The organism is Algimonas porphyrae (assembly GCF_041429795.1).
In the GTDB taxonomy this organism is placed as follows: domain Bacteria; phylum Pseudomonadota; class Alphaproteobacteria; order Caulobacterales; family Maricaulaceae; genus Litorimonas; species Litorimonas porphyrae.
This window is the reverse complement of sequence record NZ_CP163424.1, coordinates 396,515-452,482: the sequence shown is the minus strand read 5'-3', so window position 1 is coordinate 452,482 and position 55,968 is coordinate 396,515. Positions and strand designations below refer to the sequence as shown.

Below are 55,968 nucleotides of genomic sequence, written 5' to 3'. Positions count from 1 at the left end.
CGAACATCATCAGATGAAGGCTGCCCGGTTCCAGCACGACGGAGCCGCCTGCCGGAATATCGATCCCATCGACTTCGCGCATCGCCATAACGCCGTCCGTCATGGTGTGGGTGTGCAGCTCGACCGTGTCCGCGACCGGACTGGACGCCGAGATGATCCGGGCGTCTGTCACCCCGTCATTAGTCGCAACGAAAAAGGCGGCCCCGACATTCCGGCCGATCAGCGGCGGCAGCATATAGGCATCGGAAATGGTGACGGCGGAGCTGGCGGAGGCGGTGATTGTCGCATCAGGTGTGGCATCGTCCGGCAATGCGGTTTTCGCGTCGGAACAGGCCGCCACAATCAGTGCCGCAGTCGTAACAAGGAGCAGTCGTGTCATGAGAGAATCCCGAGGTGAGGGTAAATCCTGAAAATCAGCGTCCGTGAAAGCCGATGATCCGACGGACATCCGCCATGATTGGCTCTGAAATGTTCCGGGCGGTGTCGGCCGAGCGCGCCATGATCCGGTCGAGCTCGTCCGGGTCTGCCAGATAGCGACGCATCAGATCGCCGACGGGACGCAGTGTTTCGACCGCGACATCAGCCAGCGCCGCCTTGAAAGGTCCGAACTGCGACCCGGCATGCTGCGCCAGGACTGCCGCGTCCGTCATATCGGCCAATGCCGCATAGATGCCAACAAGATTGGCCAGGTCGGGCCGGCCTTCCAGCCCGTCGATCGTGTCCGGCACATGACCGGAATCGGTCTTGGCCTTGCGGATCTTTTTCGCGATCTTCTCCGCATCATCCGTCAGATTGATCCGCGAGGCATCGGACGGGTCGGACTTCGACATTTTCTTGTTGCCGTCGCGCAGGCTCATCACCCGTGCCCCGGGGCCGTCGATCAGCGGCTCTGGCAGGGGGAAGAAGTTGGGCTCGTCCGCCGGTTCGCCGAAATCGCGGTTGAACTTCGCGGCGATGTCGCGGGACAGTTCCAGATGCTGTTTCTGATCCTCGCCGACTGGGACATGCGTCGCCTTGAACGCCAGAATGTCGGCGGCCTGCAAGACAGGATAGGTGAAAAGACCGACGCTGGCGGCTTCCGCATTCTTGCCGGACTTGTCCTTGAACTGGGTCATGCGCTGAACCCAGCCCATGCGGGCGACGCAATTGAAGTACCAAGCCAGCTCGGCATGGGCCGGCACAGCGGACTGGGCGTAGACGCTGGCCTTGTCCGGATCGACGCCCGCCGCCAGAAACGCTGCCGCAATATGGCGCGTCTGGTCCGCCAGCTTGTTCCGGTCGACAGGCATGGTGATGGCATGCAGATCGACGATACAGAACAGGCAATCATGATCATGCTGCAGCCGCGCGAATTTCTTCAGCGCGCCGAGATAGTTACCCAGATGCAGCGACCCCGTCGGTTGCACACCGGAGAAGACCCGTTCTGGGCCCTGATAATCTGAAGCGTCCATAGCAGCGGTCATGATCGTTTGAAGGCGTCTTTAATGTCGGCGAGGCCATAGGCGCGAAGCACCATGGCGGCAAGCAGGAAGACGAACCCGCCCGCCCCGGTCAGCAGCATCAGAGCCAGCCCGTCCATCAGCAATCCGGCCTCGCCCAGATCGGGGACATGTCGACGCGCCCCGTAGAGAAATCCGCCCATGAAGGATGCGGCCATCATGATGCGCGGCAATCGCTGACGCAGACGACGGTCCGTTACGAGGTGACGACTGCGCATCAGCAATACGCTCAGGCCCGCAACATTGATCCAGGCCGCGACCGATGTAGCCAGCGCCAGCCCTTCAAAGCCGACGGTGACGAACAGGGTATAGCCAAGCGTGATGTTCACGACGGCGGAAATCGCCGCCCAGATCATCGGGGTGCGTGTATCTTCCCGCGCGAAAAAGGCCGGCGTCAGGACTTTTAGCAGGACGAAAGCCGGCAATCCCAGCGCAAAGAAGCGCAAGGCCTTGGCGACCTGTTCCGTCGTATCCGCCGTGAAGGCCCCGCGTTCGAACAGGCCCGCAATCAGAATGTCCGGCACGATAAAGAGCGCCATGGCCGCGGGCAGTGTGAACAGCATGGACAGTTCGACCGCGCGGTTTTGTGTACTCATGGCCGAGACACCGTCACCGGCCCGCAACGAGCGCGACAGCGATGGCAACAGGGCCACGCCCATGGCGATCCCGATCATGCCCAGCGGCAACTGATAGAGCCGGTCGGCATAGGTCAACCAACTCGCGGCGCTATCTTGCAAGGTGGCGATGGAATGGCTGACTACCAGATTGATCTGCGTGATCCCGGCACTGATAATCCCGGGCACACCCAGTATGACGAGGCGCTTTACGCCCGGAGTCAGGCGCGGCCGCCGGATATGCAACGTCATTCCCGCCCGCTTGGCCCCCCAGATCACGGCGGCGGCTTGGGCGATGCCCGACAGGGTGATGGCGATAGTCAACGCCGTGCCGATGTCCCGCTGCTCCGCACCGAAACGCGGCGTCACCAGTAGCGCCGTGATCATGAAGGCATTGAGCAGGATCGGCACACCAGCGGCGAGTGCAAATTTATGGCGCGTATTCAGCACGCCCGAAAACAGGGCCGTCATCGACATGAACAGTAGATAGGGCATGGTAATCAGGGCGAAGAAAACGGCCAGATAATAGGGCGAAATCCCGTCTTCATTGACGGCCCGGTCGAGACCAAAACCGATAATATTGAGCGACCAGGGCATGGTGATCTGGAACAGGATGACGATCAAGGCGACCGTCACGAACAAGGCTGTCGCCGCTTCGGAGGCGAACCTGTCGGCCGCTGCTTCGCCCTCCTGCTCGATACGTTTGGCATAAAGCGGGACGAAGGCGGCATTGAAGGCCCCTTCGGCAAACATGCGGCGGAACACATTGGGCAGCTTGAACGCCGTAAAAAAAGCGTCGGAGACCGGCCCGGCCCCGAGAAATCTGGCGATCAGGACGTCGCGCACCAGGCCCATCACCCGACTGACCAGCGTCAGCGAGGCAATGATGGCGGTCGAGCGCAAAAGACGCATCAGGCGGCTACGCTTTCCGGGTCCGACAGAGCCGCAACTAGGTCGGCGCGGACGCGCCGGCGATCAGCTTTAGACAGGCGGCCGTCCGGACCTTGACGCCGCACATAGAAGGCATCGACGGCTTTTTCGCCCAGACCCTCAATATGCGCGGACAGCACATCCAGATCATTGTCGCGAAGAACGGCAGCCAGCGCGGCGAGCAGACCTGGCCTGTCACGCCCTTCGACTTCGACAATGGTGATATCTCCCTGCGCGGAATCGGAAAAGCGGACGCGCGGCACGACGGGGATCGCATCGGCGCGGCGGGATCCGATCCGGGTCGGAATGGACAGGCGGTCATTGGACTTGTGCAGCACCGACCTGGCGCGCTCGATCAGATTCACCCGTCCTGACTCATTGCGCGATCCGAAAGCCCGCCCATCGGTGTTTTGCAGATAGAAGACGTTGAAAACCTGAGCGGTGCCTTCAGGTCCGACTGGACCCGTATGCAGGCGTGCGCCCGCCACGGACGCGCCACACGACGCAATCACATGGGCCAGATCGGCAAACAGCCCCCTCCGGTCCGCACAGAGTACCCAGAGTTCTGTCGCGTCATGCGGACGGTCGACCCGGGTATGAACGCCTTCAAGTATAGCATCGACCGGAGCGCCGCCTTCGAGCTGCCGGTCGATGAACCGCGCATGCCGGGTCAGATCGGTCATATCGAATGACAGCCAGTAATTCGGGCCGAGTCGGTCAAGAATGGGTTCGACCCGTTTCGCCCTGTCCGGACTCAGGCGATCGAGCAACTGCTCAGACAAAGAGGCGGCGCGGGCCGGTCTGTCCAAATCGGTCCGGCCTTCCAGATAATCACGTGTGGTCAGATAGAGCGACTGCAGCAATGTGCCTTTCCAGTCGTTCCAGACGCCCGGACCCACAGACCGGATATCGCAGACCGTCAGCACATAAAGGAGCTTCAGGCGCGACTGACTGCCCATCAGAGCGGCGAAGTCGTCAATCGTCTGCGGGTCCGAAATATCGCGGCGCTGCGCCACTTCGCTCATTTCCAGATGCGACCGGACCAGCCAGGCGACCGTATCGACCGTGTCCTTGGGCAGACCCAGACGGCGGCAGGCCTTACGGGCGAGCTGCGCCCCTTCGATACACTGATCGCCCTGACCCTTTCCGGTATCATGCAGCAGACAGGCAAGCATAATGATTTCCCGGTCGGCCTTGTTCAGGCTTTTTGCGACGGCGGTCGGACCGGGAATTTCGTCCTCCAAACGCCCATCGAAGAGATTATCCGCCTGATCGACCAGCCGCAGCGTGTGTTCGTCGACCGTATAAGCATGATGCATGTTGAATTGGGTCCGGGCCACGATGCCGCCAAATTCCGGCAGGTAGCGCCCCAGCACGCCCGCTTCGTTCATCAAGCGCAATGTTGCCGCCGGGGCTTTCGCCGTCTGCAGCAGACGCTGAAACAGAGCCGCATTATCGGGATCCCGGCGAAAATCCGAGTCGATCAAATTGCGCCGGAAATTGATGGCCGACAGCGCGTCCGGATGAATGTCGAGATTGCGCCGACCCGCTGTCTCGAACAGTTGCAGAATGACCCCCGGATCATTTTTTATCAAAAGTGGGTCCTTGAAATTCAGCCGTCCATGGGTGAGCGTCAGGTTCGGATTTTTCAGATCACGGCGCGATCCGGGCAGCAATGCATACAGGCTGGGTATCTTGATCGCACGGCTGGCTTCCAGCTTCGCACAGGCGATCCGGGTCAGGGCGCCCACTTCCTTGGCGTTGGTGAAATATTCGCGCATAAAGCGCTCCACCGCGACTTCGACGGGACCGGACGCGTGACCCATCAGGCGGCACAGCTCGACCTGCCGGTCGAAAGACAGGGTTTCCGTCGCACGTCCGCTCATCCAGTGCAGATTGTGACGCGCCCGCCAGAGAAAGTCGGCGGCCCTCTGAAAGCGTGTGGCAGCCGCCTTGTCGAACAGACCCATGCCGACATAGTCTTCGGCCTGCTGCGGATCTGCCAGTTGGCCCTCGCGGTCGAGATAGCGGGCGATCCAGTAAAGCACGTGCAGATCGCGCAACCCGCCTTTGCCTTCCTTGATGTTCGGTTCGATGACATAGCGCGAATGACCTTCCCGCGCGTGACGGTCATCGCGTTCGGACAGTTTTCCGGCGATATAGGCGCGACCGGAGCCTTTGGTGATGTCGCGGCGAAATCGCGTATAGAGTTCGGAGGCCAACGCGCGATCTCCGCGCAGAACCCGCACATCCAGCAAGGCCGTCAGGATCGTCTGGTCTTCCTTGGCCAGTTTGATCGACTGATCCACCGTGCGAACCGCATGGCCGACTTTCAGGCCCAGATCCCATAGCATGTAGAGCACGAATTCCGTCAGCCGTTCGACATAGGGCGACGCTTTCTTGTCATTGGTCAGAAACAGCAGGTCGAGATCCGAGAAGGGCGCCATTTCGGACCGGCCATATCCCCCCACGGCGCAGAGGGCGATGCGTTCGCTTTCCGTCGGGTTCGACGCCCGGATTTCGTGGGTCGTCGCATAGTCCCAGAGCGCCATGACGATGTCGTCATGAATGGCGGAGATCAGCCGGGCGGTCTCCAACCCATCTAGACGCCCTCGGTCAAATCGTTCGCGTGCCAGTTCCATGGCCGCGCTCAGCGTCTCGCCCAGAATGCTCAGCACGGCCTTGCGCGAATCCGCGAGGTCCGCCGCTGCACTCAGGTCCTGACGCAGAATATCGCCCTCAATGCCCGTATCCGGAGCCGCTTCGCGCTCAGGGATGCTCAGCAATCGGCGTGGCATCAGCCCTCTCCCAGCTTCGATTTCAGCGCATAGAGCAGGTCCAGCGCGTCCCGGGGCGACAATGTATCCGGATCGATAGAGCGTAGCGCGGCTTCCACCGCGCTCGGTTCGGCCGCAATCACAGGCAGCTGGGCGGTGAAAAGTGGCAGGTCCGAAAGACCGAGATCCGTGCCGTCCGCTTCCAGCCGCTCCAGCACGGCTTTCGCGCGCGCAACGGCAGCAGCGGGTAGCCCCGCCAGCTTGGCAACCTGAATGCCGTAAGAGCGATCGGCAGCTCCGTCGCGCACATCATGCAGAAAGATCAGTTCGCCTTCATGTTCGCGTGCGCGCAGAGACAGGTTCTTCGCCCCATCCAGGGACGCGACCAGTTCCGTCAGCTCGTGATAATGTGTGGCGAACAGGGCGCGGCAGCGATTGACACCATGCAGATGTTCGACTGCGGCCCAAGCAATGGACAGGCCGTCAAATGTCGCCGTGCCGCGCCCGATCTCGTCCAGAATGACGAAGCTTTTTTCCGTCGCCTGATTGAGAATGGCCGCCGTTTCGATCATTTCGACCATAAAGGTGGAGCGCCCCTTGGACAGATCGTCCGATGCGCCCACGCGTGAGAATAATCGGTCGACCAGACCGATATGCGCGCGGGCCGCCGGGACGAAGGACCCGGCCTGAGCCAGCAGGATAATCAGCGCGGTCTGGCGTAAATAGGTCGACTTGCCGGCCATATTAGGGCCCGTGATCAGTGCCAGTCGCGGACATCCCTTCGCGTCCTGCGGCGCGGCCCCGTCCAGCCACGTATCGTTCGGCGTGAAGCGCGTCGCCGACTGGCGTTGTAAAGCGGCCTCGACGACCGGGTGTCGCCCGGCGTCAATCTCCAAGACGGCACTGTCATCGATCGTGGGTTTGGTCGCGCCGCTTTCCAGCGCCCACAGCGCCAAACCCGCATAGACGTCTAGCGCCGCCAAGGCTGTGGCGACCTGGCGAACCGGTTCGACGAGCGCCGTCACGCGGCTGCGGAAGGTTTCGAACGCGTCCAGTTCCAGCGCCAGCACCTTGTCGGCAGCCCCGGCAATATCGCGGTCCAGCTCCGCCAGTTCCGTGGTCGTGAAGCGGACACCCGAAACCAGCGTCTGACGATGAATGAAATCTTCGCGCCCCAAGACCGTGTCGGCATGTTTCGGACTGACGTCGACGTGATAGCCGAGCACATTATTATGCTTGATTTTCAGGGTCGTCACTCCGGTCGCAGCCGCATACCGGCCCTGCAGCGCCGCAACGGAACGCCGCGTTTCGTCGCGCAGGCTACGCAGCCGATCGATTTCAGGGGACCAGCCCGGTGCAATCAGCCCGCCATCGCGCGCCTGCAGCGGCGGGTCCGCCACCAACGCCTTGGACAGATCGCGGACGAGCTTGGCCAGTTCGGGCTTGTCCGACAGAGACAGGGTCCGCAATTGCGCCTCTATTTCCGCAACGGGCGCAACCGCCGGTCGCCTGGCCAGACCGGCATTGATCGTTTCACCCATGGCGAGGGCCTGACATATCGTCACCAGATCGCGCGGACCGCCCCGTCCGAGCTGCAGGCGTGAACAGGCGCGCGCCGCATCGCCCGTCGCCTTCAGCTGATCGCGCAATTCCGTACGCCACGCCGCTTCGTCATGTAATTGCGATACGCCGTCCAGCCGCGCCCTTATGTCCGCCAGATCCATCAGGGGACGCGACAGGCGCGCTGCCAAAAGACGGGCGCCGGGCCCGGTCACCGTCCGGTCGATGACGGATAACAGGCTACCTTTTCGTTGCCCCTGCAGGGTCCGGTCGATTTCCAGACTGTTGCGTGTTGCGCTATCGATCGACAACCAGCCGCCCCGCACCCGGCGTTGCGGCGGCGACAGGGCGATCCGGTCGCCTGCCTGTGTCAGCTCGATATAATCGACCAGTGCGCCTGCAACGCGGCGCTCCTCAGGGCTGAAATCCCCGAACCCGTCCAGCGAGGCTACGTCGAACCTGTCGGACAGGAGCCGTTCGCACGACCGCCGGTCGAATTTGCTCGCCGCGAGTGGCGTCAGGGTCAGGCCGTGGTCCGCCCAGTCCGCATAGAGCGCTTCGGGAATCAATAGCTCGCTCGGTCGCAAGGCCATGACTTCTGCGAGCAGGTCTCCGGGGGCGAGCGAACAGGTCCGGAAACTGCCGTCCGATATGTCCGCCCAGGCCAGCGCTGCATCGCCGCTCAATCCGGTTACGATGGCTGCCAGTATGTTGGCATCCCGGGCATCCAGCAGTGTATCTTCGGACAGGGTTCCTGGCGTGACCAGACGGACGACCTCGCGCCGGACAACGGATTTGGATCCGCGTTTTTTGGCTTCTGCCGGGTCTTCGGTTTGCTCGCAGACAGCGACACGAAATCCCGCCTTGATCAGCCGCGCCAGATAGGCATCAGCCGCATGAACGGGGACGCCGCACATGGGAATGGGCTGGCCATCATGTTTGCCCCGTTTCGTCAGAGCAATATCCAGTGTCGCAGCAGCGCGAACCGCATCGTCGAAGAAGAGCTCGTAGAAATCGCCCATGCGGTAGAAAAGCAGCGCTTCGGGCCCGACCTCGTCCTTGATCGCCAGATATTGCACCATCATGGGTGTCGGTTTGGCGGACTTCGCTTTGGTGTCGTTCGGCGTGGGACTCATGACGGGCATAGCGTGTCGCAATCCGCCAGAGCGTGCAAGCCTGCAGCCCCGTCAGAGGGGCGATTACACACGACTTCCTCAGGTCGACGCGATCATTGCGAAGGCGTGGCTTGGCGGATGGGACCCTTTGACCTATGCGGCAGTGTGACTGACATGACCGCCGAAACCGTCCCTGCGCCGAAAACGAAAATGTCGGCGGCTCTGAAACTGGCGTTCCGTGACCGTCAGGTCCTCGCCATGCTGATATTGGGACTGGCGTCCGGCCTGCCCTATGCCGCTGTGGGCGGCACGCTGAATGCATGGTTGACCACGGTTGGCGTCAAGCCGACGGCGATTGGTCTGCTGTCCTGGGCAATCCTAGCCTATTCGTTCAAATTCATGTGGGCAGCCGCGCTGCAAAGTCGACGCACACCATTTGGGCTGAAGCTCGGCCCGCGACGGACCTGGATGACGATCTTCCTGGCTGCTGGCGTCATTGGCATGTTCTTTCTCTCCCTCTCCAATCCTCCCTCAAGTCTGGGCCTGATTGCACTCATCAGCATTCTGATCGCGATCGCGTCCGCCAGTTTCGATATTGTTCTGGCGGGATGGCGGATCGAAGCCGCGCGGGACGGCACCCATCTGGATATCCTGTCGTCCGTCGAACAGTTCGGTTACCGCATCGCCTCCATGGTTGGTGGGTTTTTCGCGCTGATTCTGGCCGATCATGTCGGCTGGCAGCCGACCTTTCTGATGATCACCGGATTGCTGGCCTTGACGGGTTTCGGCATCGTTCTGGCGAAACCAACCCAGATCGAAACCGCGGAACTCGACCAGTCCGGAATAGGCGGTAATCTGACGGCCGCGCAGCGCACTATCGGCACACTGCTCGTGCTCGCAGGCTGGATTATTGCCTTTTACATGCTGGCCGATTTCATGGCGTCTGCGCTGACCGATCCCGAAAACAACAGCGCGCAGACCTTTACGCGAACCCGTGGCCCCTGGGTCGTCGGATTGACCGTGATCTGGCTCGGTGTGATGTCCGGCATTCTGGTCTGGCTGAACCAGCGCGCCAGTGCGCCGCCAGCCGATGCCAAGGCGCAATCAGCATTGATGTTCGCCCTCTATTCCGCAATCGTCGAGCCCATGATGGAATTGGTCGGGCGGCTGCGCTGGGCGGCTATTCTGATCCTCGCGGTCGTGCTGTCGTACCGGTTCACCGACATGATCTGGGGCAGTTTCGCCTACCCCTTCTATCTGGGTGAGAATTACGGCGCGCTCGGCCATACGCTGACCGAAGTCGGCTTTGCGTCAAAACTTATGGGTGTGTTCGCTACAATTTTCGGCATTGCGCTCGGCGGACTGGCAATGATCCGCTTTGGCCGCATGCCGGTCTTTTTCGTGGGTGCGGTTCTGGCAGCGGCGACCAATCTGCTCTTTGCCGATCTGGCGCTCGGTGCGCGCTTCACCGATCCTGTTCTCATGACCCTGCAGATCGACCATCTCTTCGAAGCGTTCGGCATGGATATCCGCATGGCACGCCTGACTAGCGTGATCGCACTCGAGAACATCGCGGTCGGCCTCGCCAGCGCTGCATCGGTCGCTTATGTATCGTCGATTGTCAGCAAGCGCTATGCCGCTGTACAATATGCTTTGCTGGCCAGCCTGGTGATGCTGCTGGGAACGTTAGGGCGTCCGGCCATCGGGCAAATCATCGAAACGGATGGATTTGCGCGCGCCTTCGTCATCTGTGCCGCTTTTGGCGGGGTGGCAAGTATTCTGGCGCTGGTCGAATGGATCCGGGTGGCCCGGGAGAGCCGGCGAGACCGGGGCGCGGTCTAGCCGGCCAAGCGCTGTTCCTGGGGAACCTGGGCGGTCCATCGAACCACCATTTCCGACAGTTCTTCGGCACTGACCGGCTTGGTCATGAAATCATTCATGCCGCTATCGAAACAGGCATTGCGGTCATCATCGAACGCGTTCGCGGTCAGGGCGACGATCGGCAAATCCTTGGACACGTTGGGAAGCGCGCGGATTTTTCGCGTTGCCTCCAGACCGTCCATGTTCGGCATGCGCATATCCATGAAGATCATGTCGTAATTCTGCGTCTTCATGGCTTCGACGGCCAGAACGCCGTCTTCGACCGTTTCGACCGTATGGCCGTCGGCCTCGAGCAGCGTGCGCGTCAGCAACGCATTGATGGCATTGTCTTCGGCCAGGAGAATCCGGATCGCATTGGCCGAAGCTTTCGGAGTCGGCTCATCTGGCGATAGAAGATTGCTGACGAGATCGTCGCCGTCGTCATCACCGACCGCTTTGGCAATCACCGCATCGCGCCAGTTATTGCCCAGGACCGCTTCATCATCCTCGATCGGCAAAGCACGGCGCGCCACTTCGCGCGGTTCGTCGGCGGCCGCGGCGGCAGGCGCTGGCGGCATGGTTTCTGCGGAGAACTGATCGAAAGGCGGCTGGCTGGCGGCAGGTTGCGCGGGTTCGGGCGGCTGTTGTGGCGGCTGTGCCAATTGTGGCGGCTGTGCAAGGGGCGCGGCAGGAACAATATCGGGACGGGCGGGCGGTGCAGCCGCCGGTGCTGCGGTCAGGACGTCGACGGGTGCGTGCGTGTCGGCGGGAGCGTAAGACCCGGCATGTGCCTGTGCCGTATTGTCAGACTGCGCCTCAATCCGAGGCTGCGTCGTTACAGGGGATTGAGCCGGGGGTTGCTGCACCGTCGTCTGAGCGGGTGCAGCCGCCATATGCTGCGCCTCGGGCTGGGCCGATGGTGGCTGGGTGGCATCGAAAACAGGCGCAGCGTCGACCGGGTCTGCCGGATTGGTGGCCGGGCCGGACGCCTGGGTCATGAACGCCGTGACGTTTCGGGCCAAGGCAAAGGCGCTGCCATCTGGCCCGCACAGTTCAAGCCAGTCATAAACCTGTTCCGGTTGTCCGGGCTGGGCGGGTGTGCGGATTTCGAACCGGGCTGGCGTAGGGCCGGGCTGAGGCGGGGCCCAGCCCTGAACCGTCTGACCTTGCCAAGCTTCGACCGATCCGCCGAATAATTGCAGGAATGCGGCATTGATGAAGAGCACCCGCCCATGCGCATCGCGCTTGATGGCGGGGTCGGGCCAAGCCCAGAATTGGGCGGCGAATATGTCGTCCGGCGAGCGGTTCATCACGGGTCCTTTGGCAGGTCGAGCGGACTATGCCGCACGATCTGGAATTTTGCCGTGACGAAACATCCTTAATTTCGTCTTACTACTGCGCTTTTTTTCAGCCACGTTTCGGCGGCCCCGATCTTGCGTCATCCCCTGTAAAGCGGGTTCCGGGGTGCGCGGCGGGGCTGGGGCTTATGCGCCGCCGCCACTGTCCCGCCGCCAGATGGCGCCCGGCGATGGGACAGGGCTTCAGCAATATGGAGGCGATGAACACGTTCCGACCCGGCCAGATCCGCCAGCGTGCGCGCCACGCGTAGCGTGCGGTGATAGCCCCGCGCCGTCAGACCCAGCGTTTCCGCGGCCTGAACGATCAGCTGCCGACCATCCGCATCGGGCTCGGCGACGCAGTCAAGCTTGTCCTGAGGCAGTTCGGCATTGGTCAGTCCGTCATTTCTTTGCGTTTGCCGCTCACGCGCCTGCGCGACACGCGCGGCAGCCTCCGCCGTGCCGTCGGCAGGCGGCGGTAAGGCCAGATCGGCAGGCGTGACGGCGGGAACGTCAATCTGAATATCGATCCTGTCCATGAAGGGACCGGAGACGCGCGCCTGATAATCAGAGGCGCAGCGCGCCCCCCGGCGACAGGCAATCCCGTCAGCCCCAGCTGTGCCGCAGCGACAGGGATTCATCGCCGCGACGAGCTGGAAGCGTGCCGGATAGGTGATATGGGCGTTGGCCCGGGCGACCGCGATCTTGCCGGTTTCCAGTGGCTGGCGCAGACTATCGAGCACTTGCGGCGCAAATTCGGGCAATTCATCGAGAAACAGCACACCCCGATGCGCGAGCGACGCTTCGCCGGGTCGGGCTTTCGCCCCGCCGCCAACCAGCGCGGCCATGGAGGCAGAATGATGCGGACTGCGAAACGGACGGGCCCGGGTCAATTCGCCGCGCTGCAGCAGACCGGCCACGGAATGCACCATGGACACGTCCAGCAATTCGCGCGCATTTAACGGCGGAAGCAAGCCCGGCAGCCGTTCGGCCAGCATCGACTTACCCGAGCCTGGTGGTCCGACCATCAGAAGATTGTGACCGCCAGCCGCGCAGATTTCCAGCGCACGCTTGGCCGTCTCCTGCCCTCTGACATCGCGCAAGTCCGGACCATCCGATCCCGCATCCAGCAGCTTGCCCGGTTCGGGCCGGGCCAGAACCTGGGAGCCTTTGAAATGGTTGATCAACCCGATCAGGGTACGCGGCGCGAGCAGGGGAAGGTCCCCGGCCCACGCCGCTTCTGCCCCATTGGGCTCCGGGCAGATCAGTCCGAGATCATGGCTGTTCGCCATGACCGCGGCCGGCAGCGCCCCAGGGACGCCTGCCAATGTTCCGTCAAGGGCCAGCTCGCCAATCGCGGCGAACCCGTCCAATTCTTCCGCCGGGACCACATTCAGAGCCCCCATCAGACCCAGCGCGATCGGCAGATCGTAATGCGCGCCTTCCTTCGGCAGGTCGGCCGGGGCCAGATTGACCGTCACCCGCTTGCCATGCAGCGAAAGGCCCAATGCGGAGAAGGCTGCCGTGACCCGTTCCCGGCTTTCCGCCACCGCCTTGTCGGCGAGACCGACAATGGCGAAATGCGGGCGTCCGGCGCTCGCGACCTGAACCTGAACATCGACCCGGCGCGCATCCGCGCCCTCAAAAGCCACCGTACTGATCCGGGCCACCATCGGCTCCTCCTGTCCACGCCCGCAAGCAATCAGATTGGAGAGAACAAATCAAGAACTTTCTGCCTGACAATCATTTCTGCCGTCATTGCTTTGGACCACCTGCAACGCAGCAGGCGGGCATGACGCACAATATCACTGGATAGAAGGATGCGCTCACTTCCGGCAGCGAAGGGCTGCGGCAGTCAGATCGGGATGTATCGGGGCCGTCTTGCGGCGCTGCAGGCAGGCTTAGGCGCGACCGATGCAGCGCAGGGACTTGAAGGCGGAACTGTCCCGCGGAAAGATCAATGGCTTGCGCGATACGCGCAGGGGATCGCGCATCTTGTAGCCCTGCTCCGTCCGTCCCAGAATCATCGCCCAGTGGGCCCGGCCATTGGGCAGGAAGAAGCGCACCAGTGGATAGTCGCCGCGCGCCAGACAGGACTGGATCAGCGGTTCGCTGACTGTGTCGTAGAATTCCGCCTTGAGCTGACCGCCCGAGACTTCGGCAATGCCGTTCCAGATCAGCCAGCCGCGCGGCGTGTAATTGCCGGTTTCGCGCAGACGCCTGTTCAGTTCACCCGGATCGATCGAATAGCCGAGATTGGTCATGGCCATCGCCGCCGAGGTCACGACGCAGCCTTCTCTAGCCAGATTGCCGCGACTATTGCCCAGCGGGTCACTGCCCCAGCGCTTATCCGTCTGGTCGAAAATAACCGTATCCGCCAGCATGGGCGTCACACCCTGCGGCGTGGGGCCGACCGGACCGATCGTGCGCGCCGGTGGCAGCACCGTGCGGACAGACGGCGCGGGTGTCGACGAGATCGAAGGTGCCGGAGAAGAGGGCGCAGAATAGGACAGAGGGCCGGAATGAGCCGGATATGGCCCATAATAGGACGACGACATACAGGCCGAAAGGGACAGCGACAGGGCTGCAGTAAGCAGGATCAAACCGGGTCGTGACATGCCAAGTCCCTAGCAGATGCGGGTTAAACCCGGGTTAGCAGATTCTGCCCTCCCTTCGTTTGCGTCTGAAACGCCGCGCCGAGTGGGTCATCTATGGTAAACGTCTCTGCATGTTCCGCGCCAGCCCGGGCATAAAAGCGCGATCCTTTTGCAGTTTCTCCGATGATCAGAACGCCGGTCGGCTCGCCGCGCCGATATTCAACCGTATAGGCGGCAATTCGGCCGGACGGATCGGCGTCCGAATGCACAGGCACAGCCGCGTCCGATTGCGGGCTTTCGTCAAGCTGGACCGCGTCCGGCGGCTGACCGCCATAGCGTCCGGCGGCATGTTTTGTGGCCATGCCGCCATTGGCGTAAATCACAGCCGTCTTGTCCGTGCCGCGCACGCGGGAGTGAGCTTCGGCAATGGCATGGAGCGAGTAATTATTCCCCGGCCCACCGAAGAATGGCAACCCGCCTGTCAGGGTGCGCGGGCGTGTCTCACCATTGAGCCCCAGGATCCGGCTCGCTTCGAGCGGAACGATTGGGAAGCAGGAATAGAGATCATACATGTCCGCATCGCGACCGACACTCTGCAGCACGCGTGTCTGAGCCTCCGCCCGGTCGAGGCGGGCGCGCATCAGGGGTGGCGGCTCCGAGGACTGGTCATGGCCGTACAGGAAGGTCACATCGGAGACGCCGAGCCGCTTGGCCGTGCCGTAAGTCGTTATCAAGATGGCTGCCCCCAGATTGACCCCGTCGCGCGCAATCATGGCGCGTGTGTAGGGACTGGCGATCATTGGATTGTCCGGGCCGGGCCTGACGATATCCGCGCCCGTCACTTTCTGATTGACGAAGGCGTAAGGGTTTTTTGCCGCGACAGCTGAAAACTCCTGCCAGATTGCGGACATGCGCTCGGCATAGGCCGCCTTGCTGTCGCCCAGCGCAGCGCGTCGGGCCGATTCCATCAGGGCGTAATAAAGCGTCGGAGTCACGATGCGATGGCTGATCGCCTGCGGCGTAATCATGAAGCCGCCAAACCCGAAACTGTCCTGATTGCCCGGCGGCGTCGGCCCGCGATCCTCCAGCGGTTCGTTCCGGGTTTCAGCCCAGTTCAGGGTCACGCCAGCGCGCTGCGCCGCACGGACATTCGCGGCGGCTTCCGCCCCCACCACGGCAACGATTTCGGCCTCGCCGGCCATAAAATGCCGCGCCGCATTGGCGACGAAGACCTGCGGTGTTTCCCCGCCGACATAGTCGTAAATATGACGTCTGGCCGAACTGCCCGCCGCCTCACAGACACTGGCCGGAAAGTTGCTCGACCCGCCAAAGGGATTTGGAAAAATCGGGCCGCTATCGGCGAACAGACGCACGGCATAGCAGATATCGATGGCGCGCGGTGCAATCCCCGCATCGGCAAAGGCGCGCCTCAGCGCCTGTCCGGCCAGATCGGACGGCGTCGCCGCGTCCGTCAGATCAGTCGGCACGGGCCGCATATCCTGTCCGGCACCAATGATGACGGGAAGTTGATCGAGCCTGGTCATGGGCGCGCGATAGTCGTCGGACCGCGCGCGGTAAAGTGAGCGCGATGGTTTAGCAGAGACGGGATGGTTGCAGATCGCGCAGGCGGTCGCGCCTATTGCGCGGCCACGGCCTGATCATTCTCTTCGTCGTCGAAGATCGCCTCGATCGGTTCTCCGAACAGGCGCGCGATCTTGAACGCCAGCGGCAGAGACGGGTCATACCGACCCGTCTCGATGGCATTCACACTTTGCCGGGAGATGTCGAGATGATCCCCCAGCACGGCCTGTGACCAGCCATGGGCTGCCCGGAGTTCCTTCAGCCGGTTATGCACAATGCATTCCCCGGGCTGGACCGAAAGCCGTGGCCAGTCCAAATAGTCCCATTGTGATCGGGAAGATATAGAAGACGGGCAGGCGCGGCAGCGCTTCTAGAAACAGTTCCCCCAGACCCCAGACCCCGGAAATGGCCAGTGCGCCGAAGAGCGCCATCATGAAGGCCCGGGTCAGAAAATGGCGTCCGACTTCGTCCACTTCGTTGAGATAGCGCCACATCGCCCACAGCATATAGAGGATCGGAATGCCCGGAAGAAAAACGGCGATCAGGGTGAGTGGCGTGAGCGGGTCCGCATCATCCGTCAGTAAGGCCACGCCTATAACGCTGCCAATATAGGCCAGCGATGCCCCGATCATGGTGAAGGTATAGCGACGATGCGCGCGTTTCTGTGACATGATAATCTCCTAAGTCCTGATTACTGTTCGTGGTGTGAGAGCGCTTGACGAAGCGCGGTTAGAAATGCGTCGGGCTGATCGTCCATGATGAAATGGAAGCTCTCATCCACCCGGGTCAGTGTCAGCTGCGGGACGCCCGAATAAGCCGATGCGTAGAGCGCATCGACGGTTTCGGGCGGAAGGCCCATGAGAGGGTCATGCGCATAGATGACGGTAATCGGTGGCACGATATCCGCGAGTTGCGGGCGCATATCCGTCATCATCAGCTCTGCCATCGCGTCCAGCACGACATCGCGATCAGACTCAGCGCTCCACTGAGCGATCCGTGTCTGTGCGGCAGTATTTTTCGACAGCCGCGTAACCATCTGGGCCTGCATCGCGTCATAGGCCGGTTTGGGCAGGGCGCGCATCTGCGCGATCATGGCTTCGGCTTGCGGCCTGACACTGTCCGCGGTCGCATTGGGATCGAGGATGAGCGGATAGAAAGGCAGGCTGTCAACGATCACGGCAGCTCGCACCCGGTCGCCCAGATCGCGACTGACATGCAACGCCGTGAAACCGCCCATGGAATGACCGATCAGGATCGGAGCATTGCCAGATTGCGTGTCGATATAGGTCGCCAGATCGTCGGCCAGTCCCGCAATGATGTCATCGCGTGGCTCACCCGTCTGTTGCCCGGCGAAACCGGCAATATCGACGCGGTGCAGCCTGTAATCGTCTTTCAGCGCGGCCACTGTGGCGTCCCAGACCGTACTCGCGCTGGACAGACCTGGTAGCAGGATCACATCGGGGCCGTTCCCGACCGTTTCGACCGACAGCCAGCCCTGACTGTAAAGAGTGGCGACAGAGGCCCCTGCCGCACCGACCTGCGGATCGGCACTCTTCGCTGGTGCCGGGTCCGCCGCGCCACATCCGCCAAGGGACAGGGCAAGCGCCGCCGTCATGAGTAAAGTCTGCAATCGCATAATAAGTGTCCAGTTTGTCAAGTACGCTTGACTTAGACAAGCTCCCTTTACATGTCAAGCACCCTTTCCAATTCTTCGACTTGCGTCGATCTCCGGCGCGCGGCACATTGCGAATATGACGCAATTGACGCGCGATCAGATCGACAAGGCCGAGGCTGCCGGTATCATTCCGGCTTCGCAGGCCCGCGCGATGCGCACAGAGCTGGATGCCCTTGAACCGCAATCCCGGTCCGCTGCCGTGATCGGCGATGAAGATGAGCTGCGCTTTCTGCGGTCCTTCGGGGATATCTTTGTCGGGATCGGCCTTGTCCTGCTGGCAATCGGTGTGGCGACCATCACCGGACTCCTGGGCGGCGGACCGTTTTTCCTGCTCGCCGCCGCCGGGGCTTGGATCATGGCGGAATGGTTCGGGCGCCGGAAGCGCGCGCACTTCCCGACCCTGATCACGGCGCTGTCTTTTCTAGCCTTCATCCAGACCGGACTGGACAGTGTGACGTCACTCAACGGCATTGTGGCGGCGCTGATCACCGTTGCGGCGATGGCGCTATTCTACTGGCGTATACGCCTGCCTTTCTGCATCGCGCTAATCGCCGTCGCCCTGCTGTATCTGCTCTTTGCAACCCTGACGCAGATCTCTCCGACCCTGTTGCGCAACCATTTTGGTATCGTGATGATCGGGTCCGGCCTTCTCGTCTTCGCTGTGGCCCTGCTTTACGACAGGCAGGATATGCATCGGCGCACGCGCTTTGCCGATAATGCGTTCTGGCTGCACCTGCTGGCCGCGCCCCTGATCATTCACGGGCTGGTCGGATCCGCCGTCGCCAGCAAGACGGATTTCCTGTTCGATGTCGTGCCGACATTGCTTTTCCGGGAAAGCGATGCGGTCATCGTGCTGACGGCGCTGGGTATCATCACCGTGATCGGGCTGGCAATCAATCGCCGCGCTCTGATCGTGTCGTCCCTGTTCTATGCCGGTGCGGCCATCGCCTTTCTGGTCCGGCAGGCCGGGCTCGATCTGGGCCAGACCCTGTCTCTGACCCTGATCCTGCTGGGCGGCGCGATCGTGCTGCTCGGTGTCGCCTGGCATCCGGTTCGCAATCAGCTGGTCCGCATTCTGCCCGACTGGCGGATATTCCCGCCGCCTTACGCGCCGGATGCGCCCGACGCGACTTGATCCAGAGCGGGCAGCCCCCACATCGGGCGACATGACAGATTATGCTTCCGCCTTTACCCCGCGCGAGATCGTGTCCGAGCTCGACCGGCACATTGTCGCCCAAAGCGATGCCAAGCGCGCCGTCGCCATTGCCCTGCGCAATCGCTGGCGTCGCAAGCAGCTGGATGACACCTTACGCGCCGAAGTGACGCCGAAGAACATTCTGATGATCGGCCCGACCGGCGTCGGCAAAACCGAGATTTCCCGCCGTCTCGCCAAACTCGCCCGCGCGCCTTTCCTCAAAGTCGAAGCCACCAAATTCACCGAAGTCGGCTATGTCGGCCGCGATGTGGAACAGATTATCCGCGACCTGGTCGAAGCCTCGATTACGCTGCTGCGTGAAGAAAAGCGTGGGCTCGTCACGGCACAGGCCGAGGCGGCAGCAGAAAACCGGATTATCGACGCGCTGGCAGGCGACAATGCGCGCGACGGCACCCGGGAGAGCTTTCGCCGCAAACTGCGTGCCGGCGAGCTGGACGATGTCGAGGTCGAGCTGGACCTGGCCGACACGGCCTCGCCGTTTCAGAGCATGGAAATCCCGGGCCAGCCCGGCGCGGGTATGGGGATGATCGACCTGTCGGCCATGTTCGGCAAGATGGGGAAGACCAAGACCGTGACGCTCAAGGTGCGGGACGCCTATGCGCCGCTGCTGTCCGAGGAAGCCGACAAGCTGATCGATGATGACAGCGTCAAACGCGAGGCGGTCGAACTGGCGCAGGAAGACGGTATCGTCTTCCTTGATGAAATTGACAAGATAACGACCCGCTCCGACACGCGCGGCGGTGATGTCTCCCGCGAAGGCGTACAACGCGACCTGCTGCCCCTGATCGAGGGCACCACCGTCTCGACCAAATATGGCCCGGTCAAGACAGACCACATTCTGTTCATCAGCTCAGGCGCCTTCCACGTCGCCAAGCCATCCGACCTGCTGCCCGAACTGCAGGGCCGCCTGCCGATCCGGGTCGAGCTTCGCGCCCTGACGGAAACGGATTTCGTGCGCATCCTGACCGAGCCCGAAGCGTCGCTCATCACTCAATATACTGCCCTGATGGCGACCGAAGGCGTAACGCTCGACTTCACCGACGACGCCATCGCAGAGATCGCCAAGATCAGCGCACAGGTGAACGGCAGCGTTGAAAATATCGGTGCCCGCCGCCTCCACACCGTCATGGAACGACTGCTCGACGACATCAGCTTCACCGCCACGGACCGCGACGGCGAAACTGTGAAAATCGACGCGGACTATGTGAAAGGCACAGTCGGCGAACTGGCCAAGGATCAGGATCTGTCGAAGTTTATTTTGTGATCATTCAAACAGCGGCAATGGGTCAATCGGCTTGCCAAATACGCCACGCCGGAGTTTGCCTGCTTTCGGTAAAGCCGAAAAAGCCTTAGGGTTTTCTGCGGCCAATCTTTCCAGCGCTCGTTCCCTTGCCCCTACAAAGGTTTCGCCATCAACAGCTTCATATAATCTATAAGTGTTGACCGAAAACTTGGATGTGATGTCGTGAACAGACACCACACCTTCTAGGCACTTATAAACAGCTTGTTCAGCATCTGCTGTGGAAGAGAAAGATTTTGCCATAATTAGGCCCCCTATTCGGGTTGAGAGAGCCTCAGCACGCAGCTATGTCGCTTGCACTGAAACCACTCATATTGGTTTCAAAAAGGGGAGACGTTGATGACGCCAATCCTTAGCGTCTCCCCGCGTTTCATTCCGAATACAAAATTCGGCGAGTCGAAGATTCCTCGACTGGATAGATTCTACAAGACCTGTGCGACACTCCGCTGTGGATTAGAAAACACAAAGTTCTCCGCTCCCGCCGACTTGATCAGCGGGCCCATCTCCTACCGCCTCAGCTAGCTGAAAGTGTCGGGTGATGGACAGGCCGATCAAGTCGGCCTGAGCGGGCACGAGACTAGGGTTAATACCGAGCTCTATCATCACCCAAAAAGCGTCAATACCCTCAGGAGTGCCCTGCCCATGATCCTTTAGTGAAAAGCCTCGCCCTGCTCGCGTTCGCGACCATCCTATCCGCTTTTCAAGTCTCGCGTAGATCGCGAGCAAGGATCCTCCATGTCTCATTTGATTTACGACGTGGCCGTGTCGATTGACGGCTATATTTCCGGACCTGACGGAGACATTTCCGCGTTTCCGCATTCAGGCCAGATCGTTGACGATTACGTCCACCGCCTCGACGGCTATGCCGTCGCCCTAATGGGCCGGGCGACCTATGAATTCGGGTATGCGTTCGGCCTTCAACCCGGAGCCAATCCCTACCCGCAGATGCGGTCCACCATTCTGTCGCGCCGCATCGACCTGCCGCCGGATCCGGATGTCGTGATTGTCCGCGACGAGAGCGTTGACTATGTGCGCCGTCTTAAAGCGGAAACCGACGGCAACATCTATCTGTGCGGCGGCGGTGCGCTGGCCGCAAGCCTGGCCGAGGCCGGACTGATTGATCGCTTGTTTCTCAAACGTGCGCCGATACTGCTTGGCGGGGGCACGCGGTTATTCGGCGAGCGGGGCGCAAATCTCCGGCTGACCCAAACGGGTCAGACGGATTATGGCGGCGGTCTGATGCTGCAATCCTTCGATTGCGAAAGAGCCTAGACCCTTGACAGCAAGAACGCTGAAAGCCGGGGTGATTACCGCCCTGGCTCCAGTGCCGCCTTCAAATCCTCCGCCGCATAGGCATCCGGGAGATAGCCCGGCTCCGCGCGCGCCTGTGTCGCCTGTTCCAGCGCGTAGGCGTAGCTGAGAACCTGCTTGTCCTGCCCCGCGGTGCCCATGATGGAAAAGCCGAGCGGGACGGCGTGAACTGTGCCCATCGGCACCGTCACATGGGGATAGCCGGCGATGGCGGCGAGATAGCCCGCCCCAGCCCAATCGGGCCAGGTATCGCCATTGATTGGATCGACGCGGGAGGAAAGCGGACCAGACGGGCTGACCAGTATATCGACATCATAGTCAGCCATGAGGGCATCAATGCCGCGTTCGCCTGCGGCGCGGCGGACAGTATCGCGCGCCGCCAAATAATCCGGGTCATCCAGCCCTGAACGGGCCTGCGACATGTCCATAATGCTTTGATCGAAGACGGCCATTTCGCGGGGCTCCGCCTGATTGAATGCGATCAGCGCTTCCAGAGAGCGAACCGGAATGTCACCGGGACTGTTCGCCAGATAATCATCCAGCGTCGCCTTAAATTCCCATTGCAGCACGGCGTAGGAATCGCCCCAGAAATTATCGCCCTCCGGGGTGAAGTCTTCGATCGCGACCAGTTCGGCGCCCGCCGCTTCCATGGCATCGAGCCCCGCATTGAAACGCGATTGAATGTCTTCATTCCCCTGCGCGAAGCGCAAGACGCCGACGCGCACGCCCTGCAGGCAGTCAGCGTCCAGCGCCGCCGTATATCCGGCGGATCCATCAGTCGCCATGGCATCCATCATCAGAGCCGCCCCGCGCACCGTCTTGGTCATCGGCCCGGCTGTGTCCTGCGAGCTTGAGATGGGCACGATATACTCTTGGGCGATGACACCGACGGTCGGCTTGAAGCCGACAATGCCGTTGACCTGGGCTGGGCAGATGATCGAACCGTTGGTTTCCGTCCCGACCGCGCCTGCGGCGAGGCTGGCCGCAATGGCCGCGCCCGACCCGGACGAGCTGCCACACGGGCTGCGATCCAGCATATGTGGGTTGCGCACCTGACCGCCCAGTGCCGACCAGCCGGAGACGGAGTTTTCGGACCGGAAATTCGCCCACTGGCTGAGGTTGGTTTTGCCGAGAATGACGGCGCCTTGCGCGCGGAGCCCGGCCACAAGCGGGCTGTCACGGCCCGTCACATTGTCAGCCAGTGCGTATGAGCCAGCCGTGGTCGCGACCGGGTCGCGCGTTTCGATATTGTCCTTGAGCAGGACCGGCACGCCGTCGAGCGGGCCGCGGGCCGCACCGGACGCATGGCGCGCATCGGCTGCCTGAGCCTGCGCCAGCGCGTCCGGGTTGAGCGCCAGGACGGATTGCAGGCGTGGACCGGTCCGGTCCACCGCCTCGATCCGGTCTAGATAGGCTTGAGTCAACGCCTGCGAGCTTGTCTCGCCGGACAGGAGCGCGTCTGACAGGTCCGGCAGCGTCCGGGCAACGAGATCGGTCGCGCGGTAATCCGGCGCTGCGCTGTCCGTCGTTACGGTTTGCGACGCGCCAGGCGGGGTCGGCGAACAGGCCATTATAGCCAAGCCGGCCATTAGGATGAGAGGGTGACGCATCATTCATGAACTCCGCAAGAAAATATACCAGGCTCCGGACCCGCCATGGCGCGCATGGGCCTGCGCATAGGTCGCGATCAGCGGGCGCAGATCGGGCCTGGCCAGCCAGGACGGCAATTGCTGCCGCAGGACGCCTTCACCCTGCAGCCCTTTGCCCGTAATGACCAGGAGGCATCGTTCTCCGCGCTTTGCAGACCGGAACAGGGCCGTCGACAGGCTTCGTAAGGCTTCCGCCTGCGTCATGCCGTGCAGGTCCAGCCGGGCATCGATTCCGACCCTGCCGCGCCGGACCAGACGGTCGGCCGATTGCGGGACGGGCCCTGCGACCGGCTTATCAGATCTGGGGCTGAGCGGCGGCAGCCGCATCATCGCTCCGAAATCTTCCCGGGTCGGGTTGAGGCGGGGTTTGGCCGCGCCCTTACCGTGCGGACGGCGGCGCGGCGTGACGGTGCGGGCCACCCGGTTCCAGACGATCCGCTCAGACGGGTCCAGCGGGCGGTTCACACTTCGGGCACTTTCGGATGGGGTGGCGGCAGAGGGGCCAGCGCTTTGGGCAGCAACACGGTCCAGCGGACCGGATGCTTCATCACACCGGCGCGCGCCCCGGCCTGACTGCCGGAGCCGAAAAACAGATCGCCCCGCAAGGGACCGCGGATCGCACTGCCTGTGTCTTGCAGGCTGACCAGCAGACGAGTCGGGGCACCGCGATAGTCGCGCGCCGCTTGCGGCAGACGTGTGTCGAGCCAGGCCAGCGTCCCATAAGGGTGATAGCGCGGATCGACGGCCATCGAACCCATGGCCGTCAGCGGGACCTGCATCGCGCCGATCGGCCCCTGTTCGGGACTGAGCGATTGTTCCTGAAAGAAGATGTAGCGCTTGTTTTCATTCATCAGCGCCCGGGCCTTTTCGGGTCCGGCAGCCTCCATCCACGCTTCGATATTGCGTTTGGCCGACTGTTCGCGTGTCAATTCGCCGCGTCGAATGAGTATGCGTCCGATCGACGTATAGGCACGGCCATTATTGCCGGCATAGCCCGCGCGCACAATACGGCCATCTGCATATCGGAGGCGCCCAGAGCCCTGGACCTGCAGGAAGAACACGTCGATCGGTCGCCCGTAGGCGATCACCCGCGCGCTCCTTGCGGACAGTCTGGCGCGGGGCAGACGGCGAACCGTGTCTGTGTCCGGCAGCGCCAGAATGGGTTCGGAGAACACCGCATCGGCGGCGATCCGCACCTCGACCTCAGGTTCGTAATAGCCGGTCAGGAGCCCCTCATCGCCGTCCCGGACGGACAGGTTGATCGGGGCGAACAGGCTTTCGAAAAAGGGCCGCGCATGGGTCGCGCGAAGTGCAGCCTCGCACGGCGCTTCCCAGTCGCGGTAGCGGCCATATTGCGGCAGATTGGGGTTCAGCCATGCATCCGGATCGGCCGCCAGCATGGATTTGCAAGACCGACGAAACGCGGCCAGAGCCGTTGTATGATCGGCGTCTTTCCATCCGGCCAGGCGCCCAAAGGCGCTCGGCGCAATGATCAGTGCCTCGTCCGGCGGGTCTTTGGGCGCTGGCGGGGGTGGGGCCGACTTTGGCATGGGCTCAAAACCTGGGCCAGAATCGGGCTCAGGATCAAGGATCGGCGTGGCGACGATGTCCGGAACGGCGACGGACGGACCGTCCGGCGGCGGGGCGTCATTGCGGGTCGTTGCGCAGGCACTCAGCCAGAGCGCCGCGAGGACGAGGCCGAGCGCCCGGCCTTGTTCGAATAGCCCCGGGCGGAGCCTGCCCACAATCAGTCTTTCGTGTCGGGGGTCGGATCCGCCGGCAGCGCATCGCCCTCTGATGGCTCGACATCGGACAGACGCCAGGTCGGATCATCGGACCCGATCATGCGTTCAAAGGTCCAATATTCGGAAATAGAGGCCAGCGTGTCCGGATCACCCTCGACCAGGTCTCCGTCAGCGTCGCGCAGAGCAGAGGCGATATCTGCTTCGTAGAGAACACGGATGAAAGCGATACCGTCTTCGATGCGGGCATTCTTGATCTGCGTAGTGCGGAGCCGGCCCAGATCGGTAACTTGCGTCAGGCTTTTTTCTTCACGCTCGGATATGGCGGCGTCATAGACCGTATAAACATCGGGCGTCAGCAGATCGCGCAGCGTGTCCCGATCACCCGAAGCAAAGGCTTCCAGAATCATGGAATAGACCGTCTTGGCCCCATCGACGAATTGTGCGGGCGAAAAGCCGGGTTCGGCGCGCGCAATCGCGCCCAGACCGGTTTCGTCGTCAAGTTCCGACGGCTCGTCATCCAGGAGGGGAGCCACTACGCCTGCACGCGACGACGATGTCGAGCCGAACGCCTCATCCATATCGAGCTTGTCGTCTTCGCCCCGTCCGACAGATTTGCCCAGAACGGAATAGAAAGCCACGCAGACGATGGCGGCGATGGCGGCGTAGAGGACAACTTCGAACATAGGGGGTATATAAGCAGGCTGGGCGTATTTGAAAGCATACATATGGGCGTTGCGCGCAGCTTCCGCCCCGTGATAGCGGGCGCGCCAACAGATATGCCCCGGACGGACCGTCAATCAGGTGCTGACGGGGGCCGCAACAGATCCAAATGGAGAATGCCCCATGGCCAAAACGCCCAAGACGCCTGAAAAAAGCGACGACGATGCAACGCCCGCAACAGACGGAACCCCAAAGAGCCAGGCTGCGACAGCTTCGGATCTGAACATAACGCTCGATGATGGCACACCCGGCCCCGATGCTCCTGAAACGACAGAGACAGCGGCGACGGACGGCACGCCCGCCCAAGGCGAGCCCGTCAGCGAAGGCGAACCGCTGCTGCGCGTTCTGGCCCAATATACCAAGGATATGAGTTTCGAGAATCCGGATGCCCCGGCCTCGCTCAGCCCGAACCTGTCACGTCCCGAAATTTCCATCGATCTGCGTCTGGGCCGCAACGTGTCCGCCGATAATACCGTCGAGATCAGCATCCTGATGAAGGCGCATGCCACGCGCGATGGCAAGACCGTTTTCATCGCCGAGCTGGATTATGCAGGACTGTTCGCCATTCAGAATGTCGGCATGGAGCAGATCCAGCCGCTGATGATGATCGAATGCCCGCGCATCATCTTCCCCTATGCCCGCAAGATCCTGGCCGACATGACGCAGGAAGGCGGACACATGCCCGTCCTGATCGACATGCCGGACTTTGCCAGCATGTACCGGAATGAAATGATGCGCCGCGCCCAGGAAGAGGGTCTGAACTAGACGCCTGATCGCCGGTTCGCCGAACACCAAAGCCCGCCATAAGGCGGGCTTTTTCTTTGCGCTCTGACGCGCGGTGGGAACTGCAACGCCCCTTGCTCTTGCCGAGCCTGAGGCGGATAGGCTGTTGTCATGAATTTGCGTGATCTCGATTATGTGCTGTCCGTTGCCGAGCTGGGGCATTTCGGGCGTGCCGCGCGAGCCTGCAATGTGTCGCAGCCCACATTGTCGGGACAGATCCGCAAGTTGGAAGACGAACTGGGCGTGCAACTGTTCGAGCGCGGACGGGGCGGGGCGCGTCCGACGGCCGCCGGGCGAGCCGTGGCGGCACAGGCGCGCATCGCCATGCGCGCGGCGACCGAAATCCGTCGGATCGCGCAAGCGGCGCAGGACCCGTTTGCCGGGGAATTCCGCCTCGGCCTGATCCCGACGATCGCGCCCTATCTGATCCCGCGCTTCGTGGCGCGACTGCGAGACGCTTTGCCCGACCTCACCGTGATCTACCGCGAAGACATTACCGAACGGCTGAACCGGGACCTGGAAGCCGGAACGCTGGACGCCGCAATCCTGGCTACGCCACCGGAATCAGACCGTCTGGAAGCCCTTCCGCTCTATACCGAACCGTTCAGCCTGCTGGTCCCCAAAGACCATGATCTGTCCGGTCTGTCGCATCTGGACCTGGCCGACATCGATGCCGACGACATGCTGCTGCTGACCGAGGGCCATTGTTTCCGCGATCAGGCGCTGGCCATTTGCGATGCGCCCCGCACGGAACGCTCCCTGCAGGCGACATCGCTGGAGACGCTGATCAATCTGGTCGCCCAAGGTCAGGGGATTACGCTGGTGCCCGCTCTCGCCATGACCAATCTGGCTGACGATTCGGCGCTGAGAGCCCGCACGCTGGATGATGCGGGCGCGTCGCGCGCCATCAATCTGACGCTGAGGCGCAGCGACCCACGCCGGGTTCTGGCGCAGCGCATGGCGCAGATCATCCGTGACGGCCTGCCCGACACGGTGCGTGTTACGCATTAGGACTGGCGTCGCCTCAGCGACATCAGGCTTCGTAGCGGATCAGGACTCCATCCGGAATGTCAGCCCGGCATGCGCTTCAAGCCGATCGATCAACGCATTACCCATGGCAGGCGCAGAAGTGTAGACGCCACCCGGCGTTGTCGCACGGTCGACATCTCGCGTCAGGCAGAGCGCGGCCTCCGAAATCATTTTCGATGTGGAGCCATAGCCCGGATCCTTGTCGCCAGTGACCACGGCAACCATCATGTCGTCGCCTTCCCCGCCGTAAAATGCCAAGTCGTAATGGCCCGCTTCGCGCTCTTCCTTGGTCGGACCTTCGCCCGGCTTGGGCGGGTTCTTGCCGAACATATCCTGCTTGGCGACATGGCTGGCAGCAGCTTCCCCGCGCTCGCCCGGGCCGGTCATCACCATCTCATCATAGGTGAAGTCTTCGCCATAGGCGTGGCCCATCAGCGCGTTTGAACGGTGGATATTCTTGGTGTTGATCACCGCCATCACGAAGGGGGCGGCCCAGCTGTTCAGATCCTCATCATGGACCGGCTTGTGATCGGCTGGTTGTTTCGGGCCTTGAAAGCCTTCGCTCAGAGAGAACGGGTCCTTCAGCCAGCCGAGAATATGCGGCTCTTTCTGCGCACGCTTCATCGTCTCCATGCCTGACGCTGCCGTGCCGCCGGAGAAGGTGCCCTGCATCTTGCGGACGCGACCCCGCACTCTGGAGAACGGCTTGCCGCGCTGCGCCTTGGCTTCGCGCTGCAACAGGTAGACGCCCATATCGAAGGGAATGGAATCGAATCCGCAACTATGCACGATCCGCGCGCCGCTCTTGGCCGCTGCATCGCTGTAACGATCGATCATGTCGACCATCCAGGCCGGCTCTCCGCACAGGTCGACATAGTCGGTCCCGCTCTCCGCACAGGCCTTGACCAGCGGCTCGCCGTAAAGCTGGTAAGGCCCGACTGTCGTGATGATGGCGTTGGCGCTTTCGGCCATGGCCTTGAGGCTAGCGTCATCGGACGCGTCCGCCACGATCAGATCGACGCTATCAGGCAATCCCATTTCGCTTCGTACGGATTTGAGCTTGTCCAGCGATCGGCCTGCCATCGCCCATGCGAGTCCATCGCCATATTCATTGTGTAAATATTCGGCGACGAGACGGCCCGTATAACCCGTGGAGCCGTAGACGATGATTTCGTAAGCGCGGTCGGACATGAGAGGTTCCTTGGTTAGGGATAAGGGCGGTAGCCGAGAGTCGTTGGCTGTAGTGCCGTAATATATATACGGTCGCCAAGCGTTTCGGAGCGAACGAAAACAGCACCCGTTGTCGTTGGGTAGGCTCCATTCGGGTCTTGCCAGGTCCGCAATATCGTGCCGTCAGCACCAATCTGGAAAACCACCCCGTAGGCCTGTGGTTTGGGCTGAAAAGCCTTGGGCATTCGCATCGCCAAAGCGCGTAGCCAAGGCTTATCGCTATTACCGTCCAGGAAAGCCGCTCGCGGACTGGCGAGCCCGATGAAATAGGTCGGACCAACCCCATCCACGATGGGACCATGATTGATATTGTCGGGAAAGCCGGGCAAATTATCGATCAAGACAGATTGGTCGCCTGTATCCGGATCGATCTTCAGCAAGCGATAGCGCCCTGTCTCCAACATGAGAACATCACCATCCGGCGCCATGGCGACGCCATTGGCAAAGACATGACCCGCAGCGACAATCCGGGTCTCCTGAGAGGTCGGATCATAGGCCAGTAAACGGCCCGTCCCAACGCCTTCGAGTATTTCGAGCAAACTGGCGTCCAGCGTCGACGCGCTCGCCGCAGCGCCGAACTTCGTAGACGCGTCCGAAAAATAGATCACACCATCATCGGCAATGTCCAGATCATCGGCATAGAGTATGGGCGATCCCTCAACCCTATCCGTCAGAACCTCAACCGACCCATCGATTCCGACGGAGAGCAGACCACGATAGGCGTCAGCAACCAGTAATCTGCCTGTCGTTGTGTCTATCTCTAGCCCGAGCGGAACCCCACCTGTCTCCGCGAGCATGTCTACGGTTTCCTGCGCGGGGTCGATCAGCAGGATGTAGCCGTCCTGCGTTGAAGCCAAAAGTCGTCCGTCCGACATGGCAACGACGTCTTCTGCCCCATGATGAGGTGTCAGGTCGATCATCGACAAATCGGCCAGATCTGTGTTTGGCGTGAAAATCCCTGTAAAGCCAAGATCCTCCGGCGCGTCCCAGCTGGCAGGGGCAACGGGAACCGGCCAGAGCAGCAGATAGGCGAACAAGGCGATTACAGCTGTGAACAGCCCTAGAAACACGGACTTCATATCCTTGACCCCCAAAGTATATTTCTGTCACGCATAGAGGCCGTTCACGACCATTGCAAAGCTGGACAAGTCTGGACCGCGCAGTCAAACCGACCTCATGGTCCGCTCCACCCTGTTCAATCTGTTCTTCTACGCGGCGACCGCGCTCTATGCCCTTGTCGGCGTGGTCCTCAGCCTTGTGCCGGGGCGGGCGCTGCTAATGGGCGGTTTGCGGCGCTACACCAAGGTGATCCGCTGGGGGATGCGGGTGATTGCCGGGATCACGGTCGATGTCAGCGGACACGAGCGCGTGCCGCATGATGGCCCCGTCATCATCGCCGCCAAGCATCAGAGCTATGGTGACGGCATCATCATGTTTCATCAGTTCGACGATCTGTCCTTCGTCACCGGCGACCATCTGGAGAAATTCTGGCTGATCAAGGTCATTCTGGCCAAGATGAATGCGGTGGTCGTCGAAAGCTGCGGCGGGCCCGCGACCCGGGCGCGCATGGCGGAAACATCGCGAGTCGTGCGTGAACAGGGGCGGCGCATCCTGATCTATCCCGAAGGTCATCTGAGCCAGGTCGGCAGCCATCATCCCTATAAAAAGGGTGTCTGGCACTTGCAGCAGGAGTTTGACTGTCCGGTCGTGCCGGTCGCGACCAATCTGGGGCAGCGCTGGAACCAGTCGGACTGGATCAAACATCCCGGTCACGCCAAGGTCGAATTTCTCGACCCGATCCCACCTGGTCTCGGCAAGGATGAATTCATGGCCATCCTGCAGGACCGGATCGAGACCCGCTCCATCGCTATGCTGGATCATGAGGATCCGGGCGCACTGAACCCGGACGATATCGGCACGGTGCAACTCAACCCTGTTGCACAAGCACGTGCGGACCGACAGAAGGCGAACCCATGAGGGAACTTCCATGAGCCGACACCCCCAGACGGGCCTGACCTGGTCCCGGCGTTTCCTGCCGCTCTTTACCCTTTTCCAGGCCGGGACCTTCAACGACAATGTGCTGAAGAATGCGCTGATCGCGCTGATCACGTTTGGCGGAGTTGTGTTTCTGTCGGACCTGCCGAGCGGGATGCGGGTTCCGGTCGCGGCCCTGATCTTCACCGGGCCGTTTACTCTTCTTTGCGCCATTGCTGGACAGATTGCGGATAAGGTCGATCGCGGCATTATCTTCCGCTGGGTCAAGCGCGCCGAGCTGCTGATCATGTTGCTGGCGGCCCTTGGCTTCTATCTGATGGATGTCCGTATCCTGGCCGTGGCCCTGGGCCTGATGGGCGCACAGTCCGCTTTTTTCTCACCGACCAAGAATGCCGTTCTGCCGCAATGGTTAACTGAAAAGGAGTTGATAAAGGGCAATGCGCTGATGAGCGGGTTCCAGTTCGCCACCATTCTGGCGGCGACGATCATCGGTCTGTTTGTGCTGTCCTTCGGGACCGTGGTCATCTCAGCCATACTAGTCGCCATGGCGCTGCTCGGCTGGTTCGCGTCAGAAGCCTGTCCGCCTGCCCCTGCGCCTCAGCCCGAGCTGAAGGTTAATTACGAACCGGTTACAGCCACGATCAGCGTGCTGAAAAAAGCTTTCGGCCACTTGGATGTGCTGCGGCCATTGCTCGGCATTAGCTGGTTTTACGGTCTGTCCACCGTCTTCGTGACGACCCTTCCCGATTTTGTCGGCCAAACAATGGGCTATAACGAACAGGCCTTGCAGGTGCTGCTAGCCTGTTCGACCATCAGCATTCTTTTCGGGTCGCTGATCGTTTTCACGGTCGGAAACATGAAAATCTGGGGCCCTGAAGCCGTCCGACTGACAACGCTCGGGATTATCGGTGTGACCCTGTTCACGCTGGGCCTCATCCTTGTTCCCGCTCCAGCCTATACGGGCACGGAAGATTTCGGTCCGGCCAGCGCCTTTCTGTCCGACCCCGCCATGCCAATCTTCCTGTTCATGCTATGCGGCGCGTCCATTTCCAGCGGTATCTTCGTCGTGCCGTTACAGGCCATGGCGCAACGCCGGGCCGAGCCGAAAATTCGCGCGCAGCTGATGAGCGCAGGGTCCGTCCTGCTCAATCTGTTCGTCAACCTGACCACTTTCGGCCTGATCGGGCTCGGCTATCTTGCCCTCGGGCCATATGTGCCGTTCTGGCTGATCATTCTCGGGAGCATCGTTGTGGCCAGCTATTCGGTCTACCGCTCCGTCATTCTGGTCGAGCGCGATCAGCCCGGCGTACCGTCAGACGTCTAGGGGCAGAGCAGTGCGCGGTTATTTCGGGATCGGGAGCGAGGGGCTTTCCAAGCCGCATAATCTGGGCGTGATCCTGCGCACGGCCCACGCTTTCGGAGCCAGCTTTGCTTTCACCATCGGATCGGACTTGGACGAGACCTCTGTGCGCCAGACCGATACGTCCGGCTCTGCCACCCATCTGCCCTATTATCGGTGGCCGAATTTTGACCCCGCACGTTTTCCCGAAGGCTGCGTCCTGGTCGGTGTCGAACTGACCGACGATGCCGTCGACCTGCCCAGCTTCCGCCACCCGCTCAATGCGGCCTATATTCTCGGCCCCGAAAAGGGGTCTCTGTCCCGGCCCGTACAGGACGCCTGCGCGCATATCGTGAAAATCCCGACCGCCTTTTGTATCAATGTCGGGCTCGCAACCGCGCTCACGCTCTATGACCGGTCGATCCTGTTCGGCGGTCACGCGCCGCGACCACTGGTGCAAAGGCGCCGCGGCCAGCCCGGCGTGAAACACAAGACCGGGATCGGTCAGAACGGCTGATCCGCTCCGCCTCACTGATGACCCTCCGCGATGATGAAAACGTGATCGCAATTGACAGTAAACCTGTCTGAAAAGATACTGATGTTAAGGCGCAATTAAGCCTGATCCGCTTCTATATGGGCGTCATGACCCGCCCTCATACGATCCGCCGCACCTGTCTGCATATCGGTCTGTCCGCTCTGATCGCGATCAGTGGTGCCGCCATGGTCATACCGGCCGAGGCCGCCGCCAACGCGCCGCGCCTGGAAGGGCGGCATGCGGACTGGATCGTCTATACGCGCGGCAGCGGGCAGGCGAAGACCTGCTACGTCGTCAGCGAAGCCACCACCAAGTCGCCCGGCACGGCCAATCACGGCAATATCTTCTTTCTGGTTTCCAACTGGGCCAATGGGGCCGCCACCGAACAGCCATCCTTGATGACGGGCTTCCCGCTCAAGCCGGCGCGCGCTCCCAAAGCACGGGTCGGATCCACGGCGATCACCATGTACGGGGCCGACAATGAAGCGTTTATCGCGGAAACTGCCGATGAACGCCGCCTTGTCGCCAGCATGCGCAAAGGCGCGAACATGACCGTCGAAGCCGTCTCGGCGCGCGGCACGGATGTATCCTATAATTTCAGCTTGAAGGGCGTGACAGCCGCGCTGCGTCAGGCTGGAGCGCTTTGCCGCTAAATCCCAACCGGTCAATCACCCGTTATCGCCCATTTCCGCCGCAGGATGAAATAGAGCAGCAGTCCGACCGGACCGGCCATGAAGGTCAGCAACAGGCAAGGCACCAGCAAAAAATGGTTCATACCGTTTCGGCGGGCATCGCGCGCTTCCCACATGCCAACGAACAGGTCGAACACCAGATAATGCACCCAGGCGGTCAGCAGCCCGAATGGATGGCTGAAAATTGCGGCGATACCGTCTATCGTGGTGAAGTCCACGGGCGCGTCATTCGTACCCCAGATCAGCGCGCAGATCATGAAGCCCAGATAAGCAAGCCCGAGCGCGACCGGATAAAGCCCACTATGAACCAGTCGGTCCGTCCAGCGCCACCGCGGGGCCAGGATCAGCATCGCCCAGGCCGGCAGGACGGCTGCATTGATCAGGTTCAGCAAGGTTTGGTGGATCGGCTCATATATCATGGTCGACATCCTATCGCGGTTTTCAACAGTTTGTAATCTGCGGTTCATCCGGCTGTTAACATGGATGGCGCATGGAACCGATGACCCCGTGCGACGTTTCTGTCTGTTCACGGGCGAATGGGGGTGCCCCAGCCAGGGAATTTTGGAGAATTACATGACCACGCTTATCAAAACGGCCGCACTATCTGTTGCGGCACTGTCTTTTGCTGCTTGCACGACCACGCAGAATGTCGAACGCGACGCTGTCCGCGGAGCCGCCGCTGGCGCCGCTGTCGGTGCCGGCATCGGCGCGATCTCCGGCGACGTAAAAGTCGGCGAAGGCGCAGCTGCGGGTGCTGTCGTCGGCGGCATCATCGGTGCCATGCAGGGCAGCAAGAAGGATAAGGAATTGCAGGGCGGAACCGTCGCTGCACCGAACCTCGACAAGTCGACGCGCTATTTTGACGACAATACGCGCCGCTATTACTATTTCGAGAAGGGCACGAACCGCACCTTCTACGAAAATGGTGAACGCCGCAGCTAAATCAGCGGTATTTGAGACCACAGCTTGCGCCCGGCTTTTCATCCCGAAGCCGGGCGTTTTGCGTTTTTGGCATATGCGGCTAGACTAAACTCATGAGCCGTTATCCTTATGAACGTGCAGGACGTATTTTTCCGGCAGGAACCTTACTCGCCGTGCGCATGCGCGGCCTGTTCGATCATGTCGGCCTTGCGACTGGGTATGGGACCGTCATTCACAGCTCGGCGCGGTTCGGACGTGTCATGGAAACCGATATGAAGGCTTTTTCCGGCGGGCGGCCGATCCGGACCGTTGCCTATGCCTCGCCTCTTTCCGGGTCCGAGATTGTCGTCCGGGCCCGGGGGCGAATGGGTGAGCGCTACAATCCGCTGGTGCGCAATTGCGAACATTTTGTCACCTGGTGTCTGTCCGGGCAGAAGCGGTCGTCGCAGCTAGGCCCACTGGATCTGGGCCGTCATCTCGGGTGATCCGCAACCGCCACTGTATTTTTAAGCCGTTTGCGGCAAACTTTTATGGCCTAGCTTGCGTATAGGATCACAGGCCCGCCACTTTCCGGCCTGAACCATGGACCCATATCTTGACCCCTGATTCGACCCAGACCGATAGACCGCAGGAACCGCTCCTGGAGATCGTCTATGCCAGTGAAACACCAGAACCGATGGGCCAAGACGCCGTCCGCGCCCTGCTGGACCATGCGCGGTCCAAGAATGCCGAAATGGGCGTGACTGGGCTGCTCTGTTACGATAATCGCCAGTTCTTGCAGATCATCGAAGGCGAAACCCATGTAATCATGGACCTTTTCTTCGCCATTCAATCAGACCCGCGCCACACGAATGTGCGCATTCTCCATGAAGGCGACATTGAAAGCCGTGCCTTTTCCGATTGGAAGATGGCCTACGAGCCGATGCCCTCCGGCCTGCTCCCGACCCTGACACGGTCCATCCACAATCAGTCGCTCGCCATGGACGCCTCCGGCGATGAGCCGAGCGCAGGCCGCCGCATCTTCACCCTGTTCATGGATGAGATGTACGGCAACGAGCCAGAGACGGCCCGTGAGCCCGCAGACGCCTAAAGACGCCTGAGCCCGATTGGGAGCGCTAGAAGCGGCTCATCACGGTAAAGCGCGCATTGATCGGCGCTCCCGTCGATATGTTGTCATTGCTGTGCGCGTCAGGGAAATAATCTGTGTCGAACAGGTTTTCGACATTGAGCTGCAGGCGCAGATCGTCCGACACATCATAGAAGAGCGCCGCGTCGACCCGGACGAAGTCCGGCACTTCGACGCTATTGTCTTCACGCACGAAATAGCTGTCTTGGTAAGTCGCGCCCAGCCCGAGACCCAACCGGTCATTAAGCTGATAATTGTTCCAGACGGAGAGTGTGTGCGTCGGTGTCTGACGCGGCTCATTGCCGTCCAGCCCCCCCGCCCCGACGACCCCGCCGGCAAAGCTGAGGTCCTCGACCTCGCCGTCCAGATAGGAATAGCCCGCATTGATCGACCAGGCCTGTGTCAGCTGCCCGATCAGTTGCAATTCGAGGCCTTTGACGCTCGCCCCGTCTATCGTGATCAATTGTTGCTGATTGTTCGGGTCGATCGATGTGAAGCCCTCGCGGTCCAGCTGGAAGATGGCAGCTGTGACGCTTAGATCCGGTCGCACATCCCATTTCGCCCCGGCTTCGAGGTTTTCGGTGAATTGCGGACGGGTCGAGGCCGTATCTAGATCGAGCGTCAGGAACTGGTCGCCCGAACGCGGTGTGAAAGTCTCGCTATAGCTGGCATAGAACGACATATTATCGACCGGCTTGAAGATCGCACCGATGCGCGGCGTGATCTCTTCATCCTTGCGCGTGAACTGCGCATTGTTCTGTATGTCGGTCACATCGATGTCGAAACTGTCGAACCGGGCACCGAGAACGACCTTGAACTGATCCGTCAGATCGATCTGGTTCTGGGCGTAGGCTGAGAGCACATAGACATTCGATTTCCGGTCCCGTGCAGGGTCGGTAAAGCCGAAGGCGGGAATGTTCAGCGGGTCGCTGAACGGAATGAAGAGCTGATCGTCATTATTCTGCGCAAACACATTATCCAGACGGGCATTATCTGTGTGCTGGGACGCATATTCCACGCCCACCAGCACCGTGTGTCCGATCGGGCCTGTATCGAACTCACCGACCAGATTGGCCTGGGCGACGAAATTGTTGCGGTCGGTCGTATCGCGGTAGCCATCCAGCTCGACCTGCGGGAATATCCCGTTGGTCAAGACCACTTCCTCACTGGCATAGAGGTTTTGATAGACCTTGTCATAATCGGCATATTGCAAGGTGACATTGCCCCGCAGCATATCGTTGAACTGGTGATCGGCCCGGCCGCGCAGAATGTGCGCCTGCAGGGTTGTGAAGTTCTGATCGGGCGATCCGAAGAAGGTATTGTCGAAGCCCTCGAGCGGAACGTCCGGCCCGGTCGCGACATTCACGGATGGCACGCCCCGATCGACGACGCGGTCATCGTCCAGATATTCATAGGACAGATCGAGCGCTGTTTGCGGACCCAGCTCGATCCCGAGCGTCGGATTGATCCCGAATCGGTCCCCATCGAAGAAGTCGCGGTGATTGTTCAGGCTTTCGACAAAACCGTTCACCCGCAGGCCGACCCGGTCCGACAAGGGCTGATTATAATCGACTGCGCCGTAAGCAGCACCGAATGTATCGATGCTGGCGTCCAGCGTGGTAAAACTATCCGTGCTGTCAGCCGTCTTTGTGACGCGATTGACGATGCCGCCGACACCGCCGCGCCCGAACAGCAGCGCATTGGCGCCGCGCAGGATTTCGACCTGCTGCAGATTATAGAGCGGGCGGTAATATTGCACATCGTCGCGCACGCCGTCCTGAAAGAAGTCTGCCGTCGTCTGGTTGCCGCGAATGATGATCGCATCACGATGGCCTTCGCCCTGGCTGATATTCACGCCGGGCGAGTAGCGGGTAATGTCGCCAATGCTCTGGAAGGACTGATCGCGGATCGTCTCCGCCGTGATGATGGTCAGAGACTGCGGAATATCGATGATCGGCGTCGGTGTCTTCACTGCATTGATCTTGTCGATCGACAGATACGTGCCCGTGGCGATGACTTCATCGTCGAACGGGCCGTCATCGGCGAAAGCGGGTGCCACCAGCCCGGCATTGGCCAGAATGGTACTGAGTATGAGTGCGGATTTGCGCATGAGGTGGGTCCCCTAGAATAAGTCGAGGGGCGCTTAATGCGAATTATTTGCAACTACAATAGCTAAATGAGAATTATTCTCACTTAATGACGGTCCTTGTGACCATGCTCACATTTCAGACCCTGTCTGCCTCTTCGGAGACGAGGTCGGGCGGTGCATTCTCCTGCCCCGGCTTATTACTCGCCCGTTTCAACCTGCGACGCATGGCCCAGTACAGAATCGCCCCGACAGGTGTGCCCAGATCGATTATCCAAGGCATGAACGGCCCGCCGCGCGTCACACCCGCCCCGAGTAACTGGAATTTTATGAAGGAAAAAGTGACGCTGCCATCCGCATAGGAAAAGAAATTGGGGCGAAGTGCGCCGGTCGTCCAATTCAGCTGCACTCCCCACAAACCGATCAGAATGAAGGGAACCCAGAGCCATTTTCGCCTGATCGCCTTATCCCGGACACAGACAATGGCGGTAACCAGACAGAAAGCCGGTATGAGCACCGCCAAACCCAGTATGAGCAGCCTTACGGGTCCTGTGTCTGAAGACGCCCAATCATGGCGACCGACCGGACTTTCATCAAGCGTCGTCAGATTGACATGCCGGAGTTTACAACAGTCTGGATTGGCTTCCGTGACCAGTTCGATGATCAAATATCCGTCGCCATACGCTGACTCCCAGACACCGTACTGCAATGGGTAAGCGTCGCTTGTCGTATCATTCACCCGGTGCTCGCCCGTTATGATGACCGGACTGATAGGATGCGCGTTGGCAATGGTCATGATTTTGACCATCGTGTCTTCGACATTCTCGAGCGCCTGAAACTCATCTGAAGACAGAGCGATAAGACCGTCAACGTCACCGTCGATCAGCCTGTCGATTGCAACTTGCTGGGCTCGGATCTGCTCAGCCGTGAATGGCGTCTGCCGAACCAGATCATCAGAAACACAGGCCGTCACAAGCGGTGCGAGTACCATGGCGATCAGAACTTGGATCAGACGTGTCATCATTGATCAATCTTGTCGCCCAATCACAGTAACGCAACGAAAAAGCGGCCCCGCAGGGCCGCTTTCTATCATACGAATTGGGGCGTTTCGCCTAGGCGGCGGCGCGATCCTCGCGCGCCAGATTGCGCAGCACATAATGCAGGATGCCGCCATTACGGTAATATTCCAGCTCATTATCCGTATCGATCCGGACCTTGGTCGTGATCGTTCTGGACGAGCCGTCATTCATGGTGATCGTCACTGCGACCTCATCCATCGGCTTGATGTCGTCAATATCGCCGATCGAGACAGTCTCGCTGCCGGTCAGGCCGAGATCGCCCCAGTTATCGCCATTCATGAATTCCAGCGGCAAAACGCCCATTCCAATCAGGTTGGAGCGGTGGATGCGTTCGAAGCTTTCCGCGATCACGGCGCGCACGCCCAGCAGGATCGTGCCCTTGGCGGCCCAGTCACGCGAGCTGCCATTACCATAGAGCGAGCCGGCAAACACGACGAGATCCTTGCCGTCCGCCTTGTAGCGCTGCGCCGCATCGAAGATCGACATGACTTCACCGGTGGGGACATATGTGGTCACACCGCCTGCCGTCCCTGGCGCCATCAGGTTTTTCAGCCGGATATTCGCAAATGTGCCGCGCATCATGACTTCATGATTGCCGCGACGCGAGCCGAACGAGTTGAACTCGTTGCGAGCGACCTGGCGTTCCTGCAAGTAGCGACCCGCGGGGCCATCAAACTTGATCGAGCCGGCGGGCGAAATGTGGTCGGTCGTGATCGAATCACCTAGCAGCGCCAGAATATTGGCCCCGTCCACATCGCGAATCGGTTCCGGGTCGATGCCCATCCCTTCGAAATAGGGTGGGTTGCGCACATAGGTGGAAGCCGGGTTCCAGTTATAGACCTTACCGCCTTCGACCTGAATATCGGCCCAGCGGTCATCGCCCTTGAATACGTCGGCATATTCCTGCTCGAAGAGTTCGCGCGTGACCGAGCCCCGCACAGCCTCGGCGATTTCAGCCGATGTCGGCCACAGATCGCGCAGATAGACATCCTTGCCGTTCGCATCCTGACCCAGTGGATCCTTGTCGAAGTCGTGATGCATCGTCCCGGCCAGCGCATAGGCAACGACCAGTGGCGGTGAAGCGAGGAAGTTCGCCTTGATGTCCGGGCCGATCCGGCCTTCGAAATTGCGGTTGCCCGACAGTACGGAACAGCTGACCAGATCGCCGTCGGCGATCGCCTTGGCGATCGGCGGCGCGAGCGGACCGGAATTGCCGATACAGGTGGTGCAGCCATAGCCGACCACGTCGAAGCCGATCTTGTCCAGCTCGTCCTGCAAACCGGAACGTTCGAGATACTGACCGACCACTTGCGACCCTGGTGCGGTGGAGGTCTTGACCCAGGGTTTAACCTGCAGCCCGGCTTCGTTCGCTTTCTTGGCAACAAGGCCCGCCGCCATCATGACGGACGGGTTGGAGGTGTTGGTACAGGATGTGATGGCCGCGATCATGACGTGGCCATGATCGACCGAAAAGTCGTGGCCTTCGACCGGCATCGGGTTGGACGCATCGCCGGCCTTTTCGAAATCCTTGGTCATGATCATGCGGAACGTGTCGGCTGAGCCCTGAAGGTTGAAGCGGTCCTGCGGACGCTTCGGACCGGACAGCGACGGGCGCACCGTCTCCATGTCCAGATGCAGCGTGTCGGTGAAGCTTGGAACCACGTCCGTGCGGAACAGGCCCTGTGCCTTGGTGTAGGCTTCGACGAGATCGACGCGGTCTTCTTCGCGGCCTGTTGCACGCAAATAACGCAGCGTGTCCGTATCGACCGGGAAGAAACCGCAAGTCGCGCCATATTCCGGCGCCATATTGGCGATCGTCGCACAATCTTCGAGCGACAGATAATCGAGTCCTTTGCCGTAAAATTCCACAAATTTCCCGACCACGCCTTTTTCGCGGAGCATCTCCACGACACGCAGAACAAGATCGGTCGCTGTCGCGCCTTCGGGCAATTTGCCCGTCAGTTCGAACCCGACCACTTCGGGAATCAGCATGGAGACAGGCTGGCCGAGCATGGCGGCTTCGGCTTCGATACCGCCCACGCCCCAACCCAGCACGCCCAGACCATTGACCATGGTCGTGTGCGAATCCGTACCGACCAGCGTATCGGGATAGGCATAGGTCTTGCCGCCCTCATCCTTCGTCCAGACGGTCTGCGCCAGATATTCCAGATTCACCTGGTGGCAGATGCCCGTGCCGGGTGGGACCACGGCGAAATTATCAAAGGCCGTCTGACCCCATTTCAGGAAGTCGTAGCGTTCGCCGTTGCGCTCATATTCGCGCGCCACATTCTTCTCGTAACTATCCTCTGTCCCGAAATAATCGACCATGACCGAGTGGTCGATGACCAGATCGACCGGGACGAGCGGATTGATCTTTTCGGGATCAGACCCGAAATTGGCCATGGCGTCACGCATGGCGGCCAGATCGACGACGGCCGGAACGCCGGTAAAATCCTGCATCAGGACCCGCGCCGGACGGTAGGCGATCTCGTGGCTGGACCGGCGTTCTGTCAGCCAGCTGGCCATGGCTTCGATGTCGGCTTTCTTGACTGTTTTCCCGTCTTCGAAACGCAGCAGATTCTCCAGCAGCACTTTGAGCGAGCGCGGGAGTTTGGAAATTCCGGGCAGCCCGTTCGCTTCCGCAACGGCAAGATCGAAATAATGGTAGGTTTTCGAGCCGACTGTGAGCTCGCGTTCGCAGCCGAAACTGTCCAGAGACGCCATGAGTGGTCCTTTAGGAAATACACGGGAATATGTTGCTTTAGCTTATAGCAAGCGAGGCGGCGCATTCAATGTCTAAGGCTGACTGGGCGCCGTCTATGTCAGACGCGCCCTTTTGCGGTCGTTCTCCCGTCTAGCGGGCATTCGGTGCCTTGTGCGATTTCGGAGCGGTCATGTCCCCATCCGTCACGAAAACGTCCCAGGCGGCGCGACATAGCTCTCGCCCCGCCTGCACCGATAAGAGCCAGTCATTCAACTCGCGCGCATCTGCATCGAACGGCTCGAAAATCCCGTGACGCTGTGCGGCGCCCAGCTGATGCAGATAGACCGCATCGACAGAGCTGGCCCTTGCATAGCGTCGGGTCAGATCGAGCCGTGCAATTGTCCGCCCCACTTTCAACGATGTGATTTGCATCGACCCTGCTCTTTCGCTCACGCCGCCCAGCGCCCGTTTCGGTAAAGGCGAATCGCATGACCGATGCGACCGTCTGATCAGGGTGGTAATGACCGTTGGAGTCGGGTCCAGAGGAGGTCGGGAACAGGGTTAATATACGCTTACAATGTCGGTCCAGACACGGCCTAAGCGGCGTCGTCAGCCGTTTCGACCAGGCCACCATGACGCTGGATGAAGGGCAGCTGGGCGAAGGCGAAGACGAGTGTCATCGGCAGAAAGCCGAACGTCTTGAAATTAACCCAGAAGCTTTCCGTCTGGGTTCGCCAGACGATTTCATTGATGAGCGCGATGCAGAGAAAGAACAGGCCCCAGCGTATTGCGAGAATCGTCCAAGCCCGATCGGTCAGGGCGAACGTCCCGCCCAGCAACAGGCGCAATACATTCTTCCCGAACAGCACACCCCCGAGCACGCCCAGCCCCATCAGCCCGTTGACGGCGGTCGGGCGCATGAACAGGAACACCTTATTGTCGAAGAAAAATGCCAGCGCCGTCGTACCGACAATGACCAGCGTCGAAAAGATCAGCACGAACGAGACGGTCCGGTATTTCAGCCAGCCAAATGCCAATGCGATCAGGGCGGCAACGGCAAAGACGGCTGCGGCAATAAACAGCGCGTCGTCCGGATTGCTGCGCCGAATCCAGTGGAACGTTCCGAAAAACACCAGCAGCGGACCGAAATCGAGCCAGAAATGATTGGGGCGCGGGGCAGCATTGGCGGCCTCGACCGCCTCGCCGACGCTGACTTCATCGGGAAGGTCAGTCGACAGGCCCTGGTCGCTCATGTCCTTATCGCTCATGCGATCTTCCATCCTGTGTGAAACGCGCTCACTCCGGCACTGTAATCGGCATAGTCGACGCGGGCGAATCCAGCCTCGCGCATCATCTGCGCAAACTGTTCCTGCTTGGGAAAGCGCCGGATCGATTCGACGAGATATTGATAGCTGTCCCGATCACCGGCGATCCGTTCGCCCAGTCGCGGGATCACGGCAAAAGAATAGGCGTCGTAGAAGCGCCGGATCAGCGGTTCGGGCGGGGTCGAAAATTCCAGAACGCCGAGCCGCCCGCCCGGCTTCAGGACGCGGTGAAATTCACGCAGGGCGGCCATCCGGTCGGTGACATTGCGAATGCCATAGGCAATGGTGACGGCATCGAATTGACCGTCTTCGAACGGCAGGCGCTGCGCATTGGCGCAGACCCGGGTCAGGTCCAGACCCGCATCCTTCACCGGGTCGATTCCGGCAAGCAGCATTTCGTCGTTGATATCGAGGATGACAGCCGAGGCGGCGGCACCGCCGCGACGTTCGCGCACCATATTGGCCGCCCTGATGAAACGCCGCGCAATGTCGCCCGTACCCCCCGCCACATCGAGCAGACGCTCGCCGGGCTGGGGGTTGAGCTTGGTGATCGCCATATCTTTCCAGATCCGGTGAATGCCGAGGCTCATCGCATCGTTCATCCGGTCGTAATCGCGCGCAACCGAGTCGAACACCTGCTTTACACGGGCCTGCTTGTCCGCCGTGCGGACCTGCTCAAACCCGAAATCGATCGTATCTTTGCGTGCGTTCATCAGAAGGCGGCTCTTAGGCGGCCCTGTCCGGTTCGCCAAGACGCCAATTGCGGCGATCAGGCGTCGCGGCGCAGCACAAGTTTGTGACCCGGCTTGTGATTGAACCAGAAGCGCGGCACGAAATCAGGCCGATCGAACAGAGACAGCAGGTGACTCTTCGCAAACCAATGCAGATGCTCCGGCGGTTTGACCTGGACCCAGCTGACGAGCGGGTCCGGTGTCGCGCGGTGCCCATCGGCCGGTGTCGTTACAAACAGAACACCGCCCGGGGCGACCAGATCCATCAGCGCGGTCGCAAAGGCGCGAATATCCAGCGCATGTTCGATGACTTCCGAACAATAGACAAGATCAAAGCGCTGCCCTTGCGCGGCAAAGGCTTCGACAGTCGTTTCGATATAGCGATTCCGGGGAAAGTCGGCCTGAGCGCGGGCCACGGCCTCGCCATCGATTTCGATTCCGGTGGCGTCGAACCCCTGCTGACGCGCGCCTTCAACCGCATAGCCGAGATTGGCCCCGACATCGAGGAAGCGCCGCCCATCCGATCTGATCTGACGCTGCAAGCGGCGTACACGCTTGGCGGCACGTCTGATCTTCTTGTCGCGCTTGGTGCCGTAGCTGGCCGAGGCATAATAGGCCGAATAGAAACGCCCGAGCGCGTCCGGCGCAGGCGGTGTGCGGACTGTCGCAAGACCGCATGCTTCGCACCGTACAATGCCGCCAAATGACAGATCGGGATCGCCTGCGACGATCGCGCCGATCATGCGCCGTTCGTCATCCGCGCGTTTCGCACGAACCAGCCAGTCGGCCTCCGCTTCGAGAATAACGTAGGAAGAGCCGCTGCAAAGGGGGCAGGAAAAGTCAGACATCAGCAGCCTCGTAGCGCAGTTGAGCGACGGGTCGAATGACAAATCCGTTTAGAAGAGAGCGCCTATTCCGCAGCAACCGACAGATGCGCATGATCGCGGTCTTCGCGACAGGCCGAAGGCGGCGCAATATCGAAGCGGCCCGGCGAAAAGACCGACTCGCCGCCACAATCGAAAAAGCCGCTATCCTGCCGGAAGGCTTCGACCAGATAATCGAACACGGCGCGGATACGCGCGGAGCGCTTCAGGTCCTGGTGCGCGACCAGATAGAGCGCTTCCTTATGTTCCATTTCAGGCATGACGCGAACCAGATGACGCCCCTGCGCCGCCGCCCCGCAGAGTGGGAGCATGCCGATCCCATAACCCTGTTCCAACCCTTCATAGAAGGCCCAGATGGAGTTGGACTTGAAGGTGATGCGACCCGGCATGTGAATCGGCTCTTCCGTATCCGGATCCGTGACCCAGAGGATCTTGCCGTCCATGATGGATGCAACCACGCCGTCATGCTGTGACAGTTCTTCGAGGCTGTTCGGCGCGCCGGCGAGCGCCAGATATTCCGGGCTCGCAAACAGGCCGAAGGAGACATCCGCGACCTTGCGTCCGATCAGCGAATTCTGCTCGCCAGGCGTCTTCCAGCGCAGCGCGATATCGGCCTCACGCTGGGCCAGATTGTAATTCTGAAATCCGATCCCGATATCCATCAGGATGTCGGGATGTTCAGCGCGGAAACGCTGCATAACCCCCGGCAGCCAGGCCGTTCCGATCCCTTCGGTCGCGCTGAGCCTCACCACGCCCGACAGGCTGTCTTCCAGCGTGGCGGAACTGCGGTCGATCGCCGCTGCCTCATCCTGCATGCGACGTATATGGTCGAGCATGCTCTGCCCGAACACGGTCGGGACCAGATGTCCGTCCTTGCGCTTGAGCAGCGGCGTCTTGAAGTGATCTTCAAGCGCGCGAATGCGCCGACCGACGGTCGGCTGGCTCATGCCGAGCGCCTTGCCAGCGGCTGTCAGCGAACCGGCTTCGGCCACGGCAAGGAAAACAGGATAATCGGACCAGTTCGTATTCATGGATGACAGTATATAGATGAATGAAACATGGTCAAGTCATGCGTTATTGAAGAATATACGACGCGGCATGTCACTGTTACATCGCCCTAAAAGGGGAGACATGATGGGCCGACTGTTTCAACCGCGCCGTAAGCCATTCGCGACCGCGCTTGCCCTTCTGCTGGCGAGCCTGTTTCTGCTTTTCCTGTTTTCCCCCAAACTGATTGATGCTCCACGGGTCGATCCCGACCATCCGTTTAATACTCAGGCGACGATAGAACGGCTGTCGCGCATTCTGGGTGACGAAAGCCCCCATCCCGTCGATAGCGCGGTCAGCGATGCCGTGATCGATCGGCTGAGTACGGAAATCCGGCAGCTGGGCTTCGAGCCGATCATCGATGATGCGTTTCACTGCAGTGACCGCAGGAACGTGGCCTGCGCGCGCGTGCGCAATGTCGGCTTCTGGGTGACGCCCCCCGGGCCCGACGCCGTCATGCTCGCCTCCCACCATGACAGTGTGCCGACCGGGCCGGGCGCAGCCGATGACGGGATGGGCGTCGCGTCCAGCCTGGAAATCGCTCGCCTGATGAAAGACCGCCCTCTGCCGCGCCCACTCTACGTCCTGATAACGGACGGCGAAGAGATCGGGCTGGTCGGGGCTGCCCGCTTTGTCCGGCATGACCCGGTCGCCCCGATGATCGGAGCCGTCGTCAGCCTGGAGGCGCGCGGCAATCGCGGACCGGCAGCCATGTTCGAAACCAGCGATCCGAACGGTCGCGACCTGGCCGCGCTTAAACCCCATCCCGAAGACCGGGTGAAAGGGGCGGTTGCCAGTTCCCTATCCGTCGACATCTACCGCGCCATGCCGAACGGGACGGATGTGACCGAATATCTAACGCTGGATATGGACGCCGCCAATTACGCCATGACCGGCCATGAAAGCCATTATCATACGCGCCATGACAATCTGGCCAATCTGGACCGGGCCTCCGTCTTTCATATTGGCAGTAGCGCCCTGTCCGCCGTGGAAGGGTTCATGACCGTGAATGAAGACAGCACCGATCGCGCGGTCATCTATGCCGATGTGCTGGGGTTCGGCGTCCTGTCCCTGCCCGAACATCTGGCGCAGCCCCTGATCGGGCTGGCGCTGATCCTTTGTGTCGTCGCCCTGTTCCGGACCGACCGCAAGCCCGCGCCGCTCTGGCGGGTTCTCCTTCTGCCCCTTCTGGCCCTGATTGCAGGAACAGGGGTTGCGATACTGGGCGGGATGGCGATTGATGCGCTGCGACCGGAAAGCGCTTACGGCACAGCCTGGCCGATCGCCTTGCGCGGCGTCCTGATCAGCCTCTCGCTGCTGACCGCCGCCTTTTGCGCACGCTGGCTCTACCGCCCGGACGGAGCCGACCGGTTTCTGGTCGGGGCCTGGGCCGTTATGATGTCGCTGGGCCTGACGGCCAGTTTCCTCTTCTTCGGGGCGTCCGTCCTGTTCGCATTGCCGGCCCTTCTGGTGATCCCGGCGGCCTTGCTGATTATCCTCAAACAGACTTCAGCGCTGCGGATCGTCGCGCTGATCCTGTTCGCCCTGAGTGCGGTGCTGATAGCGGTGCTTGGCCTGACGATGTATGTCATGGCGGAAACCGCCTTGTTCGTCGAAACCTCTGCTCCACTGACAGCATTTGTCGTCTGGACCTTCATCGTCCTTCTTCCAATCGTCTGGACCCGTCCGGGTTCGACCCGGTGGCCGCTATACGGCGCTGCCGCAGCCGTCATGAGTTTCGGCGCTGCAAGCCTGCTCGTGCCTGCCTATTCCGAGGATGCGCCGCTGGGCCGCAGCCTGGTCCATCTGGCCGGCGATGGATTTGACGGCGCGCATTACACGATAAGTGCGCGCGACCCGCTGCCGAACCCGATGCGCGCCGCCGGGGATTTCACACAGGGCGAACTGAGCGGCTATTCGCGCAATCTCTGGATCACGCCTGCCCCGCCGCCGGATGTCGTCATGCCCCAAATCGATATTCTCGACAATCAGATCGTGGACGGCACGCGCCGCGTCGCATTACGGATAGACGCCCCTGACTCCGACAGGATTCGAATCTCGATGCAGAGCGACAGAACCAATAGCGAGAGCCTGACACTCAACGGCCAGCTGATCGCACTGGATGGCCGGTCCTTCCCGAACATCACCTGCACCGGGCGAACCTGCCGTGAGCTTACGATGGCGATGGTGCTGCCGGACCGCGAGGAGCCGATCAATTTCAATGTCTGGTCAACGCGTTACGGGCACGACGCGGCGGCGGACGCGCTGCTGAAGGCGCGCCCGGACTGGATGGTGCCGCAGCATGAAGGTGATCGGCGCTCAGTGCGTCGCCGGATCGCAGTTCCTGCCCCCGGACCTGCACCGGGTCCCGCCCTTATCCCCGCTTCGGAACCCGCTGAGGAGTGACGCCCCACATCTATATCGACGCCGATGCCTGCCCGGTGCGGGACGAAACCTATAAGGTCGCCTGGCGGCACAATGTGCCAGTCACGGTCGTTGCCAACAGCTATATCCGGACGCCCGCCGAACCGACTATCACCTTCCAGCTGGTCACGGACGGATTCGACGCCGCCGATGACTGGATCGCCGACCGGGCCGATGGCGACGCGATCATCGTTACGTCCGACATTCTGCTGGCCGAACGCTGCCTGACGGCTGGGGCACGTGTCCTGTCGCCCAGCGGCAAGGAGATGGATAATGCCACCATCGGATCGCAACTGGCGGTACGGGCCATTATGGCCGATCTCAGAGACGGGGCGGACCAGCCGAACATTGGCGGACCGCCCCCTTTTTCAGCGCGCGACCGGTCCCGTTTTCTCGAAGCGCTGCACCTGATGGTCGAACGCATGATGCGCGCGTGAGCCCGCGGCAATCCAGCCATAGGCCTTGAGTAAAGGTTGCGTCGGCAGCACGCGCACCCACCGCTCCAGAACGGACCCCAGACATGGGATACCCGGCATGTCATAGGCTGCCCGCGCATGGCGATGCATCATCGCCGCGCGCCGACAGGCCACGTGAGTAATCTTCTCACTATGTCCGAACCCGACGAGGGAGGCGATCGCGGGTTTCGACAGGGCGATGCCGACATGTGCGAACGGTTTGAGCGCGAATGACAGGCCGACAATCAAAAGGCAGGCTGTTATAAGGCGGCCTGTCCGCACAGCCTCAACCCCGGCTTGCTACGACAAGCTGCAGCCGTCGCAATTCACGCGACAGAGCCCCGCGATTGAGCTGCATGTTGAACCAGAGCTTGAGCGCAATCTGCGCGCTATTGGCCATCACCGCCAACGCCGCGAAGTTGATCTGCACTCGCATCGTCTCTTCGGTAAACATCAGCCAGAGAAACAGGATCGTCAGGCTGCCGAACAGCAGAATGCCGCCCCAGGCCATGATCCGCATGCCGGACCCCGGCCCGCGAAAACTGCTCCATGCATATTGGTAATAGCCCGTTTCGTCGATGGCATCGCCGATGAAAGCTTCGTCCTCCGCACTCAACAGGGCTTTCAACTCCGTGTCGAAATCAGTCATGATCGTCTCCTTCGTAAAGTTTTTTCAGGGATTGCCGGGCCTTGAACAGGCGTGACTTGACCGTTCCCAAGGGAATGCCGAGCGCGGCTGCAATTTCGTGACCGCGAAAGCCATCCAGATAGAATAGCGCCAGCATGGTGCGCTCCGTCTCCGGCAGGCGGGCCAGCGCCTGTTTCATCGACAGGGCGACGTCCGGACCCATATCCGTTTCCGGCATGAGACTATCCGCCTCGCCCGCCCGGCGGCGGACCGCCCGGTCGATATGATCCGCAGAGCGGCGGCGCACGATGGTGAAGGCCCAGGCCGAAAAACGGGCCGGATCGCGCAGCTTGCGTATATCGCGCGCAATCGTCAGCGCCGCGTCCTGCATGACGTCGTCTGCCTCGGCTGCATCGCCGGTCAGACGACGGGCCAGCCGTATGCCGCGCGGATGCCAGCGCCGATATAGCAGCGCGAAAGCCTGGCGATCGCCCTGGCTGGCGAGGTCGGCCTGATAGGCGTCCAGCGTATCGCTGATCTGTCTCTGACGGGTGTGATCGGTCATGGTCCCTGGCAATCGTGTTACAGGATAGTCCGCCGCGCGGGTCAAAAGGTTCGCTACGCCTTGAATTTTTCTTGAGCGGACGCGGCCATGCGTTGACCCGCAGACCCCTCACCGCCTATGCGCCCGCCCTATGAACACTGAACAGCTGACCACCCTTATCGAAGCCGCCTGGGAGGACCGGGCCGCCCTGTCCCCCGACACGGTCGGTGAGCGCCGCGATGCGGTCGAGGCGGCCATCATGGGATTGGATGACGGTACGTTCCGCGTTGCGGAAAAAGACGGCGGCGAGTGGATCGTGCATCAATGGCTGAAAAAGGCCGTGCTGCTCGGCTTTCGCCTTGAGGCCAACAGGCTGATGCCCGGCGGCCCGGCGAACGGCGCTTGGTTCGACAAGGTGCCGAGCAAGTTTTCAGGCTGGGGCGAGGCCGACTTTACCAAGGCAGGCATTCGCGCCGTTCCGCCCTGCGCCGTGCGCCGGGGGGCCTACATTGCGCCCGGAGCCGTCCTGATGCCGTCCTATGTCAATCTGGGCGCGCATGTAGGCGCAGGCACGATGATCGACACATGGGCCAGCGTTGGCTCCTGTGCGCAAGTCGGCGCAGACTGTCATATCAGCGCGGGCGCGGGCATTGGCGGCGTGCTGGAACCGCTGCAGGCCAACCCGACCATCATCGAGGATGGCTGTTTCATCGGCGCGCGGTCCGAAGTGGTTGAAGGCGTGATCGTGCACGAAGGGGCCGTTTTGGCCATGGGCGTGTTCATCTCCAAATCGACCAAAATCTATAATCGGCAGACAGGCGAGATCACTTACGGCGAAGTGCCGGCCTTTTCCGTCGTGGTACCGGGATCGCTCCCATCCAGGGATGGCAGCCACAGTCTGGCCTGTGCGGTTATCGTCAAAACGGTCGATGCCCAGACCCGCGAAAAAACGGGCGTGAACGAATTGCTGCGCGATTAGGAGATTTCGACATGGCCCAAAGAGGACCAAGGGACATTCCCGCCCTGATGGAAGATGCCGAAAGGAAGGGGTTCAAGCATCATTTCGAAACGCAGGCCAAAGGGCTGCTCTGCCGCGAGACCAACACGGCCTACGCAATGGGCTCGATCCGTGTCGTCGAGACGCTGCACAAGGACGCGGGGACCGATCCGGGCGACGAAGCCACGCTCTACCTGCTCGAGGCCGAAGACGGCCAGCGCGGCATGCTGCTGATCGGCAATCCGGCGAGCCTGTCTGCAGCCGAGCGCGCCGTGCTGGAGCAGCTGACGAGCGGCTAGATGTGTCGGACCAGCTGGTTTCAGGAACGGATGATGCCTTTATCGGTTAGAGTCATTGCGCCGCACCGGTTCCAACCAGCCTGAGACATGCCATGCCCGACCAGATCGACACGCCTCGCCGGACTGCGCTGCACGCCCATCAACGTATTAAAGGTCTGTCGCTGGGCATTGGGGTAATCGCACTGCTCGCCGGTTGCGGCTCGGGCGGGTCGTCGACACCGCCGCCCCCGGCGCCGCCAATCAACCAGATACCGACATTCTCATCCAGCACCGCGGCCAGCACCCCGGAAAACACGGACGGCATTGTTTATACGGCCCAGGCCAGCGACCCGGACGGAACGTCGGTCCGCTATTCGCTTCTGGCGACGGGCGACAATCCGCTCTTCACGATCAATGCCGATAGCGGCGAGGTCCGGTTCACCGCCGCACCGGATTTCGAGACACCGGGCGATGCGGATGCCGACAATATCTACCGTCTTCGTGTACGCGCGACGGATGCCGCCGGCGGCATCGCGTCGCTCGACGTCGCTCTCACCGTCACGGATGTGGTGCAGACGCCCGTTTTGCGGCGCAAGGCGTCCGGACTGGCGCAGCCCATCTATGTGTCGCCGCTGGGTGATGGATCGGACCGGGTTCTAGTGTTCGAACGGGCGGGACGGATCCGCATTCTGAACCCGGATACGGGCCTGCTCGATCCGGTCGATTTTGCCGACTTGCGAGCGGGCATTTCGACGGCAGGTGAGGGCGGGCTGCTGGGCTTTGCCTTCGCGCCGGATTTCGACACGTCGCGGCAAATCTATCTCAACGTCACCAATCTGCAGGATGATACGGAAATCCGCCGCTACACGCTGATGACCGGGCGTAGCGACATGCTCGATCCGGCCAGCGAGGATGTCATCCTGCGGATCGACCAACCCTTCGACAATCATAATGCCGGCTGGATCGGCTTTGACGCGAATGGTTTTCTGATGATCCCGATGGGCGACGGAGGCAGTGGCGGCGACCCGAACAATCTGGCACAGAACCCACAGTCGCTGCTCGGCAAGGTTCTACGTCTGGACATTACGGGTGACGACTTCCCGGCGGATCCGGATCGCGACTACGCCATTCCGGCGGGTAATACCTATGCAGATCCGGCCGATGGTCGCCCGGAAATCTTCGCACTAGGATTGCGCAACCCCTACCGGTCCAGCTTCGACCCGCTGACGGGCGATCTGCTGATTGCCGATGTCGGGCAGAGTGCGATCGAAGAAGTGTCCCGCCTTCCCGTCGATGATTCCAGCCTCAATTTCGGCTGGCGCGTCAAGGAAGGCACGCGCGACTATCTTGGCAGCACGACGGCGACCCTGACCCCGCCCGTTCTGGAATATACCCACGGCACGGGTCCGCTCGAAGGCCAGTCGATTACAGGCGGGTTTGTCTATCAAGGTCCGGTCGAAGCGCTGCAGAACGTCTATCTGTTTGCCGATTTTATCAGCCATAATGTCTGGGGTGTTCCGGTGCTCGACCTGCAGCAGGGTGGCACGGTCCAGTCGGCCGGTTTCCAGCGCCTGACCGATCAGCTGCAGCCGGATACGGGGGCACTGACCTTCATTATCAGCTTCGGACTGGATGCGAAAAACAATCTCTATCTGACGACGATTGGCGGCGACGTATTCCGTCTGGAAGCGGCCAACTGAAGGTCTGTCCCTGAATGAGCTTTGGTAACGGCGCGACGCACGGGCTCAGTCTGCGGGTGTCGCAACCGACTTGCGTCGCCGCCAGAACGGCCAAAGCAGCTGTTCGCCCGCGCTGGTTTCTGGCAGATTTTCGACGCCGAATTGATCCGGATAACGCCGGGTAATCTTCGCCGTGCCGAACAGCACGTCCCAAAAAAAGAGCAGATTTCCGTAATTGCCTTTGTAATGCGTCACGCCATCAGAAGCGTGCTTGCCGTGATGAGCCGCATGGGTGGCCGGTGTCGAAATCGTTCGCTCGACCAGCCACATGAGCGGCGACAGCCAGCGGATGCGGTAGAGCTTCGCGTCCCAGCGAATGTCCGAATGGGCGCCGAAAATCACGCTCATCTTGATCACGATATAGACGGCGTAAACCCAGCCTCCCCCGAGATAGAGCAGCGCGCCGGACAGCCACAGCCCCGGCATCAGGAAGTAATAGAAGATATTGTTCCGGTAGACGATGCGGATCGAGAGATACTCCGCCTGATGATGCGGACGATGCAGCTTGTAGAGCCAAGGCGTGGCATGGGTAATCCGGTGCCACCAATATTGAGTCATGTCGTCGAAAACCAGAAAGAGTGCGAAGACAGCCAGGAACGGCCAGTCCTTCAGCACGTCACCAGCGTCCGGCAGGACGATTGCGGCTAGCGCGAACCCGCCGGCCACGACGAGAGGCTGCGTCACCAGCGTCAGCATCAATGTCGCGATCAGCTCGACCAGCCCGTCACCTTTCACCTGGCCGCTTTTGCGAAAGAAGCCGGTAAAGACCATTTCCGCGACGATGAAAGCGATGAAAATCCCGAGGACGAGTAAGAGTTCTGGCTTCATAAGGCGGTTCCCGACCGTCAGGCTCATCCGGCGCGAGCAATCCTGACGAAGCACTTGTCCGGCCATGGACCTCCCTCTGTCAATGCCACCTCTATACCCTCAGCGTCAGACGGAGAGTGTTATTTAGAGTTGACTCTAATTATACGAATGCCTAAATAGTCCTTATGAAGATCAATCTTGTTCTCAAGGCGCTCAACCATCCCATTCGCCGCGACATCATCGCGCGACTGCGTGAAGGTCCGCTGAGCGCAGGCGATCTCGCCGCTTTCTACGACGTGTCGAAACCGACCATGTCGACCCATTACGCGACCTTAAAAGATGCGGACCTGATCCGCGGGGAAAAGGACGGCGTGACAATTTTCTATCATCTCAATGCCACAGTCGCAGAAGACGCGCTCTCTTCGTTGATGGCTTTGCTCGGCACAGGCGAGACGGGTCAAGCCGTCGCACCCTCGCTCAATAAGGAGACGTCATCATGAAATCCGTATCGAACATGCTGATCGGCATTATCGCCCTGACCGCCCTGATCGGCATCGTCCTCTATGCCAATGGCTACCCTCCTGAGCGGGCCGAACTGGTCCGCTGGAAGGTCATTGGCTATCAGGTTATCACCTTCCCGCTTTTCTTTGCCGGAATGGCCGCACTCTTCGGCTTGCCGCTGCTTCGGCTGAAGCGCAGCGTTCTGGACACGGAGCCGTCCAAGGCCCGCAATGCAACGATCGTGAGCATTCTGATCGCCCCGGCCCTGATGTTCTTCATGCAGATCCTGTTCCCGCTCGAGGCTTACGGGCTGATGTCCGACCCGACAGGCGACGTTCTTGTCCTGCTTGCCTCCGCCCTCATGTTCGGCCTTGTGGGCAATTACATGTCCATTGTTCCCTATGAGGCCAAGATTGGACTGAAGTCGCGCTGGACCCTCGCTGACCCTGTCACCTGGTCCAAGACACATCGGTTCCTGGGCAAATATATTCTTCTGATCGTCATTATCGTGACGCCGGTCGCCGCCTTGATCGACCGGGAAAACGCGCTGATGATCCTGATCGTCGCCTATCTCTCAGCCTATGTCGCGGGCCTATTCTATGCTCGAATGATCGGTCGCGACCGCATCATATCCAGAGCCGACTAGCCCCACCGAAGCCCGCCCCCCACCGTCCAGGAGACGATTATGCCCTTCGGAAGCAACAGGACAGCTATGTCCAGATTTCTAACCCTCACATCCGCTGCCCTTATGCTGACAGCCTGCGGATCAGACCCGACACTGTCGGCCAACCCGCCCGCCGAAGGTCCTGCCATCTGGACGCTCGCTGATGCCGACACGACGGTTCATCTGTTCGGTTACACGCAAGTGTTGAAACCCGATGTCACTTGGCAAAGCGAAGCGGTCTCGACGGCTTTCAATGCGGCTGACACGCTGATCCTGGAAACGGAGCCCGCCACACCCGAAACTCAGAGTGATATCCAGCAGACGATGCGCTCGCTGGGCTTTTATCAGGAAGGCCGCACACTCGGCGCGACCCTGAGCGATGAGCAGGCTGAGGAAATCGGAACCGTTTCAGCGCAATTCGGCGTCCCCCTCACGGCTCTTGATCCGTTGAAGCCCTGGCTGGCCTCCATGCAGCTCGGCGTCGTGGCGATTTCCGCAAAGGGCTATGACCTGACGCAGACGCCTGTGGCCACGCTGCAACGTCAGGCAACGGAGCGCGGAATGACGATTCGTTCGCTCGAAAGCCCGACGACACTGATGCAGAAGATTGCGGGTTTGAACGAAGATGAACAGATCGGGATGCTGCTGCATGGTGCCCGCACCTTGCGTGATGATCCCGAACAGACTGCCCGTGTGAACAGCGCCTGGCTCGCGGGCGATGTCAACAGCATAGCAGAAACATTGCATGGCGATGGCGGGGACGATAGCGGGGCCTGGCCCAGCGACGCAGTCTATACGCTTATGCTGACTGAGCGGAACGAATTCTGGCGCGACGATATTGCTACCCTCATGGAGACGGAGACCGGCACCTATTTCATCGCGGTCGGGCTTGGACACCTTGCGGGAAAAGATAGTTTGGTGAGCATGCTGGACGAGGCCGGATATACTGTCCTGCGCCAGTCGCGCCAGGATCCTTAAGGATCAGCCGCGCCTCCAGACGCTAGCGGGACAGGCTTGCCCAGGCCCGTTCTTCGGCGCTGACCCGGATCACCAGAACGGCGGCATTCAGGGCTCCGAAGATCGCGGCCACTTCCCAGAGGCCCAGCACCAGCGGGGCCACCATGATCTCCGCAATCACGAGCAGATAGTTGGGATGGGGGACCAGCGCGAACGGACCCTTGGTGACTTTCTGCTCGCCCGGGACGACGATGATCCGCGTCGTCCAGCGACGGCCCAGCGTGCCGAGAATATAGAGCCGCAGAAGCTGCAGCACCACATAGACAATTAGCCAAAACGAACTGATCAGATTGTCGTGGCCAAACAGGACCATCGCGATAATCCAGCCCGCATGGACCGCCACGATGAGGGGGTAATGGCCTGGCGCATGCTCGACGCCGCCCTGCGCCTTGAGTCGCCGAGTATTGCGCGCGGCGATCGGCAGCTCGATCAGTCGCTCGGCGATGATGTAAAGCAGGAACAGGGTCGGCCAGACATGGATCGAAAGAGACATATCCATCAGTTCACCCCGGATAGATTGGCGTGAAGGCCGCAGAAAAGCCTGGACCGAGCGCACAGGCGAGCAAGGGCCGACCCGATCCGGCCATGTCGCCTCGCTGCAGGATCCGTTCCAGCACGAAAAACACGGTCGGCGCGCTCATATTGCCGAACTCTCTCAGTATGTCGCGTTCCACGTCGAGCATCCCGACATCCAGATCCAGCGACGTTTCGAGCGCATCGACCACCTTGGCCCCGCCCGGATGGCTGACGATCCGCCCGATCTCCGCACGGTCGAGCCCCATCTCCGCACAGGCTGAGTCTGCTGCGCTGCGCATCTCCGACGTCACGAAATCCGGAATGGACCGGTCAAACACGACAGCCAGCCCGTCTTCATCGACCTCCCAACCCATGATGGGCAACGTGTCGTCCCACGTTCTGGACG

55 protein-coding genes (2 of these 55 only partly in view) are annotated in these 55,968 nt (G+C 61.0%); 21 read left to right on the top strand and 34 right to left on the bottom strand.

Going from position 1 to position 55,968, the window contains the following annotated elements:
* The 5 genes in view from AB6B39_RS02255 to mutS are tightly spaced (at most 34 nt apart) and all read right to left on the bottom strand, a layout consistent with a single transcriptional unit that may run on beyond the window.
* Nucleotides 1-379, bottom strand: partial view of a copper chaperone PCu(A)C gene (locus tag AB6B39_RS02255; RefSeq protein WP_284371390.1) — the 5' portion only. Its footprint begins 98 nt before the window's first position; 379 of the gene's 477 nt are visible here — the first part of the coding sequence; it begins with the start codon at nt 377-379; the stop codon falls past the left edge of the window.
* A gap of 34 nt (nt 380-413) precedes the next feature.
* Complete coding sequence (gene trpS / locus AB6B39_RS02250) at nt 414-1,463, bottom strand: tryptophan--tRNA ligase (RefSeq protein WP_284371389.1); 1,050 nt, start codon at nt 1,461-1,463, stop codon at nt 414-416.
* Nucleotides 1,460-3,025, bottom strand: coding sequence for a murein biosynthesis integral membrane protein MurJ (murJ, locus tag AB6B39_RS02245; protein WP_284371388.1), 1,566 nt, complete (start codon nt 3,023-3,025; stop codon nt 1,460-1,462). The genes trpS and murJ overlap by 4 nt, the downstream gene beginning before the upstream one ends.
* On the bottom strand, nt 3,025-5,841 hold the full coding sequence (gene glnD / locus AB6B39_RS02240) for a [protein-PII] uridylyltransferase (RefSeq protein WP_284371387.1): 2,817 nt from the start codon (nt 5,839-5,841) through the stop codon (nt 3,025-3,027). Before glnD ends, murJ begins: the two co-directional genes overlap by 1 nt.
* On the bottom strand, nt 5,841-8,525 hold the full coding sequence (gene mutS, locus AB6B39_RS02235; RefSeq protein ID WP_284371386.1) for a DNA mismatch repair protein MutS: 2,685 nt from the start codon (nt 8,523-8,525) through the stop codon (nt 5,841-5,843). The genes glnD and mutS overlap by 1 nt, the downstream gene beginning before the upstream one ends.
* 135 nt (nt 8,526-8,660) lie before the next feature.
* Between mutS and AB6B39_RS02230 the strand changes: the two genes are divergently transcribed.
* Nucleotides 8,661-10,337 (top strand): hypothetical protein, encoded by a 1,677-nt coding sequence (locus tag AB6B39_RS02230; RefSeq protein ID WP_284371385.1) that lies wholly within the window; start codon nt 8,661-8,663, stop codon nt 10,335-10,337.
* Here AB6B39_RS02230 and AB6B39_RS02225 read toward each other — a convergent pair.
* The 7 genes from AB6B39_RS02225 to AB6B39_RS02195 form a co-directional block, all read right to left on the bottom strand.
* Nucleotides 10,334-11,665, bottom strand: a complete 1,332-nt coding sequence (locus AB6B39_RS02225) for a response regulator (protein ID WP_284371384.1) — start codon at nt 11,663-11,665, stop codon at nt 10,334-10,336. The genes AB6B39_RS02230 and AB6B39_RS02225 overlap by 4 nt on opposite strands.
* 128 nt (nt 11,666-11,793) lie before the next feature.
* The gene (locus AB6B39_RS02220; RefSeq protein ID WP_284371383.1) at nt 11,794-13,365 is read right to left on the bottom strand and encodes a YifB family Mg chelatase-like AAA ATPase; all 1,572 of its coding nucleotides are present in this window, start codon (nt 13,363-13,365) and stop codon (nt 11,794-11,796) included.
* A 228-nt stretch (nt 13,366-13,593) separates the two neighbouring features.
* The gene (locus AB6B39_RS02215; protein WP_284371382.1) at nt 13,594-14,310 is read right to left on the bottom strand and encodes a hypothetical protein; all 717 of its coding nucleotides are present in this window, start codon (nt 14,308-14,310) and stop codon (nt 13,594-13,596) included.
* Between the two features lie 23 nt (nt 14,311-14,333).
* Nucleotides 14,334-15,833 carry a hypothetical protein gene (locus AB6B39_RS02210; protein WP_284371381.1) on the bottom strand — a complete coding sequence of 500 codons (1,500 nt, stop codon included), beginning with the start codon at nt 15,831-15,833 and terminating at the stop codon, nt 14,334-14,336.
* A gap of 92 nt (nt 15,834-15,925) precedes the next feature.
* Entirely contained in the window at nt 15,926-16,144 is a 219-nt protein-coding gene (locus AB6B39_RS02205; protein ID WP_284371380.1) for a helix-turn-helix transcriptional regulator, read from the bottom strand.
* Nucleotides 16,137-16,541 carry a hypothetical protein gene (locus tag AB6B39_RS02200; RefSeq protein ID WP_284371379.1) on the bottom strand — a complete coding sequence of 135 codons (405 nt, stop codon included), beginning with the start codon at nt 16,539-16,541 and terminating at the stop codon, nt 16,137-16,139. The genes AB6B39_RS02205 and AB6B39_RS02200 overlap by 8 nt, the downstream gene beginning before the upstream one ends.
* Nucleotides 16,542-16,561: 20 nt before the next feature.
* Entirely contained in the window at nt 16,562-17,506 is a 945-nt protein-coding gene (locus AB6B39_RS02195) for an alpha/beta fold hydrolase (protein WP_284371378.1), read from the bottom strand.
* Nucleotides 17,507-17,621: 115 nt separating this feature from the next.
* Here AB6B39_RS02195 and AB6B39_RS02190 point away from each other — a divergent pair, with 115 nt between their 5' ends.
* Together AB6B39_RS02190 and hslU are read left to right on the top strand one after the other, a co-directional pair.
* Nucleotides 17,622-18,680 (top strand): hypothetical protein, encoded by a 1,059-nt coding sequence (locus AB6B39_RS02190; protein WP_284371377.1) that lies wholly within the window; start codon nt 17,622-17,624, stop codon nt 18,678-18,680.
* A gap of 31 nt (nt 18,681-18,711) precedes the next feature.
* Entirely contained in the window at nt 18,712-20,025 is a 1,314-nt protein-coding gene (gene hslU, locus AB6B39_RS02185; protein ID WP_284371376.1) for an ATP-dependent protease ATPase subunit HslU, read from the top strand.
* On the opposite strand, the gene AB6B39_RS02180 is transcribed toward hslU, so the two are convergent.
* Nucleotides 20,026-20,304, bottom strand: a complete 279-nt coding sequence (locus AB6B39_RS02180) for a hypothetical protein (protein ID WP_284371375.1) — start codon at nt 20,302-20,304, stop codon at nt 20,026-20,028. It abuts the gene before it with no gap.
* A 492-nt stretch (nt 20,305-20,796) separates the two neighbouring features.
* Here AB6B39_RS02180 and AB6B39_RS02175 point away from each other — a divergent pair, with 492 nt between their 5' ends.
* Complete coding sequence (locus tag AB6B39_RS02175) at nt 20,797-21,333, top strand: dihydrofolate reductase family protein (protein ID WP_284371374.1); 537 nt, start codon at nt 20,797-20,799, stop codon at nt 21,331-21,333.
* 35 nt (nt 21,334-21,368) lie between these two features.
* Here the strand turns inward: AB6B39_RS02175 and AB6B39_RS02170 are convergent, their stop codons facing one another.
* The 4 genes from AB6B39_RS02170 to AB6B39_RS02155 are packed head-to-tail and all read right to left on the bottom strand — an operon-like array spanning nt 21,369 to nt 25,449.
* The gene (locus AB6B39_RS02170; RefSeq protein ID WP_284371373.1) at nt 21,369-22,985 is read right to left on the bottom strand and encodes an amidase; all 1,617 of its coding nucleotides are present in this window, start codon (nt 22,983-22,985) and stop codon (nt 21,369-21,371) included.
* Nucleotides 22,986-23,486 carry a Smr/MutS family protein gene (locus AB6B39_RS02165; RefSeq protein ID WP_284371372.1) on the bottom strand — a complete coding sequence of 167 codons (501 nt, stop codon included), beginning with the start codon at nt 23,484-23,486 and terminating at the stop codon, nt 22,986-22,988. It lies immediately after the preceding gene.
* The gene (locus tag AB6B39_RS02160) at nt 23,483-24,766 is read right to left on the bottom strand and encodes a murein transglycosylase A (protein ID WP_284371371.1); all 1,284 of its coding nucleotides are present in this window, start codon (nt 24,764-24,766) and stop codon (nt 23,483-23,485) included. The genes AB6B39_RS02165 and AB6B39_RS02160 overlap by 4 nt, the downstream gene beginning before the upstream one ends.
* A 2-nt stretch (nt 24,767-24,768) precedes the next feature.
* Nucleotides 24,769-25,449 carry a Tim44/TimA family putative adaptor protein gene (locus AB6B39_RS02155; protein ID WP_284371370.1) on the bottom strand — a complete coding sequence of 227 codons (681 nt, stop codon included), beginning with the start codon at nt 25,447-25,449 and terminating at the stop codon, nt 24,769-24,771.
* Between the two features lie 160 nt (nt 25,450-25,609).
* On the opposite strand from AB6B39_RS02155, the gene secB reads away from it, so the two are divergent.
* Both secB and AB6B39_RS02145 read left to right on the top strand, forming a co-directional pair.
* A complete protein-coding gene (gene secB, locus AB6B39_RS02150; RefSeq protein ID WP_284371369.1) occupies nt 25,610-26,251 on the top strand; it encodes a protein-export chaperone SecB in 642 nt (213 codons plus the stop codon).
* Nucleotides 26,252-26,380: 129 nt separating this feature from the next.
* Entirely contained in the window at nt 26,381-27,280 is a 900-nt protein-coding gene (locus tag AB6B39_RS02145) for a LysR substrate-binding domain-containing protein (RefSeq protein ID WP_284371368.1), read from the top strand.
* Nucleotides 27,281-27,319: 39 nt separating this feature from the next.
* Here AB6B39_RS02145 and AB6B39_RS02140 read toward each other — a convergent pair whose 3' ends face one another.
* Together AB6B39_RS02140 and AB6B39_RS02135 are read right to left on the bottom strand one after the other, a co-directional pair.
* Entirely contained in the window at nt 27,320-28,489 is a 1,170-nt protein-coding gene (locus AB6B39_RS02140) for a saccharopine dehydrogenase family protein (RefSeq protein WP_284371367.1), read from the bottom strand.
* Nucleotides 28,490-28,503: 14 nt separating this feature from the next.
* Nucleotides 28,504-29,607 carry an SMP-30/gluconolactonase/LRE family protein gene (locus AB6B39_RS02135; RefSeq protein WP_284371366.1) on the bottom strand — a complete coding sequence of 368 codons (1,104 nt, stop codon included), beginning with the start codon at nt 29,605-29,607 and terminating at the stop codon, nt 28,504-28,506.
* A 97-nt stretch (nt 29,608-29,704) separates the two neighbouring features.
* Here AB6B39_RS02135 and AB6B39_RS02130 point away from each other — a divergent pair, with 97 nt between their 5' ends.
* The 4 genes from AB6B39_RS02130 (at nt 29,705) to AB6B39_RS02115 (ending at nt 33,050) form a co-directional block, all read left to right on the top strand.
* On the top strand, nt 29,705-30,505 hold the full coding sequence (locus AB6B39_RS02130; RefSeq protein WP_284371365.1) for a lysophospholipid acyltransferase family protein: 801 nt from the start codon (nt 29,705-29,707) through the stop codon (nt 30,503-30,505).
* Nucleotides 30,506-30,515: 10 nt separating this feature from the next.
* The gene (locus tag AB6B39_RS02125; RefSeq protein ID WP_284371364.1) at nt 30,516-31,847 is read left to right on the top strand and encodes an MFS transporter; all 1,332 of its coding nucleotides are present in this window, start codon (nt 30,516-30,518) and stop codon (nt 31,845-31,847) included.
* A 10-nt stretch (nt 31,848-31,857) separates the two neighbouring features.
* Nucleotides 31,858-32,379, top strand: a complete 522-nt coding sequence (locus AB6B39_RS02120) for an RNA methyltransferase (RefSeq protein WP_284371363.1) — start codon at nt 31,858-31,860, stop codon at nt 32,377-32,379.
* A 125-nt stretch (nt 32,380-32,504) separates the two neighbouring features.
* Nucleotides 32,505-33,050: an invasion associated locus B family protein gene (locus AB6B39_RS02115; protein WP_284371362.1), complete on the top strand. Its 546-nt coding sequence runs from the start codon at nt 32,505-32,507 to the stop codon at nt 33,048-33,050.
* 11 nt (nt 33,051-33,061) lie between these two features.
* Here the strand turns inward: AB6B39_RS02115 and AB6B39_RS02110 are convergent, their stop codons facing one another.
* Complete coding sequence (locus tag AB6B39_RS02110) at nt 33,062-33,517, bottom strand: ABA4-like family protein (RefSeq protein ID WP_284371361.1); 456 nt, start codon at nt 33,515-33,517, stop codon at nt 33,062-33,064.
* Nucleotides 33,518-33,662: 145 nt separating this feature from the next.
* On the opposite strand from AB6B39_RS02110, the gene AB6B39_RS02105 reads away from it, so the two are divergent.
* The 3 genes from AB6B39_RS02105 (at nt 33,663) to AB6B39_RS02095 (ending at nt 35,100) form a co-directional block, all read left to right on the top strand.
* Nucleotides 33,663-34,031 carry a YMGG-like glycine zipper-containing protein gene (locus AB6B39_RS02105; RefSeq protein ID WP_284371360.1) on the top strand — a complete coding sequence of 123 codons (369 nt, stop codon included), beginning with the start codon at nt 33,663-33,665 and terminating at the stop codon, nt 34,029-34,031.
* Between the two features lie 92 nt (nt 34,032-34,123).
* Nucleotides 34,124-34,495, top strand: coding sequence for a lecithin retinol acyltransferase family protein (locus AB6B39_RS02100; protein WP_284371359.1), 372 nt, complete (start codon nt 34,124-34,126; stop codon nt 34,493-34,495).
* 110 nt (nt 34,496-34,605) lie between these two features.
* On the top strand, nt 34,606-35,100 hold the full coding sequence (locus AB6B39_RS02095; RefSeq protein ID WP_284371358.1) for a BLUF domain-containing protein: 495 nt from the start codon (nt 34,606-34,608) through the stop codon (nt 35,098-35,100).
* Between the two features lie 25 nt (nt 35,101-35,125).
* On the opposite strand, the gene AB6B39_RS02090 is transcribed toward AB6B39_RS02095, so the two are convergent.
* From AB6B39_RS02090 to AB6B39_RS02055, 8 genes are all read right to left on the bottom strand, one after another.
* Complete coding sequence (locus AB6B39_RS02090) at nt 35,126-37,246, bottom strand: TonB-dependent receptor (RefSeq protein ID WP_284371357.1); 2,121 nt, start codon at nt 37,244-37,246, stop codon at nt 35,126-35,128.
* 115 nt (nt 37,247-37,361) lie between these two features.
* Complete coding sequence (locus tag AB6B39_RS02085; RefSeq protein ID WP_284371356.1) at nt 37,362-38,246, bottom strand: hypothetical protein; 885 nt, start codon at nt 38,244-38,246, stop codon at nt 37,362-37,364.
* A gap of 88 nt (nt 38,247-38,334) precedes the next feature.
* Nucleotides 38,335-41,025, bottom strand: a complete 2,691-nt coding sequence (gene acnA, locus AB6B39_RS02080; protein ID WP_284371355.1) for an aconitate hydratase AcnA — start codon at nt 41,023-41,025, stop codon at nt 38,335-38,337.
* Between the two features lie 130 nt (nt 41,026-41,155).
* A complete protein-coding gene (locus AB6B39_RS02075; protein ID WP_284371354.1) occupies nt 41,156-41,437 on the bottom strand; it encodes a hypothetical protein in 282 nt (93 codons plus the stop codon).
* A gap of 164 nt (nt 41,438-41,601) precedes the next feature.
* Nucleotides 41,602-42,273: an inner membrane-spanning protein YciB gene (locus tag AB6B39_RS02070; RefSeq protein WP_284371353.1), complete on the bottom strand. Its 672-nt coding sequence runs from the start codon at nt 42,271-42,273 to the stop codon at nt 41,602-41,604.
* A complete protein-coding gene (ubiE, locus tag AB6B39_RS02065) occupies nt 42,270-43,043 on the bottom strand; it encodes a bifunctional demethylmenaquinone methyltransferase/2-methoxy-6-polyprenyl-1,4-benzoquinol methylase UbiE (RefSeq protein WP_284371352.1) in 774 nt (257 codons plus the stop codon). The genes AB6B39_RS02070 and ubiE overlap by 4 nt, the downstream gene beginning before the upstream one ends.
* A gap of 56 nt (nt 43,044-43,099) precedes the next feature.
* Nucleotides 43,100-43,909 (bottom strand): class I SAM-dependent methyltransferase, encoded by an 810-nt coding sequence (locus AB6B39_RS02060; RefSeq protein WP_284371350.1) that lies wholly within the window; start codon nt 43,907-43,909, stop codon nt 43,100-43,102.
* A gap of 62 nt (nt 43,910-43,971) precedes the next feature.
* Nucleotides 43,972-44,976 carry a LysR family transcriptional regulator gene (locus AB6B39_RS02055; RefSeq protein WP_284371348.1) on the bottom strand — a complete coding sequence of 335 codons (1,005 nt, stop codon included), beginning with the start codon at nt 44,974-44,976 and terminating at the stop codon, nt 43,972-43,974.
* A 100-nt stretch (nt 44,977-45,076) separates the two neighbouring features.
* Between AB6B39_RS02055 and AB6B39_RS02050 the strand changes: the two genes are divergently transcribed.
* The gene (locus AB6B39_RS02050; protein ID WP_284371345.1) at nt 45,077-47,398 is read left to right on the top strand and encodes a M28 family peptidase; all 2,322 of its coding nucleotides are present in this window, start codon (nt 45,077-45,079) and stop codon (nt 47,396-47,398) included.
* A complete protein-coding gene (locus tag AB6B39_RS02045) occupies nt 47,395-47,853 on the top strand; it encodes a YaiI/YqxD family protein (RefSeq protein WP_284371342.1) in 459 nt (152 codons plus the stop codon). Before AB6B39_RS02050 ends, AB6B39_RS02045 begins: the two co-directional genes overlap by 4 nt.
* Here AB6B39_RS02045 and AB6B39_RS02040 read toward each other — a convergent pair.
* Genes AB6B39_RS02040 through AB6B39_RS02030 form a run of 3 tightly spaced genes read right to left on the bottom strand, consistent with a single transcriptional unit; the run spans nt 47,785 to nt 49,064 of the window.
* A complete protein-coding gene (locus tag AB6B39_RS02040; protein ID WP_284371340.1) occupies nt 47,785-48,120 on the bottom strand; it encodes a hypothetical protein in 336 nt (111 codons plus the stop codon). The genes AB6B39_RS02045 and AB6B39_RS02040 overlap by 69 nt on opposite strands.
* A 37-nt stretch (nt 48,121-48,157) precedes the next feature.
* Nucleotides 48,158-48,520 carry a DUF6768 family protein gene (locus AB6B39_RS02035; protein WP_284371339.1) on the bottom strand — a complete coding sequence of 121 codons (363 nt, stop codon included), beginning with the start codon at nt 48,518-48,520 and terminating at the stop codon, nt 48,158-48,160.
* Nucleotides 48,513-49,064, bottom strand: coding sequence for an RNA polymerase sigma factor (locus AB6B39_RS02030; RefSeq protein WP_284371337.1), 552 nt, complete (start codon nt 49,062-49,064; stop codon nt 48,513-48,515). Before AB6B39_RS02030 ends, AB6B39_RS02035 begins: the two co-directional genes overlap by 8 nt.
* Nucleotides 49,065-49,194: 130 nt before the next feature.
* Between AB6B39_RS02030 and dapD the strand changes: the two genes are divergently transcribed.
* The 3 genes from dapD to AB6B39_RS02015 all read left to right on the top strand — a co-directional run bounded on the left by dapD (nt 49,195) and on the right by AB6B39_RS02015 (nt 52,018).
* On the top strand, nt 49,195-50,022 hold the full coding sequence (dapD, locus tag AB6B39_RS02025; protein WP_284371334.1) for a 2,3,4,5-tetrahydropyridine-2,6-dicarboxylate N-succinyltransferase: 828 nt from the start codon (nt 49,195-49,197) through the stop codon (nt 50,020-50,022).
* An 11-nt stretch (nt 50,023-50,033) separates the two neighbouring features.
* Nucleotides 50,034-50,339 (top strand): hypothetical protein, encoded by a 306-nt coding sequence (locus AB6B39_RS02020; protein WP_284371332.1) that lies wholly within the window; start codon nt 50,034-50,036, stop codon nt 50,337-50,339.
* 92 nt (nt 50,340-50,431) lie between these two features.
* Entirely contained in the window at nt 50,432-52,018 is a 1,587-nt protein-coding gene (locus tag AB6B39_RS02015; RefSeq protein WP_284371330.1) for a PQQ-dependent sugar dehydrogenase, read from the top strand.
* Nucleotides 52,019-52,063: 45 nt separating this feature from the next.
* Here the strand turns inward: AB6B39_RS02015 and AB6B39_RS02010 are convergent, their stop codons facing one another.
* The gene (locus AB6B39_RS02010) at nt 52,064-52,951 is read right to left on the bottom strand and encodes a sterol desaturase family protein (protein ID WP_284371328.1); all 888 of its coding nucleotides are present in this window, start codon (nt 52,949-52,951) and stop codon (nt 52,064-52,066) included.
* Nucleotides 52,952-53,049: 98 nt separating this feature from the next.
* Between AB6B39_RS02010 and AB6B39_RS02005 the strand changes: the two genes are divergently transcribed.
* The 3 genes from AB6B39_RS02005 to AB6B39_RS01995 all read left to right on the top strand — a co-directional run bounded on the left by AB6B39_RS02005 (nt 53,050) and on the right by AB6B39_RS01995 (nt 55,007).
* On the top strand, nt 53,050-53,364 hold the full coding sequence (locus AB6B39_RS02005) for a metalloregulator ArsR/SmtB family transcription factor (protein WP_284371326.1): 315 nt from the start codon (nt 53,050-53,052) through the stop codon (nt 53,362-53,364).
* Nucleotides 53,361-54,011, top strand: a complete 651-nt coding sequence (locus AB6B39_RS02000) for an SdpI family protein (protein ID WP_284371322.1) — start codon at nt 53,361-53,363, stop codon at nt 54,009-54,011. The genes AB6B39_RS02005 and AB6B39_RS02000 overlap by 4 nt, the downstream gene beginning before the upstream one ends.
* Nucleotides 54,012-54,077: 66 nt before the next feature.
* Nucleotides 54,078-55,007 carry a TraB/GumN family protein gene (locus tag AB6B39_RS01995; protein ID WP_284371320.1) on the top strand — a complete coding sequence of 310 codons (930 nt, stop codon included), beginning with the start codon at nt 54,078-54,080 and terminating at the stop codon, nt 55,005-55,007.
* Between the two features lie 22 nt (nt 55,008-55,029).
* On the opposite strand, the gene AB6B39_RS01990 is transcribed toward AB6B39_RS01995, so the two are convergent.
* Nucleotides 55,030-55,545, bottom strand: coding sequence for an isoprenylcysteine carboxyl methyltransferase family protein (locus AB6B39_RS01990; RefSeq protein WP_284371317.1), 516 nt, complete (start codon nt 55,543-55,545; stop codon nt 55,030-55,032).
* Nucleotides 55,546-55,549: 4 nt separating this feature from the next.
* On the bottom strand, nt 55,550-55,968 hold the end of the coding sequence (locus AB6B39_RS01985) for a type III polyketide synthase (protein WP_284371315.1). It continues 634 nt past the right edge of the window; the window shows 419 of its 1,053 coding nt (coding positions 635-1,053); the start codon falls outside the window, past its right edge; its stop codon occupies nt 55,550-55,552.

What these genes read in the sequence shown, in the direction of transcription:
- hslU (WP_284371376.1), top strand. Translation starts at nt 18,712, where the DNA reads ATGACAGATTATGCTTCCGCCTTTACCCCGCGCGAGATCGTGTCCGAG.
- AB6B39_RS02015 (WP_284371330.1), top strand. Translation starts at nt 50,432, where the DNA reads ATGCCCGACCAGATCGACACGCCTCGCCGGACTGCGCTGCACGCCCAT.
- AB6B39_RS02090 (WP_284371357.1), bottom strand. Translation starts at nt 37,246, where the DNA reads ATGCGCAAATCCGCACTCATACTCAGTACCATTCTGGCCAATGCCGGG.
- AB6B39_RS02100 (WP_284371359.1), top strand. Translation starts at nt 34,124, where the DNA reads ATGAGCCGTTATCCTTATGAACGTGCAGGACGTATTTTTCCGGCAGGA.
- AB6B39_RS02060 (WP_284371350.1), bottom strand. Translation starts at nt 43,909, where the DNA reads ATGTCTGACTTTTCCTGCCCCCTTTGCAGCGGCTCTTCCTACGTTATT.
- AB6B39_RS02115 (WP_284371362.1), top strand. Translation starts at nt 32,505, where the DNA reads ATGACCCGCCCTCATACGATCCGCCGCACCTGTCTGCATATCGGTCTG.
- AB6B39_RS02210 (WP_284371381.1), bottom strand. Translation starts at nt 15,833, where the DNA reads ATGACCAGGCTCGATCAACTTCCCGTCATCATTGGTGCCGGACAGGAT.
- AB6B39_RS01995 (WP_284371320.1), top strand. Translation starts at nt 54,078, where the DNA reads ATGTCCAGATTTCTAACCCTCACATCCGCTGCCCTTATGCTGACAGCC.
- AB6B39_RS02135 (WP_284371366.1), bottom strand. Translation starts at nt 29,607, where the DNA reads ATGAAGTCCGTGTTTCTAGGGCTGTTCACAGCTGTAATCGCCTTGTTC.
- dapD (WP_284371334.1), top strand. Translation starts at nt 49,195, where the DNA reads ATGAACACTGAACAGCTGACCACCCTTATCGAAGCCGCCTGGGAGGAC.
- AB6B39_RS02085 (WP_284371356.1), bottom strand. Translation starts at nt 38,246, where the DNA reads ATGATGACACGTCTGATCCAAGTTCTGATCGCCATGGTACTCGCACCG.
- AB6B39_RS02110 (WP_284371361.1), bottom strand. Translation starts at nt 33,517, where the DNA reads ATGTCGACCATGATATATGAGCCGATCCACCAAACCTTGCTGAACCTG.
- AB6B39_RS02180 (WP_284371375.1), bottom strand. Translation starts at nt 20,304, where the DNA reads ATGGCAAAATCTTTCTCTTCCACAGCAGATGCTGAACAAGCTGTTTAT.
- AB6B39_RS02055 (WP_284371348.1), bottom strand. Translation starts at nt 44,976, where the DNA reads ATGAATACGAACTGGTCCGATTATCCTGTTTTCCTTGCCGTGGCCGAA.
- AB6B39_RS02070 (WP_284371353.1), bottom strand. Translation starts at nt 42,273, where the DNA reads ATGAGCGATAAGGACATGAGCGACCAGGGCCTGTCGACTGACCTTCCC.
- murJ (WP_284371388.1), bottom strand. Translation starts at nt 3,025, where the DNA reads ATGCGTCTTTTGCGCTCGACCGCCATCATTGCCTCGCTGACGCTGGTC.
- AB6B39_RS02130 (WP_284371365.1), top strand. Translation starts at nt 29,705, where the DNA reads ATGGTCCGCTCCACCCTGTTCAATCTGTTCTTCTACGCGGCGACCGCG.
- AB6B39_RS02200 (WP_284371379.1), bottom strand. Translation starts at nt 16,541, where the DNA reads ATGTCACAGAAACGCGCGCATCGTCGCTATACCTTCACCATGATCGGG.
- AB6B39_RS02075 (WP_284371354.1), bottom strand. Translation starts at nt 41,437, where the DNA reads ATGCAAATCACATCGTTGAAAGTGGGGCGGACAATTGCACGGCTCGAT.
- trpS (WP_284371389.1), bottom strand. Translation starts at nt 1,463, where the DNA reads ATGACCGCTGCTATGGACGCTTCAGATTATCAGGGCCCAGAACGGGTC.
- glnD (WP_284371387.1), bottom strand. Translation starts at nt 5,841, where the DNA reads ATGCCACGCCGATTGCTGAGCATCCCTGAGCGCGAAGCGGCTCCGGAT.
- AB6B39_RS02145 (WP_284371368.1), top strand. Translation starts at nt 26,381, where the DNA reads ATGAATTTGCGTGATCTCGATTATGTGCTGTCCGTTGCCGAGCTGGGG.
- AB6B39_RS02175 (WP_284371374.1), top strand. Translation starts at nt 20,797, where the DNA reads ATGTCTCATTTGATTTACGACGTGGCCGTGTCGATTGACGGCTATATT.
- ubiE (WP_284371352.1), bottom strand. Translation starts at nt 43,043, where the DNA reads ATGAACGCACGCAAAGATACGATCGATTTCGGGTTTGAGCAGGTCCGC.
- mutS (WP_284371386.1), bottom strand. Translation starts at nt 8,525, where the DNA reads ATGCCCGTCATGAGTCCCACGCCGAACGACACCAAAGCGAAGTCCGCC.
- AB6B39_RS02030 (WP_284371337.1), bottom strand. Translation starts at nt 49,064, where the DNA reads ATGACCGATCACACCCGTCAGAGACAGATCAGCGATACGCTGGACGCC.
- acnA (WP_284371355.1), bottom strand. Translation starts at nt 41,025, where the DNA reads ATGGCGTCTCTGGACAGTTTCGGCTGCGAACGCGAGCTCACAGTCGGC.
- AB6B39_RS02215 (WP_284371382.1), bottom strand. Translation starts at nt 14,310, where the DNA reads ATGTCACGACCCGGTTTGATCCTGCTTACTGCAGCCCTGTCGCTGTCC.
- AB6B39_RS02155 (WP_284371370.1), bottom strand. Translation starts at nt 25,449, where the DNA reads ATGTTCGAAGTTGTCCTCTACGCCGCCATCGCCGCCATCGTCTGCGTG.
- secB (WP_284371369.1), top strand. Translation starts at nt 25,610, where the DNA reads ATGGCCAAAACGCCCAAGACGCCTGAAAAAAGCGACGACGATGCAACG.
- AB6B39_RS02050 (WP_284371345.1), top strand. Translation starts at nt 45,077, where the DNA reads ATGATGGGCCGACTGTTTCAACCGCGCCGTAAGCCATTCGCGACCGCG.
- AB6B39_RS02035 (WP_284371339.1), bottom strand. Translation starts at nt 48,520, where the DNA reads ATGACTGATTTCGACACGGAGTTGAAAGCCCTGTTGAGTGCGGAGGAC.
- AB6B39_RS02225 (WP_284371384.1), bottom strand. Translation starts at nt 11,665, where the DNA reads ATGAACCGCTCGCCGGACGACATATTCGCCGCCCAATTCTGGGCTTGG.
- AB6B39_RS01990 (WP_284371317.1), bottom strand. Translation starts at nt 55,545, where the DNA reads ATGGATATGTCTCTTTCGATCCATGTCTGGCCGACCCTGTTCCTGCTT.
- AB6B39_RS02000 (WP_284371322.1), top strand. Translation starts at nt 53,361, where the DNA reads ATGAAATCCGTATCGAACATGCTGATCGGCATTATCGCCCTGACCGCC.
- AB6B39_RS02140 (WP_284371367.1), bottom strand. Translation starts at nt 28,489, where the DNA reads ATGTCCGACCGCGCTTACGAAATCATCGTCTACGGCTCCACGGGTTAT.
- AB6B39_RS02220 (WP_284371383.1), bottom strand. Translation starts at nt 13,365, where the DNA reads ATGGTGGCCCGGATCAGTACGGTGGCTTTTGAGGGCGCGGATGCGCGC.
- AB6B39_RS02020 (WP_284371332.1), top strand. Translation starts at nt 50,034, where the DNA reads ATGGCCCAAAGAGGACCAAGGGACATTCCCGCCCTGATGGAAGATGCC.
- AB6B39_RS02190 (WP_284371377.1), top strand. Translation starts at nt 17,622, where the DNA reads ATGACGCAATTGACGCGCGATCAGATCGACAAGGCCGAGGCTGCCGGT.
- AB6B39_RS02005 (WP_284371326.1), top strand. Translation starts at nt 53,050, where the DNA reads ATGAAGATCAATCTTGTTCTCAAGGCGCTCAACCATCCCATTCGCCGC.
- AB6B39_RS02105 (WP_284371360.1), top strand. Translation starts at nt 33,663, where the DNA reads ATGACCACGCTTATCAAAACGGCCGCACTATCTGTTGCGGCACTGTCT.
- AB6B39_RS02195 (WP_284371378.1), bottom strand. Translation starts at nt 17,506, where the DNA reads ATGCGATTGCAGACTTTACTCATGACGGCGGCGCTTGCCCTGTCCCTT.
- AB6B39_RS02170 (WP_284371373.1), bottom strand. Translation starts at nt 22,985, where the DNA reads ATGATGCGTCACCCTCTCATCCTAATGGCCGGCTTGGCTATAATGGCC.
- AB6B39_RS02125 (WP_284371364.1), top strand. Translation starts at nt 30,516, where the DNA reads ATGAGCCGACACCCCCAGACGGGCCTGACCTGGTCCCGGCGTTTCCTG.
- AB6B39_RS02010 (WP_284371328.1), bottom strand. Translation starts at nt 52,951, where the DNA reads ATGGCCGGACAAGTGCTTCGTCAGGATTGCTCGCGCCGGATGAGCCTG.